A 56,230-nucleotide genomic window follows, 5' to 3' on the forward strand; every position below is an offset into this window, starting at 1 on the left:
AACAGGGCGATCTCCCGGGCGCCGGCGATCGGCTCCTTGTGGTCGACATGTTCCTGGTTGATGGCCGCGCGGATGACGTTTTCATGTTCGAGCGCCGCCTCGTATTCCTCGCCGAGCGTCTTCAGGTGCTGAAGCAGATCGGCAATGGTGATGACACCGGCGGGAAGGTCGAGGGTTTCCTCGCCCTTGCCGATACGCTCGCGCACCCATGAGAAATAGACCAGGTTGACGGTGCTCATTCGTTGACCACGTGCTTGAGGCCGGCGCGGAAGTAATCGTAGCCCGAATAGAGCGTGATCGCGGCGGCAATCCACAGGAGCACGATACCGGCTTCCGTCGTATAGGGCAAAATCTTGTCGCCGGCCGGGCCGGCAAGCAGGAAGGCGATGGCGACCATCTGGATCGTCGTCTTCCACTTGGCGATGCGGGTAACGGGAACGCTGACCTTCAGCGCCGCCAGATATTCGCGCAGGCCCGAGACCAGGATTTCACGGCACAGAATGATGATCGCAGCCCAGATCGACCAGCCGGCGATCGTGCCGTCGGCGGCGACCAGCAGCAGGATGGAGGCGACCAGCAGCTTGTCGGCGATCGGATCGAGCATCTTGCCGATGTTCGATGTCTGCTTCCAAATGCGTGCGAGATAGCCGTCGAAGAAATCAGTGATTGAGGCAACGGCAAAAAGCGCCACTGCCGTCCAGCGCGCGAAGTCCGAACTGTGCAGCCGTCCTTCGACGAAGAAGCAAAGGACGATCAGCGGCACGATCAGGATGCGGAAATAGGTGAGCAGGTTCGGGATGCTGTAGGCGACGGGCGTGGGCATGGATTCGTGTTCTCTGGTTCGTCAGGTACAGAAATGACTTTGCTGGCCGGAGGTCAACAGGTCATCGTCGTCAACTGTCATATTTGCCCTATCGCATGTGAACGCCGGGTGAATTGTGACATCAGGTTTTCATTTCCCGGCATCGTCGTGGAAATGTTCGTAGACCAGCCGCGCCACCGTTTCGGAAATCCCGGCGACGGCCATCAGGTCGTTGATGCCGGCGCGCGAGACGGCTTTGGCGGTGCCGAAATGCGTGAGCAGCGCGCGCTTGCGCGTCGGCCCGATGCCGGCGATCTCGTCGAGCGGGTTCTTGACCATCTCCTTTTTGCGGCGAGCCCGATGCGAGCCGATCGCGAAACGGTGCGCCTCGTCGCGCAGCCGCTGGATGAAATAGAGCACCGGATCGCGCGGCGGCAGCGTGAAGCTGTCGCGACCGAGCGCGAAGAAGCGTTCGCGGCCGGCGTCGCGATCGACGCCCTTGGCGACGCCGATCGCCGTCACGCAGTCCTCGACATCGAGCTCCTTGAGGATGGCGCGCACTGCGGTCATCTGTCCCTGGCCGCCGTCGATGAGAATGACGTCCGGCCAGGCGGGGAAAGCGGCATCGTCACCGACCTCCACGCTCCGGTCCGGTTTGCCCTCTTCCTTCAGCAGCCGCGAGAACCGCCGCGTCATCACTTCGCGCATCATACCGAAGTCGTCGCCCGGGGTGATGTCGGTCGATTTGATGTTGAACTTGCGGTACTGGCCTTTGACGAAGCCTTCTGGCCCCGCCACCACCATGCCGCCGACGGCATTGGTGCCCATGATGTGCGAGTTGTCGTAGATCTCGATGCGGCGCGGCGTGCGCTCCAGCTTGAAGGTTTCCGAGAAGCCTTCGAGCAGGCGTGACTGGGAGGCTGTTTCCGCCAGCTTGCGGCCGTGCGCCTCGCGCGCATTGGCGAGCGCGTGATCGACGAGATCCTTCTTTTCGCCGCGCTGCGGCACCTGGATCGCGACCTTGTATCCGGATTTTTCGCTGAGCGCCTGGCCGAGCAGTTCCTGCTCTTCCACCGCTTCGCAAAGCAGGATCTGCCGCGGACAGGGCTTGTCGTCGTAGAACTGTGCGAGGAATTGCGAGAGCACCTCGGCCGTCGGCAGCGACGGGTCGGCCTTCGGGAAATAGGCACGGTTGCCCCAGTTCTGCCCGGTGCGGAAGAAGAACACCTGGATGCAGGAAATGCCACCCTCGTGGTGGATCGCAAAGACGTCGGCTTCCTCGACGCCAGAGGGGTTGATGCCCTGGTGGCTCTGGACGTGGCTGAGTGCGGCGAGGCGGTCGCGGTAAAGCGCTGCCCTTTCGAAGTCGAGGTTCTCGGCTGCCTCGCCCATGGCGGCAGCGATCGTCGCCTTCACCGCTTGGCTCTTGCCCGAGAGGAAGTCCTTGGCCTCCTGAACGAGTTCCGCATAGCCCTGATCGCTGATTTCGCCGGTGCAGGGCGCCGAACAGCGCTTGATCTGGTAGAGCAGGCAGGGGCGCGTGCGCGTTTCGAAGACGCTGTCGGTGCAGGTCCGAAGCAAAAAGGCGCGCTGCAACGAATTGATCGTGCGGCCGACCGCGCCGGCGGACGCGAAGGGACCGAAGAAGTCGCCCTTGCGGCTGCGTGCGCCGCGATGCTTGTAGAGTGCCGGTGCACGGCTGTCGCCGGTCACCAGGATATAGGGAAACGACTTGTCGTCGCGCAAAAGCACGTTGAAGCGGGGCCTCAGGCGCTTGATCAGGTTCGCTTCGAGCAGCAGCGCCTCGATCTCGGTGCGCGTCGTCACGAACTCCATGTTCGCGGTCTCGCGCACCATGCGGGCGATGCGGTTGGAATGACCGCGCCCCTGGGCATAATTGCTGACGCGCTTCTTCAGGCTGCGCGCCTTGCCGACATAGAGAACGTCTCCGGCCTCGTTGAACATGCGATAGACGCCGGGGCCATTCGGCAGCAGCTTGACGAAGGCCTGGATCAGCTCCGCGCCCTTCAGTCCCTCGGTCTCCGAGTGATTCTCGTGCCACTCGACGACGGGCGCAAGGCCGCTCACGTCAGACACTTCGATCAGGTCGTCGTCGTCTTCCGCTTCGTTGCCGTCATAAAGGATGCCGCCGTCGGCCGGCACGCGTCCATTCATTCCACTATCTCCCTGATGTCGGGCGTTTCCCAGGCGAGGTGCTGGCCCCCATCCAGTGCGATCATCTGTCCGGTAATCGACGGCGTGTCGAACAGGAAGCGGATCGTCCGTCCGAATTCGTCGAGCGTCGGCCCGCGCTTCAAGATCAGCGCATCGACCTGCGCCTCAAAATCCTTCGGGTCCTGCCGTTCGTTCGGCAGCGTCGGCCCGGGGCCGATGCCGTTGACGCGGATGCGCGGGGCGAGTGCCTGCGCCATCGTCCGGGTGGCCGTCCAAAGCGCCGACTTGGACAACATATAGGAATAAAAGCGCGGATTGGGAGCCCAGACGCGCTGGTCGATGACATTGATGATGAGCCCGCTGGCGTTGGCCGGCAGTTGCGCGGCGAAATCGCGCGCCAACAGGGAAGGGGCTTTCACATGCAGCGCGAAATGCTGGTCCCAGACCCCTTCGTCGAAGGCATCGAGGCTATCCTTCTTGAACAGCGACGCATTGTTGACGAGCAGATCGATCGGCCCAAGTGCTGCTGTCGCGCGCTCGATCAGTGTCGATGTCGCGCCCGTATCCGTAAGGTCGGCTCGAATCGCGACGGCATTCGTTCCGGTCTTCTTCAGGGTTTCGGCCAGGGCCCGCGCTTCGTCAAACGAGGCATCGGCATGAATGGCGACCGCAAAGCCGTGGGCGGCCAGGTCCTCCACTATAGCTTTACCGATCCTCTTGGCGCCCCCGGTTACGAGAGCCGCCTTCAGTGCTTTCTTCAACGTTTCATCCCGCTTTTTCGAATCTTCGCGTCAGCGGACGAAGATATAGGGAAGAAACGCGGGGCTGAAACACTCCCTGACGATTCCTTGCCCAAAAATTAATGGAATTGGCGTAAATTGTATTATTTTGCGTACTTATAGTATAGCTTTCGTTAATCTTGATTTATGGTTAACAAATCTCCTGTGGCGCCAAAGCAACATCAAACTTCGGGCGCGTTTGTGCCACCAAAATTTCACATTTTGGCTCTTGTGAATCCGCATTTGCTGGCCAATTTCAGCTCAACCGGGCGGGTTAAATTAAGAGTTGCCTGATGTTTCACTGTGGGACCCCAAGCCCTCGGCGCATCGGGACGAAAAGGAGAATGTTTATGCGTACGCTCACCACCACCCTCATGGCTTCGGCTGTGTCCCTCATCGCCTTCCAGGCCGCCCAGGCTGCAGACGCGATCGACGAAGTTCCGGCAGCTCCGCAGGCCGAATACAGCGAGCCGGCAGTCAAGAACTGGTCGGGCGCCTATGTCGGCGGTACCGCCGATTGGAAGCATGGCCAGCACGATGCGACCGGCAGCAACACCGCAGCCGGCTTCGGCGGCGGCCTCTATGGTGGCTACAACGTTCAGGACGGCCAGATGGTATACGGCGGCGAAGCCGATATCGGTTACTCCGGCCAGGATTCGACCAAGGGCAACCTGCGCATGAAGCAGGGCGTCAACGGCTCGCTCCGCGGCCGCGTCGGTGTCGATCTGAACCCGGTCCTCGTCTACGGTACCGCAGGTCTTGCCGTCGGCCAGACCAAGGGCACCGTCGGCGGCGCTTCCGACAAGAACACCATGGTCGGCTGGACCGCAGGCGTCGGTGCTGAAACCTTCGTCACCGACAACATCACCGCACGCGTCGAATACCGTTACACGGACTACGGTTCGAAGGACTTCCGCATGGGCAGCACCAAGGTCTCGTCCGGCTACGACGAGCACGCTGTTAAAGTCGGTATGGGCGTGAAGTTCTGATCGGCTTCTGCCGGATCAAAGAAAAGGCCGGGGAGACCCGGCCTTTTTTGTGTCTGCACGTTAGGCCTTGAACTTGGGGTAATCCGGGAAGTGTTTTTCGAACTTCGCCGGCCAGTTCTTCAACTTGGCACGCCCCTTCTGCCATTCGCCGGCAAACCGCAGCTCGATGTAGCGCAGCATCGCCGCGAGTGCGAAATGGCCTGCATTGAGCTTGGCCCCGGTCTTCGGCAGGTTGGCATTCAGATGGTCGAGGCTGCGCTCGACCTTTTCCCATTGCCGGTCGATCCAGGGCTGGTGCACCTTTTCCGGCGGATGGGAGCGTTTCTCGTAGACGATCGACAGCAGGCTGTCACAGACCCCGTCGCATAGCGCTTCCAGCAACTCGACGTCGGTGCGCTTTTCGGCGTTCCTGGGGTAGAGCTTGCCCTTGGTCTCCCGGTCGATGAAATGCATGATCGTACGGCTGTCGTAGAGAGCCCGTCCGTCGTCGAGAATCAGCGTCGGGATCTTGCCGAGCGGATTGTTGTCGATCAGCTCCGGCGGGTTGGCATTGGTGTCGGTCAAGACACTTTCGGCCGCATAGCCCGCATAATGCGCCGCCATGCGCACCTTGTTCGAATAGGGCGAGGCGGGCGAGTACAAGATCTTCATCGGGCGTCTTTCCTTCCAGAGATTGCGAGATGGGTTTCTGACAGGCGCCTTCTGCGGCTGGTCAAAGCGCCGGGGGCAGCGACACGCTTTCCTTTCGGCAGGCCTGGCGATCGACCGCCGGACAGGCGCGGAAATTGAGCGACTTGTCGAAGCAGATCCGGATTTCCTCGAGCCGACTACCCTCGCAGGTCACGGCGACCGCGTCCTTCGTCATGCCGGGATTCTTGGCAACGAGTGCGTCTTCGATGGCGGCGACGCGCAGGCCCTTTTCTTGCGGGGGAGGTGCGAGCTCCGATGGCAGCGTCAGCCGGTCCCACGCCGCGCGCGTGACGGCGAAGTATTCCTCCTGACTGAGGCCGGAGCAGGTCCCGTGCTTGCGCCATTGGTGGCCGATCAGGCCCATCGATGGAATGAGGTCGAGATATTGCTTGCCGAGCGACGACGGCACGCGATCGGACTGGCGTGTCGGGCAGAAGTCCGGATAACCCCGTTCGTTCTGCGGCCACAGGCCATGCACGATCAGGCCGCGATTGCCGCCGACTTCGCACTGGCTGGATTTTCCCTTGGGGTCATTGTCGCCGCACCAGGTCGGCGACCAGGAAAGCGAGAGCACATAGAAATCGAAGCCGCTGCCGACCGGCACCGTAACGGCCGCCTTCGTGGCTTGCGTTCCCGTCGCCGTCGGCGCCTTTTCAGTGTTCTGATCGCTGCAGCCAATGAGGGCTGCTGCAACGAAAAGCGCCGGCAGAAGCCGGCGCGTTTTCCGGAATGATCTCATGATTAACGGAGCGAAGCGCAATAGGCGCCGTAGACATACCAGGGATCGAGGCCGCCGACGCAGAACTCGATGCTTCTGCCGACGCCGGCAAAGCCCCACGGGCGTTCGATGAGGTAATAGAGCGCACGCTGTTCGCCGTTGGTCATCACAGCGGTTCCGTAGCAATATTCACGCTCGACGAGATGCGTCTCGTCGCGGAACTCCTGCCGATTCTGCCCCATGTCGCGGATCTCGGCGATCGAGAGATTGGTGTGCAGGTAATTTGCATCCCGATACTCGAAACGGGATGTGATGAAGCCGAGAACCGAGGATTCACTGCAGACCCCGGCGTTGTAGGATTGCGCCTGGCTGCTGCCGATGTAGTCGGCGGCAATGGCGCCCGGCGCCGTAGCGCCGGCGAGGGAAAGCGAAATGAGAAGCGTGGCGGCGAGCGTGCGAGTCATGGGCGTCTCCCTATGTCGTCGCATGAGATTGCGGTGCGTCGCGCCCGTCCGTCAAGCCCCTCGGGTTGTCTGTTCTTCCCCGCGCAGCCAGAAGCAGCGACTGGACGCGAAACGATCCTGCCCCAACCGGGTTTTCAGGAACGGCAGCAGCAGGTCGAGCTCGCTCTTCAGCGTGAAGGGCGGGTTTACGATGATGAGGCCGGAACCGGAAAGCCCTGTGGTTTCCCGGTCGCTTCTGACGGACAGTTCGGCGCAGAGCATCTTCGGGATGTCCAGCGCCTTCAGCGCCTCATGAAACGCTTTGATCGGCGCCCCCTGCTTCAGGGGATACCACAGGCAATAGACGCCGCCGGTAAAGCGGCGGTAGCCGCGCGCAAGGCCATCCACCAGCCGTTCGTATTCGCCCTCCTTTTCGAAGGGTGGGTCGACGAGAATCAATCCGCGCTTTTCCTTCGGCGGCAGGTGCGCGCCCAGCGCCAGCCAGCCGTCGAGCTCGGTGACGCGGCTCTGGAAATCGGCGTCGAACAGCCGGTGCAGCGTTTCGTAGTCGTCCGGATGCAGCTCCATTGCTGAGAGCCGGTCCTGGGGACGGAAGAGCATGCGCGCGAGCTTCGGCGAGCCGGGGTAGAGCGTGAGCTCGGAGCCGGGGTTCAGCGCGCGGATGGAGGACAGGTAGGGGGCGAGGATCACCGCGATCTCCGGTGGCAGTTCGCCCTCGAGCAGCCGGCCGACGCCGTCGCGCCATTCGCCGGTCTTCTGCGCTTCCTCGCTGGAGAGGTCGTAGAGCCCGATGCCCGCATGGGTATCGAGAACGCGGAACGCTTTCTCCTTCTGCTGGAGATAGGTGACGAGCCGCGCCAGCACTGCGTGCTTCAGGACGTCGGCAAAATTGCCTGCGTGATAGATGTGCCGATAGTTCATGAGCGCCGCCGATGGCTGTGATCAATAGTTGCGATGGGTGGGCGATTGGCTCTTTGAGCCGAAATGCCGATGCCATATACAAAAGCCATGAACGTTGCGACCCCCATCAAAGCAGAAAAAACCATCGGCCACTCGGTCTGTCCGCACGACTGTCCCTCGGCCTGCGCCCTGGAAGTCGACCTGACCGCCGAAGGGCGGATCGGCCGTGTGCGCGGTGCAGCCGCCAATACCTACACCGCCGGCGTGATCTGCGCCAAGGTGGCGCGGTATTCCGAGCGTATCTATCATCCCGACCGTCTGATGGTGCCGAAGCGCCGCAAGGGCGCCAAGGGCGAGGGCGGCTGGCAGGAAGTGAGCTGGGAGGCCGCGCTCGACGAGATCGCCGATCAGTTCATTCGCGCCGAGCAGAAATATGGCGCCGAGACCGTGTGGCCATACTTCTACGCGGGCACCATGGGCCAGGTGCAGCGCGACTCGATCGACCGGCTGCGTCACGCCAAGCGCTATTCCGGCTTCTTCGGCTCGATCTGCACCAACATGGCCTGGACCGGCTTGAGCATGGCGACCGGCGCCTTGCGCGGCCCCGACCCGCGCGAAATGGCCAAGGCCGATTGCGTGGTGATCTGGGGCACGAATGCGGTTGCGACCCAGGTCAACGTGATGACCCATGCGGTGAAAGCCCGCAAGGATCGCGGCGCGAAGATCGTTGTCATCGACATCTACGACAATCCGACGGTCAAGCAAGCGGACATGGGCCTGGTGCTGAAGCCGGGCACCGACGCAGCACTTGCCTGCGCCGTGATGCACATCGCGTTTCGCGACGGCTACGCCGACCGGGCCTACTTGGCGAAATTCGCCGACGATCCGGCCGGCCTTGAAGCGCATCTAAAGTCGCGCGGGCCGGAGTGGGCGTCGGCGATCACCGGCCTTTCGGCCGAGGAAATCGAGGCCTTTGCAAAACTGGTCGGCACGACGCCGCGGACCTATTTCCGGCTCGGCTACGGTTTCACGCGCCAGCGTAACGGTGCCGTCGCCATACATGCGGCGGCATCCGTGGCGACCGTGCTCGGCTCCTGGAAACACGAAGGCGGCGGTGCCTTCCACTCCAACAACGATATCTTCAAGCTCGACAAGCGCGAGTTGATCGGCTCGGCCTTTCACGATCCGGATGTGCGCATGCTCGACCAGTCGCAGATCGGCCGGGTGCTGACCGGCGACGCCGAGGCGCTGCGCCACCGCGGGCCGGTGACGGCGATGCTGATCCAGAACACCAATCCCGTGAACGTCGCGCCGGAGCAGCGGCTGGTGAAGCGCGGCTTCCTGCGCGACGACCTCTTTGTTGCCGTGCACGAGCAGTTCATGACCGATACGGCTGCTGTTGCCGATATCGTGCTTCCGGCCACCATGTTCCTGGAGCATGACGATCTCTATCGCGGCGGCGGCCATCAGCACATCCTGATCGGTCCTAAGGTGGTAGAACCACCCTCGACCGTGCGCACCAATCTGTTCGTCATCGAGGAACTGGCCAAGCGCCTTGGCGTTGCCGATCATGCCGGCTTCGGCCTGACCGAGCGTGAGCACATTGATCGGCTGCTCGCCAACTACGGCATCGGCTACGAGGAGATGAAGGGCCAGAAGTGGCTCGACTGTCAGCCCGCCTTCGAGGAGGCGCACTATCTCAACGGCTTTGGCCACCCGGACGGCAAGTTCCGCTTCAAGGCGGATTGGACGGGGACGCCGGCGCCGAACCGGCCGCCGAAGTCGATGGGCATTCAGGGGCCGCACCAGGCGCTGCCGGAGTTTCCTGACCATGTCGACCTCATCGAGGTCGCCGACGCCGAGCACCCGTTCCGGCTGGCGACCTCTCCGGCTCGATCCTTCCTGAATTCGACCTTTGCCGAGACACCGTCCTCGATCCAGAAGGAAGTGCGCCCGGAAGTGATGGTTCATGCGGAAGATGCCGCAGAACTCGGCATTGCCGATGGCGATGTCGTCCAACTCGGCAACGTCCGCGGCGAGGTGCGTCTGCATGCGAAGATCGGTGGCGGCGCCCGTCGCGGCGTGGTCATCGCCGAGGGCCTGTGGCCGAATGGCGCGCATCTCGACGGGGAGGGCATCAACGTGCTCACCGGCGCCGATGCGGTGGCGCCCTATGGTGGTGCCGCCTTTCACGACAACAGGGTCTGGGTAAGGTTGGCGCGCTAAGTCAGGTTAGAACGGCAACGGAACCTCCCATGAGCGGCGACCACCACCATGCAGATGTCACGAGCACGCCGGTTTCGAGGCTCTGGGCCTCGCTTGGCCTGACCGGCGGCTTCATGCTGGCCGAAGTCGTCGGCGGCATCCTGACCGGCAGCCTGGCGCTGATATCCGACGCCATGCACATGCTGACCGACACGGCGGCCCTTGCGATCGCGCTCGTCGCGATCCATGTCGGCCGTCGCCCGTCAGACCTCTTGCGCACCTATGGCTACGCCCGCTTCGAGATCCTGGCTGCCGCCTTCAACGCGCTGCTCCTGCTCGGTGTTGCCTTCTACATCCTCTATGAGGCCTGGAAGCGGCTGTCCGAGCCGCAGGAGATCCAGTCCGGCGGCATGCTGGTGATTGCCGTCATCGGCCTTCTCGTCAATCTCGCCTCGATGCGGCTGCTCACCAGCCACAAGGACGAAAGCCTCAACGTCAAGGGCGCCTATCTCGAAGTCTGGTCGGACATGCTGGGCTCGCTCGCCGTCATCGTCGGCGCGGTGGTCATCTGGCTGACCAGCTGGCAGTGGGTGGATTCGCTGCTCGCTGTCGGCATCGGCTTCATGGTCTTTCCGCGCACCTGGGTGCTGCTGAAGGAGTGCGTCAACATCCTGCTCGAAGGCGTGCCGCCGGGCATGCGCCTCGCCGATGTCCACGCGACGATTGCCGCCGTTCCCGGTGTTGCCTCCGTGCATGACCTGCATCTCTGGGCAATCACCCAGAGCCAGCCGTCGCTGACCGCCCATGCCGTACTTGCCGACGGTGCCGATGCCGAGACCGTGCGCCGCGCAATCGAGGAGCAGTTGCGCGCGACGTTCGACCTGCACCACACGACGCTGCAGATGGAGCGGGAAGATCGCGCGGCAGCGGAACATATCCACTGATGGCTGAAAGGGCGGGATTGCACTCGCCGGAGAAGGAAGTTGCATGAGCACCCAGCATGACCCACGCGTCAGGATCGTCGGCCGCCGCACGCTGTGGAAGGGCTTTGCGCACCTGGAAGAGGTGACGTTCGAACAGCAGATGTCCGATGGCGCGACCGTGACGCTGAAGCGGGAGATCCACGACCATGGCAATGCGGCGACCATCCTGCTCGTCGATGCCAGGCGCCAGAGCGTCATCCTGGTGCGGCAGCTTCGCGTTCCCGTTCTGCTCCAGGGCGACCCGGCCTATCTGATCGAGGCGGCCGCCGGGCTCCTCGACGGCGACACTCCGGAAGAGGCGATCTGCCGCGAGGCGCTGGAGGAGACCGGCTACCACGTCCAGGACGTCATCCACCTCTTCGATGTCTATATGAGCCCGGGGGCGCTGACCGAGCGCACGAGCTTCTTTGCCGGCCACATCGATGCCACCGAGAAACGCGGCGACGGCGGCGGGCTTGCGCATGAGGGCGAGGACATAGAAGTGCTGGAAATCCCCTTCGACGAAGCCGTCGCAATGATCGCGACCGGAGAGATCTGCGATGCCAAGACGATCATGCTCCTGCAGTGGGCGCAGCTCAACCGACAGCAGCTGTTTGCCTAAGGGATTGTTTTATAAGGGTATAATTTATTACCGATATTTCACTTTTTGATCCGTATCGGGTAAGCTAAAGCGCTGATGTCCTCATTATCGACATGGGCGCTTCATGACATCCTCCCTACCGGAACGTGCAACCGACGACGAGCAGCAGGCGGAGGGAGGCTGGTTCTCCTTCCTGCGTCGCAATCGCCGTTATCTATCGGCTGCCGGTACGCTCTTCGTAATCGCACTTTTCGGCTTTGCGATCTTTCACCTGACGTCCGAAGTCCAGTACGACGAGGTCGTCCAGGCATTGGCGGATACCAGTTGGATCTCCGTCGCGGCGGCGGTGTTCTTCACCGCATTGAGTTTCCTCGCGCTCACCTTCTATGACGTCAGCGCGCTTGATTACGTCAAGCGAAAGCTGCCCTATGCCGACGTGGCGCTGACGGCGGCCTCGGCCTACGCGGTCGGCAATACTGCGGGGTTCGGGGCGCTCAGTGGCGGCGCCATCCGCTACCGCTCCTATTCGCGCCTCGGCATCGAGCCTGAGAACATCGCCCGCATCATCGCCTTCGTGACGCTCGCCTTCGGGCTCGGGCTGCTGGCGGTGACTTGCCTCAGCCTGCTTGCCGTCGGCGAGTATGTGGCGCCGATGACCGGGATGGATCCTCTGGTATTGCGCGTAATCGCGGCCGTGATCCTCGGCGGTCTGTTCACAGTGTTCTTTCTTGCCCGTGACGGGCGCGAGGTCAGCATCGGGCGTCTGACGCTTCGGCTCCCGGATTCGCGCACCGTTTCGCGCCAGTTCCTGGTGACGGCGCTCGATCTCGCCGCCTCGGCGACCGTTCTCTATGTTCTTCTACCCGCCGGCACGATCGGCTGGCCGGCCTTCCTTGCGGTCTATTCGCTGGCCGTCGGCGTCGGCGTCTTGAGCCATGTGCCGGCCGGTCTTGGCGTCTTCGAGACGATCATCATCGCGACGCTCGGCCACAATGCCGATGTCGACACCATTCTCGGCGCGCTGGTGCTCTACCGCGTGATCTATCACGTGCTGCCGCTGGTGATCGCGATCGCCGTCGTCATCGGCATCGAACTCCGCCAGCTGTCCGGTCATCCGGTTGCCTCCAGCGTGCGGCGCATCGGCGGCCGCATGACGCCGCTGCTTTTGGCAACGCTCGGCATCGTGCTGGCGATCATGCTGGTTCTTTCCAGCGTGACCCCGACGCCCGACGAGAACCTGGCATTCCTCGAAGCACTGCTGCCCTTGCCGATCGTCGAGGGAGCACACTTCCTCGCCAGCCTTCTCGGCCTTGCCCTCGTGGTCGTCTCGCGCGGACTGGCGCTGAGGCTTGACGGCGCCTGGTGGGCCTCGATCGTGATCGGGATCGCCGCGCTGCTGCTGTCGCTGATCAAGGCGATCGCCGTGGTGGAAGCGGGCATGCTGGCCTTCTTCCTGGTGGGGCTCATCGTCAGCCGCCGCCTGTTCGTGCGGCCGGCCTCGCTGTTCGGGCAGGCGCTGACGGTGCCGTGGCTGACGGCGCTCGGGGTCATCTGCCTGGGCGCGCTGGTCGTGCTGCTCTTCGTCTATCGCGATGTCGAATACAGCCATGAGCTCTGGTGGCAGTTCGAATTCTCCGCCGAAGCCCCCCGCGGCCTGCGCGCGCTTCTCGGCGTAACGATCGGCGCGAGCATGCTTGCGATCTGGAGCCTGATGCGCCCGGCAACCGGAGCCGCCGAGCCTGCCTCCGACGACGCGATGGAGCGGGCGCTCTCGATCGTCGAGGCGCAGGACATGTCCGATGCCAATCTGGTGCGCATGGGCGACAAGAGCCTGTTGTTTTCCGCCGACGGCCGAGCCTTCATCATGTATGGCCAGCGTGCTCGTTCCTGGATCGCGCTTTTCGATCCCGTCGGCCCGATCGATGCCTGGCCGGAGCTGATCTGGCACTTCATCGAAAAGGCGCGCGCGGCCGGCTGCCGGGCGGTTTTCTACCAGGTCTCGCCCCTGGGGCTTGCATACTATGCCGATGCCGGGCTGCGCGCCTTCCGGCTCGGCGAACTCGCGCGCGTCGACCTCGCCCGCTTCGAGCTGAAGGGGGGCAAATGGGCGAACCTGCGCCAGCAGGTGAGCCGCGCTCAGCGGGACGGGCTCGAGTTCCGTGTCGTAGCGCCCGAAAACGTTCCGGACGTCATGCCTGACCTGACCGCGGTCTCCGATGCCTGGCTCGCGCATCACAATGCCAAGGAGAAAGGCTTCTCGCTCGGTGCCTTCGATCCCGAGTATCTTCGCGAGCAGCCGGTGGCGATCCTCACCTGTGGTGGGCGTACGGTCGCATTTGCCAATATTCTGGTGACGGCGACCAAGGAGGAGGGGACCGTTGACCTCATGCGCTTTTCGCCGGATGCGCCGAAGGGCGCGATGGATTTTCTCTTCGCCCAGGTGATGGAGTATTTGAAGGCCGAGGGGTACCGTACCTTCAACCTTGGCATGGCGCCCCTGTCGGGCATGTCCACGCGCCAGATCGCCCCGGTCTGGGACCGGGCCGGGCGCACCTTCTTCGAACACGGCGAACGTTTCTACAACTTCAAGGGCCTGCGCGCCTTCAAGTCGAAGTTTCATCCGCAGTGGCAACCGCGCTATCTTGTCGCCAGTGGCGGCATCAATCCGATCCTCGCCCTGATGGATGCGACATTCCTGATCGGCGGCGGTCTCAAGGGAGTGGTGAAGAAATGATCCGTGTCGCGAACGCCTGGAAATGCCTGACTTCGGCAGCGCTACTGCTCTCCGCATCGATGTCCCCCGCTCTCGCAGAAGGCGCGCCGAAGAGCTACGATACCGGGATGATCCCGTCGCCGCGCATCATGCTGCCGAAGGAAAAGGCGGCCGCACTTGTTGTGCTGCTGTCGGACGCCGCCGGCTGGACGGACAAGGAACAGGCGATCGCCGACGCGCTCACCGATGACAAGACAGTCGTTGTCGGCATCGACCTCAAGGCCTATCTCGCTTCGCTCGCCAAGGATGATGGCGACTGCATCTACATGGTCTCCGACATCGAATCGCTGAGCCAGCAGGTGCAGCGTGCCGTCGGCACCGACGCTTACCAATTGCCCGTCGTCGCAGGCGTCGGTGCCGGTGGTGCGCTGGCACTCGCCATCGCTGCCCAGACACCGCCTGCCACCATCGGCCAAACACTTGCGATTGATCCGGAAGAGGGGATCGCGCTTGAAAAGCAACTCTGCACCCCGGCCGAAAAGGTGAAGAAGGGCGACCGCATGGTCTATGGCCTGACCGACGGCGCATTGCCGGATCCGGTTTCCGTCGTCTTTTCACCCGCGGCATCGGCCGACGGGCGCGCCCATGTGGCGGCATTGATCGCCAAGCATCCGGACGTCGAGCAGGAGGACAGCGACGACGACGCCTATACGACGCTGTCCGATCACCTCACCGATATCATCGACAGCGAGCGCGACGCCGGCAATCCGTTCGGTTTGCCCCTGACCATCCTTGACGCAAAGCCGACCCGTGACACGATGGCGGTGATCTATTCGGGCGACGGTGGCTGGCGCGATATCGACAAGGAAGTCGGCGACGTGCTGCAGCAGCAGGGCGTACCGGTCGTCGGCTTCGATTCCCTGCACTACTTCTGGTCCGAGCGCGATCCGCAGGTGACGGCGGACGACCTTGCCAAGGTGATGAGCTACTACCGCAAGCACTGGAACGTGCGAAATGTGCTCCTCATCGGCTATTCCTTCGGTGCAGACGTCCTGCCGCGAACCTTCAACCTGCTGCCGGCCGGCGAAAAGGCCCATGTTCGCCAGGTGACCTTGATGGCCCTCTCGCACATGGTCGATTACAAGGTCTCTGTGCTGGGTTGGCTAGGGGCTTCTGGCGACGGCAAGGGTGGTGATCCGCTCGACGATATCAAGCGCATCGACCCGGCGTTGGTGCAATGCATCTACGGCACCGACGAAGAGGATGATGCCTGCCCGCAACTGAAGGGCACCGGCGTCGACGTCATCGGCATCGACGGCGGCCACCACTTCGACGAGGATTATCCGGCGCTGACACGGCGCGTGCTCGACGCTCTCGATCGCCGGCTGGCTTCGGCGAAGTGAACGGTCGGTGTGTGGGGGCGTGGGGCTTACCCCTCCACCCTGCCGGGAATCTCCCCCCACAAAAGGGGGAGATCGGCTAGACGCGCCCACCCGCTACAACTGAACGAGATCGCCCGCCGGCTCGGTGTTGACGATGGGGGTATCCTTCTGCGCCAGATAGAGTTGCCACCGGCGAACGGGTAATGACCGCCGAGCGGTCGCCATCTGCTGATCTCCCCCCTTACGGAGGAGATGCCGGGCAGGGCAGAGGGGGTATTCTGGCGTTAACCGCGTGCGACGCGCCGTAGTCGGGACAAAGCAAACCGGCGTGATTACGCAGCCGGCGAAATCAGCGTGCCCGTCGCCTCGCCAAGGCTCTTGCTCACAGCGCGACCGCCTTCCATGCGTATCTTGCCCTCGGCCATCAGCCGAAGCGCCATCGGATAGGTGCGGTGCTCGACGGTCAGCACTCGGGCAGCAAGGCTGTCGGACGTGTCGCCGGGCACGACTGGAACCACCGCCTGCGCCAGGATCGGGCCTTCGTCCATGCCTTCGGTGACGAAGTGCACGGTGCAACCGGCGACCTTCATGCCGGCGTCGATAGCCCGCTGATGGGTGTGCAGGCCGGGGAAAAGCGGCAGCAAGGACGGATGGATGTTGAGGATGCGTCCCTCGTGGCGCTGGATGAACGTCGCCGACAGCAGACGCATATAGCCGGCGAGGCAGATGATGTCCGGCGACAGCCGGTCGAGCTCGGCAAGGATTGCCGCTTCGTGGGCGTCCTTGCTGTCGTAGTCCTTGCGCAGGAAAGCGCGCGTGGGGATGCCAAGCGCCTCGGCTTTGGCGAGGCCGCCGGCATCCGCCTTGTCGGCGATGACGGCGACGATCTCGGCCGGGAAATCCGGCTCGGCCGTTGCCTTTGCGAGCGCCAGCATGTTGGAGCCGCCACCAGAGATGAAGACGACGACCCGCTTCTTGCCCGTCGAGACTTCCGTCGTCATAGGGCCAGGTTGCCCTTGTAGATCGTGCCGGCTGCACCTTCGTCGCGGGCGACCATGCGGCCCAGCGTAAAGACGGTTTCGCCTTCGCCGGTCAGCACAGACGTGACCTCCGCAGCCTTGTCGGCCGGGACGACGGCGATCATGCCGACGCCGCAGTTGAAGGTGCGCAGCATTTCGTTGGCGGCAACGCCACCGGTCTGGGCGAGCCAGGAGAACACCTTCGGCGCCTTGATCGCGTCGAGGTCGATCTCGGCAGCGAGGTGCTTTGGCAGCACGCGCGGAATGTTCTCAGGGAAACCGCCGCCGGTGATGTGAGCGAGCGCCTTGATCGAACCGGTCTCGCGGATCGCCTTCAGGAGCGGCTTCACATAGATGCGCGTCGGCGTCATCAGGAGATCGGCAAGCGTACCTTCGCCGAACGGAGCAGGAGCATCCCAGGCAAGGCCCGAGAGCGTGACGATCTTGCGCACCAGCGAATAGCCGTTGGAATGCACGCCGGAAGAGGCGAGGCCGAGGATGACGTCGCCTTCGGAGATGTCACCGGCCGGCAGCAACTGACCGCGTTCGGCAGCGCCGACGGCAAAGCCCGCGAGATCGTAGTCGCCGCCCGAATACATGCCGGGCATTTCGGCGGTCTCGCCGCCGATCAGCGCGCAACCGGATTCGCGGCAGCCCGCAGCGATGCCGGCGACGATCGCGGCACCCTGGTCCGGGTCAAGCTTGCCGGTCGCGAAATAGTCGAGGAAGAAGAGCGGTTCGGCGCCCTGGACGACGAGGTCGTTGACGCACATGGCGACGAGGTCGATACCGACGGTGTCGTGCTTGTTGGCGTCGATGGCGATCTTCAGCTTGGTGCCGACGCCGTCATTGGCGGCCACCAGAACCGGGTCGGTGAAGCCCGCGGCCTTGAGATCGAAGAGACCGCCGAAGCCGCCGATTTCGCCGTCGGCGCCGGGCCGCCGGGTCGAGCGCACATGCGGCTTGATCTTCTCGACCATCAGGTTCCCGGCGTCGATATCAACGCCCGCGTCGCTATAGGTGAGACCGTTCTTTCCCGACTGGCTCATGCTCGTTCTCCAAGGCTCGTCGTGCGACAGGTATTTTGCGGATGCGATTGGCACGGCAGGCAAGGGAGTGCAAGCCGAGAGCAGGCCTTGGCGGCGTTTTTTCACCATTTTGCCCATATCCCACGGCGCAAGCCAGTCAGCTTGGCTATAAACTGGATGACTGCACCGGTCGGACTTGACCGTTACGCGCACCGCCCCCTATCTCCTTGACAGGGTTGTGATACGCAACAGTGGCGAGCGGCGCCTCACGAGGAGTGTCATGGATATCAAGGTCAGCGGTTCCGGATTGCAGCGCCAGGTCATTTTCTGGCTACTGGTGCTTGCCGCCTTCATTGCCTTCCTCATGGTTTTCAGCTCGATCCTGCTGCCGTTCCTGGCCGGCATGGCGCTTGCCTATTTCCTCGACCCGGTCGCCGACCGCCTGGAGCGGTTCGGCTTGAGCCGGTTGATGGCGACGGTCGTGATCCTGATCGGCTTCGTCGTCGTCTTCGTGCTGGCCCTCATGGTCATCATTCCTGTCGTCGTTAGCCAGGCGGCCGATTTCATTGCGAACATCCCCGGCTATGCCGCCAAGCTGCAGGTGCTCGTCAACGAGGCGCAGACGCGGCTGATTCCCGATTGGCTCGCGAGCCAGATGCCGTCGCTGAAGCAAAGCTCCGGCAAACTGCTCGAACAGGGTGCGGCCTTCGTCGGCACGCTCTTCCAGCAGATCTGGAACTCCGGCGTGGCGTTGCTCGACGTCATCTCGCTGCTGGTCGTCACCCCTGTCGTCGCCTTCTATATCCTGCTCGATTGGGACCGGATGGTCGAGAAGGTCGATAGCTGGGTTCCGCGCGACTACGTTTCGGATGTGCGCCAGATCGCCCGCGACATGAACGCGACGATCGCCGGATTTGTGCGCGGGCAGGGCTCGCTCTGCCTCATTCTTGGTCTTTATTACGGGATCGGCCTGTCGCTGGTCGGTCTCAATTTCGGTCTGCTGATCGGTCTCTTCGCCGGCATGATCAGTTTCATTCCCTATGTCGGATCCATGGTCGGCCTGGTGCTCGCCGTTGGCGTCGCACTGGTCCAGTTCTGGCCGGACTATCTGTGGATCGGCCTCGTGCTTGCCGTCTTTTTCAGCGGCCAGTTCATGGAGGGCAATATCCTCCAGCCGAAGCTGGTGGGCAAAAGCGTCGGCCTGCATCCGGTCTGGCTGATGTTTGCGCTGCTTGCCTTCGGTGCACTGTTCGGCTTCGTCGGTCTTCTGGTCGCGGTGCCCGCAGCAGCCGCCATCGGCGTGCTTGTCCGCTTCGGCATCCAGCGCTACCTTGATAGCGACCTCTATCACGGGCACGGCAAGGCCGTGGAAAAGAAGGCGAAGAGCGACAAGGCCGCCTGATTTCCGACGATTGTCCCGAGTACAGCATGACAAAACGCCCATTTGAACAAATCCCCCTGGCTTTCGGCCACGACCCGGCGACGGGTCGTGAGGACCTGCTCGTCTCCGACAGGCTGAGCGCGGCCATCGCCATCGTCGACCACTGGCCGGACTGGCCGGCGCCCGTGGTCATCATCGCCGGCCCGGTCGGCTCGGGAAAATCGCATCTCGCCAGCATCTGGAAGGAGCGGGCAGGAGCGGAAGTGATCCACCCGCTCGCCGGCTCCGATGCCGCGTTGATCGCGGCCGAAAGACCTGTTCTCTTCGAGGATGCCGACCGCAGCGGCTTCGACGACACGACGCTTTTCCACGTCATCAACAATGTGCGCCAGCACGGCACCAGCCTGCTGATGACGACGCGGCTCTGGCCGATGTCCTGGCCGGTGACGCTGCCGGATCTGCGCTCGCGCCTGAAGGCGGCGACCGTGGTCGAGATCGGTGAGCCGGACGACGAATTGCTGACGCAGGTGCTGATCAAGCTCTTTGCCGATCGCCAGCTCTTCGTCGACGAGCGGCTGGTGGGCTACATCGTCCAGCGCATGGAGCGCTCGCTGGAGGCAGCGCAGACGATCGTCGAGCGCATCGACCACTTGGCGCTGGCCCGCGGCACGAAGCTTTCGCGCGCACTCGCTTCCGAAGTTCTCGAAGAACTGGGAAATCAGCGTCGGTCCGATTGACTGTCACAGAACCGTCGTCAAACTGAGATAGCCGGTGCAGCCGGAGCAATGGGATCTGAAAAGCATGGATAACGCGCTATCTGCGGTGAACGAAAACCAGGCATCGGCGGAGGACGTCGACCTGCTGACGAGCCCGCAGCGCTTCATCAACCGCGAATTTTCCTGGCTGCAGTTCAATCGCCGCGTGCTCGAGGAAACGCTGAACACGGCGCATCCTCTGCTGGAGCGTGTTCGCTTTCTGTCGATCTCTGCCGCCAACCTCGACGAGTTCTTCATGGTGCGCGTCGCCGGCCTCGAAGGCCAGGTGCGCCAGGGCCTCTCGATGCGTTCGCCCGACGGCAAGACCCCGGTCGAGCAGCTCGAAGACATCCTGAAGGAAATCGACAATCTGCAGATGGAGCAGCAGGCCTCGCTCGCCGTGCTTCAGCAGTATCTCGCCAAGGAAGACATCCTGATCGTTCGCCCGGCCTCGCTTTCGGTGCAGGACAGGAGCTGGCTTGCCAACGAGTTCGATCAGTCGATCTTCCCAGTGCTGACACCGCTCTCCATCGACCCGGCGCATCCGTTCCCCTTCATTCCGAACCTCGGCTTTTCGATGGGCCTGCAGCTCGTCAGCAAGACCGGCCGCGAGCCAATGACGGCGCTCCTGCGTCTGCCGGTGGCACTCGACCGCTTCATCCGGCTGCCCGACGTCAAGAACGTCATCCGCTACATCACCCTCGAAGACATGGTCAGCCAGTTCATCGACCGGCTGTTTCCGGGCTATGAGGTCAAAGGCTCCGGTACCTTCCGCATCATTCGCGACAGCGATATCGAGGTGGAAGAAGAGGCGGAAGACCTCGTTCGCTTTTTCGAGACCGCGCTGAAGCGCCGTCGCCGCGGTTCGGTGATCCGCATCGAGACCGATTCGGAGATGCCGGCGTCGCTGCGCCAGTTCGTCGTGCAGGAACTGGGCGTCCCGGAAAACCGGATCGCCGTCCTGCCGGGACTGCTGGCACTCAACACTTTGTCCGAAATCACCAAGGCTCCACGCGATGATCTGCGCTTCGAGCCGTACAATCCGCGTTTCCCCGAGCGCGTGCGCGAGCATGCCGGCGACTGCCTGGCGGCGATCCGCGAGAAGGACATGGTGGTGCATCACCCCTACGAGTCCTTTGACGTGGTCGTGCAGTTCCTGTTGCAGGCAGCGCGCGATCCTGAAGTCGTCGCCATCAAGCAGACGCTTTACCGCACGTCGAACGACAGCCCGATCGTGCGCGCCCTGATCGACGCCGCCGAGGCCGGCAAGTCGGTGACGGCGCTGGTCGAGCTCAAGGCCCGCTTCGACGAGGAGGCCAATATCCGCTGGGCGCGCGACCTCGAACGCGCCGGCGTACAGGTCGTCTTCGGCTTCATCGAACTGAAGACCCACGCCAAAATGTCGATGGTGGTGCGGCGCGAAGAGGGCAAGCTTCGGACCTATTGCCATCTCGGCACCGGCAACTATCACCCGGTCACCGCGAAGATCTATACCGACCTGTCGTTCTTCACCTGCAACCCGGTCATCGCCCACGACATGGCGAACATCTTCAACTTCATCACCGGCTACGGCGAGCCGGAGGCGGGCATGAAGCTGGCCGTCTCGCCGCACACGCTGCGCCCGCGCATTCTCAGGCACGTCGACGAAGAAATCGAGCATGCCAAGGCCGGGCGCCCGGCGGCGATCTGGATGAAGATGAACTCGCTCGTCGATCCGGAGATCATCGACGCGCTCTATAAGGCGAGCCGTGCCGGCGTCGAAATCGACCTGGTGGTGCGCGGCATCTGCTGCCTGCGACCGCAGGTCCCGGGGCTATCGGACAATATCCGTGTCAAGTCCATCGTCGGTCGATTCCTCGAACATTCCCGCATATTCTGCTTCGGCAACGGTCACGGGCTTCCATCGGAGAATGCCCTTGTCTATATCGGCTCGGCGGATATGATGCCGCGCAATCTGGATCGGCGGGTCGAGACGCTCGTGCCTCTCATCAACCGGACTGTGCACGAACAGGTTCTGTCGCAGATCATGCTGGGTAATCTCATCGACAACCAGCAGAGCTACGAAATTCTTCCCGATGGCACCTCTCGCCGGATGGAAGTCGGCAAGGATGCCGAGCCTTTCAACGCACAGCACTATTTCATGACCAATCCCAGCCTCTCCGGCCGGGGCGAGGCCCTGAAGTCCAGCGCACCGAAGCTCATAGCCGGCTGGAAGAGCGGCTGGCACAAATAAACTGGAATTGCATGGTCGAATCTGAAGCGCAGGGGCGTCTGCCCGGCATCCGCCCGGTTTCCGTTATCGATATCGGTTCGAACTCCATCCGCCTTGTCGTCTATGAAGGCCTGAGCCGCTCGCCGGCCATGCTGTTCAACGAAAAGGTGATGTGCGGTCTCGGCAAGGGCATCGATGCGACCGGACGCATGGATGAAGACAGCGTCGAGCGCGCGCTGAAAGCGCTGCACCGCTTTCACGCGCTCTCCAAGCAGGCGCGTGCGACCTCGATGTATGTGCTGGCGACGGCCGCCGCACGCGAAGCGAGCAACGGCCCCGCCTTCATCGAGAAGGCGGAGGCGATCCTCGGTCACAAGGTCCGCATCCTTACCGGCGAGGAAGAGGCCTATTATTCCGCGATGGGCATCGTCAGCGGCTATCACGATCCCGACGGTGTCGTCGGCGACCTTGGCGGTGGCTCGCTGGAACTCGTCGAGGTCTCCGGCACGAAAATCGGCAAGGGCATCACCCTCCCGCTCGGCGGTATCCGTTTGTTCGAGCACAGCAACGGCTCACTCACCAAGGCGCGCACCTGGGTGCGCAAGTTCATGAAGAACTCGGCGGTGCTGAAGACCGGCACGGGACGGACGTTCTATGCGGTCGGCGGCACTTGGCGTTCGATCGCCAAGCTGCACATGGAGATCCGCGACTATCCGCTGCACATGATGCAGGGCTACGAGATTTCCTTTGACGAGGCGATGGCGCTTTTGCCGGAAGTGATCGAGCCGAAGAACATCAAGCCGTCCGCCTATTCGACGATCTCGAAGAGCCGCCGCAGCCTTCTGCCCTTCGGCGCGATCGCCATGCAGGAAGCGCTGGAGATCATGAAGCCGGAGCGGATTTCCTTCTCGGCGCTCGGCGTTCGCGAAGGTTATCTTTTCTCGCTCTTGAGGGACGAGGAACGTGCTCAGGATCCGCTGCTGACGGCGGCCAACGAGATCGCCATCCTGCGTGCCCGCTCGCCCGAGCACGCCCGCGAACTGGCTGACTGGACCGGTCGCATGGTGCCGTTCTTCGGGATCGAGGAGACGGAAGAGGAAGGCCGGTATCGCCAGGCGGCCTGCCTGCTCGCGGATATCAGCTGGCGGGCGCACCCCGACTATCGCGGTCTCCAGGCGCTAAACATCATCGCCCACTCGACCTTCTCCGGCATTACCCATGCCGGCCGCGCCTATATTGCGCTTTCCAATTATTACCGCTTCGAGGGGCTCAACGACGACGGCGCCACGAACGCACTTGCCGGCATCACCACGCCGCGCCTGCTGGAACTGGCAAAGCTGCTCGGCGGCCTCTTGCGTGTCGCCTATCTTTTCTCCGCATCGATGCCGGGGATTGCCCGGAACCTGACGTTCCGCAAGTCGTCTCTGCCGGACGTGGACCTCGAAATCGTCGTGCCTGCGGACTATTCGGAATTCCAGGGCGAGCGCCTGGATGGACGCCTGCAGCAGCTTGGAAAGCTCACTGGCAAGCGTCTCGCTTTCCACTTCGAAAGCTGACGCCGAAAAGTCACCGGTCAAACGGGAAGGGCGCGCGAACCGATGTTCGCGCGCCCTTTTGATTATTCGGCCTTGAGGAAGTCGCCGACTTCGAGCAGCACGAACTCGTTGTCGTCGGCCTTGTCGAGTGCGCGGCCGGCCGAGAACGGCAGGTTGTTGTCGTTGCCGACGATGATGTGGGTCTCATCGACGCGGTCGACGTTCTCGATGGTGACGAAGGGCATATCGTAGAAGCCTTCGCCGCCGCCCTGACGCTTCTTGTTGTCCGGATCGGCGATCTTCAAGAGGTCGATGTAGCCGATCTTGCGCACGGCCTTGCCGGCATTGCTGTCGTCAAAGGCGATCTTGTAGATGCGCTTGACCTTGGAGCCCGTTGCGAAGCAGTCCGGCTTCGGGTCCTTCGGATCGGCGCAGGCCTTGTCCACCGTGCCGGCGCCATTGTCGCGCTCGATCACCAGCGCGGTCTTGTCGTCGAGCATGTTGAAGTCGCCGATCGCCTCGCCGCCTTCAGCCAGCGGATAGAGCCAGCTGAGGCCGGTCCAGGCTTTGCTCGCAACATCGAGTTCGATGATGCGCAGCGCCGGGCGGCCATCGGCCTGCTCAACCGTTTCGCTGTCGGTCCAGAGCGGGCCTTCGAGCAGGCCGTAAAGCTTGCTGCCGTCCTTGGAAAGCGCCATGCCTTCATAGCCGCCGGAGCGCTTCAGGTTGAAGGCGGGCGTCTTCTTCGAGGGATCGCCCTGCAGCGTCAGCGTCGGATTGTCGGGCGAAAGCACCGGCTTGCCGTCGACCGTGGTCGCGATCACGTCGGTCAACTTGCCGTCGAGATCGAACTTGAGGATGTAGGGGCCGAACTCTTCACCGACCCAGAAGCCGTCCGCAACCGGCTGGATCGATTCGACGTCGAAGTCGGCGCCGGTGAGATAACGCTTGTCCGAGCCTTCCATGACGATCGGGAAGGGGGCCTTCTTGTCCGGGTCGGTCAGGAACAACGTCTTCAGTGCTTCGACCTTGCCGGCGTCCCAGTCCATCTTCACGTGGTGCAGCATCAGCATGGCGTCGCTGGAGTTCATCTTGCTGCCGAAACCGTTGTCGGAGAGGCTCCAGAAAGTGCCGTCTTCCATCGCCTTGATGCCGGAAAAGCCCTGCATCGGCTGGCCGTCGAAGGGCAGCGACAGGCCGGTCAGGCGAACGCCGTCCTTGCCCGGAACGGTGCCGAGCGCTTCGGCACGCTTGCGGTCCGCGGTGGTGAACTTGCCGGAGGTCTTGAGGTATTCCGGTGCGTCCGAGGGGGCGGCGATGATCGTGTTGGCCGGCAGGATCGCGTGGCCCTTCAGCGTCGCGGTAAAGGGTTTTTCCGCGGCCGAGGCGGCCATCGTCATCAAAAGAGAAAGAGCCGCGGTGGCGAGAAGCGTTTTCGTCATGAGGTTCACCTTGGGTTGGAGCCTTCTGCGTGTCTCCTTGGATCGCCCTAGATCCAAGGAGACAGAGGTGCAGCAAATTCGACGTTCTGCAGCGACCCTTGCGCGCCCTAGGACGCGCGGCGCTGCAGTCCGCAACCCGATAGGCGGCTATGATGACGGTTGGGTGATGCTTGCTTTACAACCCGATGAAGCTTTGGTGACAGGATTAGCCGGCGACGGCGAGGCTTGCCCAGCGGCCGGGCGTCAGGCCGTAGGCGCGCTTGAAATGACGGGTGAAATGCGCCTGGTCGGCAAAGCCGGTTTCGAGCGCAGCACCGGCAAGGCTTTCGCCCCGGGCGATCATCTGCCGTGCCCGCTCCAGCCGGCGCATCAGCAGGTAGCGATGGGGGCTGGTGCCGAGAACCCGGCGGAATTGCCGGGCGAGCGTGAAGCGATCGAGCCCACTCACCGCCTCAAGTTCCTGCGAGCCGACGGGCCGTTCGAGATTGGCGCGAAGGAATTCGCTCGCCTGTAGGACGGCACGCGTGTCGGCCTTTGCGGGCTTGGCGTCCTTGGTGCCGGCGTGACGGTAGAGCCCCTCGGCGATCCGCACGAGGATATCGTCGAGCGCCAGTTCGTCGATGCCATTGTCGAGATCCATGACGGCTTCGCCGACCGCCTGCCGCAGCGCCTCGTCGCCCACGACAGGGGCTGCGACGAAGGGCAGGGAGCGGTCGGTTTCATCAAGGGCTGCGAGTAGCCGTTCCGGCTGCAGATACATCATCCGGTAGCGCAGCCCGATCTCCGTTCCCGCGCCGCCATCATGGATCTCGTCCGGGTGGAGGATGATGATGCTTCCAGGATTGCTGAAGCGGCTTTCGCCGCGATACTGAAACGTCTGGACGCCGCCGAGCGTTACGCCGATGGCATAGGTGTCGTGGCGGTGCGGCTCGAAAAATTTTCCATGCAGGCGCGCCTCGATGCGCTCGATGCCATCGACCGCAGGCGCAACCCGAATGCCGTCGCCGGGCGCGCCGCACAATCGTTCAAGATCGATCGCAGCGCCGTCCGATATTGCGTCTTCCGGCACGCCCTGTCGGGCTGAAATGGAGATGGCCGTCATGTTCGATACCAAATTTGCAATCGTCTTGCGCGAGGACCTGGCAACCTGGCAGAAGCTCAACGTCACCGCCTTCCTCGCCACCGGGATCGCCGGACAGAAGCCCGGGATCATCGGCGAAGATTATCGCGATGGCGCCGGCAACGTCTACAACGCCTTGAGCATCCAGCCGATCATCGTCCTTGCCGCAGATGGGAAGACGCTCGGCAACATTCAACGGCGCGCGATCGAAAGAGAGGTCAAAGCTTCGATCTATGTCGACGGCATGTTTGCCACCGGTCACGACCACGCCAACCGTGCGGTTTTCGCCGAGACCAGGCCGGACGACGCGGCAGTCGCCGGCATTGCCATTCATGCGGACAAGAAGCTGGTCGACAAGATCACCAAGGGTGCCAAGCTGCACGGCTGACGGCGATCGCGATCCGGCCGATCGATGCCCTGCGCGCCGGCCGGGATCACTCGGCGGCGGTCGATGCCAGCTGAGGAGCCGCGCTGCCTGCGCGCAACGACAGAACGCCAAGCTTCTGCCCGCGTCCTCTGACGGCGTGCTCGCCGAGATCCTCGACCCGCACATAATGCGGCAGACGCATCTTGCGGGCGAGATCGGTGGAGATCAGTACCTGGTGGCCGAGCGTCTTGCAGAAACCTTCGAGCCGGGCGGTGGTGTTCACCGTATCGCCGAAATAGGTGATCTTGTGCCGGTCGAGCCCGATTTCCGCCGCGACGATGGTGCCGCCATGAAGCGCCGCGCGCAGCCGCGGAACCTCGCCGAACTCCTTTTGCCAACGGCGCGCATCCGCATCGATCATTTCCAGAATGTCGAAGACGCAATGAATGCAGGCCGCATTGTTGGTGGCGCGATCGAAAGGCCAGGTAATGACGGCGGCGTCACCGATATAGTCGTCGATCGAGCCGCGGTAGCGCATGACCGGGTCGGCGATCGTCGCAAACAGCCTGCCGAGATACTCCTGCATCCGCAGGTCGCCGTGTTTCTCGGCATAGGCGGTCGAGCCGGCCAGGTCGATGAAGAGGAAGACGCGTTCTTCCTCGACCGGTCTGCGATAGCGGCCGGTGAGCAAGCTCAAAAAGACGTCGCGCCCGAGGAGTTCGCGAACCCTGAGGATGAAGACTAGCGAACCTGATACGCCGAGCGCGAAGATTAGGACCGTCTTGGACGGCATCATCGCGTCCATCCAATGGTCCTCCATGACGCCGCCCGACTGCATGAGCAGGCCAGCGGCAGCATATCCGATGTCGAGAAGCACGAAGTAGATCACCAGCGACGCGACGAAAAAGACCGGCGTGGAAAAGGCGTGGATCCGTCGATGCAGGCGCCGGAAAATGATGCGTCGCTCGAAGGCGATGATCGGCAGGCACATGAAGAGCGCATAGGTCGCGCCGATCAGGGCGCCCTTTCCGTAGAAAACCCATGCGTAGACCGCGCCGGCGCCTGCAACGACCAGCAGCAAGAGAAGTCCTTCGAAAGTCGAAAAGCGCCAACGCATGCAGAAAGCTCCGGTACCGGAAGAGGCGGCATCCGTGTCGGTCGGCGTTGCCCAAGGCGCCGGCTCACGTCACATCGTTTGATACGATGGTGATTCTGTTCCGCCCGGCCCTTCGCTAGAGCTGGATTCAGGCGGAAACTTGTCTCCGCCCAATCCCTTTTTCAAGCTGACGCGGACGTGATCTCGGCGCTGATTTCCACTGCTTCGATCTTCTTGTCGACGAAGCGCAGGGCAACGTCGCCGTTGATCAGCTTCAGTGCCGTTTCGCCGAAGAGTTCGCGCCGCCAGCCCTTGAGCGCGGCGACATCCGCCTTCTCGCCCTCGGCAGCTATTTTGTCGAGATCTTCGCTGTTGGCGATGATCTTCGCGGCGACACCCTGCTTCTCGGCGATCAGCTTCAAAAGCACCTTCAGCATCTCGCCAGCGGCCGCAGCACCTTCCGGCGCATGGCTTTGGCGCGGAAGCTTCGGCAGATCGGTCTTCGGGATCGCCAGCGCCTCGTTGACGGCCTCGACGACCGCCGTTCCAGCGGTGGAGCGTTCCCAGCCCTTGGGGATGGTCCGGAGCCGTGCCAGTGCTTCCGCATCCTTCGGCTGCTGCTGGGCGATCTCGTAAATGGCGTCATCCTTGAGGATGCGGCCGCGCGGCACGTTGCGGGCGCGTGCCTCGCGCTCGCGCCAGGCGGCGACCGTCTTCAGCACGGCGAGCTCGATCGGCTTCTTTACCCGCATCTTCAGCCGCTGCCAGGCGTCGTCAGGGTGCAGGTCGTAGGTGTCGCGGGCTTCGAGAATGGCCATCTCTTCGGTCAGCCAGAGCGAACGGCCTTCGCGTTCGAGTTCTGCCGCCAGGTATTTGTAGATGTCGCGCAGATGCGTGACGTCGGCCAGCGCATAGTCGAGCTGCTTTTCGGTCAGCGGACGGCGGCTCCAGTCGGTAAAGCGCGAGGACTTGTCGATCTGCGTGCCGGTGACGCGGTTGACCAGCTGGTCATAGGAGACGCTGTCGCCAAAGCCACAAACCATCGCTGCGACCTGCGTATCGAAGATCGGATGCGGAATAAGGTTTCCGAGATGGAAGATGATCTCGATGTCCTGACGCGCGGCATGGAACACCTTGATGACCTCAGGGTTTGCCATCAGCGCGAAGAAGGGCGCAAGATCGATGCCCTTCGCCATCGGGTCGACGATGACGGCAAGGTCCGGGCTCGCCATCTGGATCAGGCAAAGCTCCGGCCAGAAAGTCGTCTCGCGAAGAAATTCGGTATCGATCGTAATATAATTTGATAGGGCCAGCTGCTGGCAGGCGGCCTCAAGGTCTGCTGTTGTTTCAATCATCAGATTTAAATCACTGTGGCGAAAATGCGGCTTGGAATTTCGTGTAACTCTTCGCGGCATCTGTCACAATCGAAATCTCAGACGACTTTGAAATAACCCGTCATGCCGGTCTTCTGGTGCTCGATGATATGGCAATGCACGACCCAATCGCCCGGATTGTCCGCCACAAGCGCCACTTCCGCCTGTTCATCGGGCAAAAGCAGGATCGTATCGGTCGGCGGCGGCAGGAAAGTCCGCTTGTTGGAATTGAGAATGCGGAAGCTCAGGCCGTGCAGATGGATCGGGTGCGCATGCGGCGTCCGGTTGGCGACCTCCAGCACATAGCTCTTGCCGAGCTTCATCTCCTCGATCGGCGCGATCGGATCGGGCGTGTCGCCCGGCCACGGAACCTTGTTGATCGCCCAGAAGGTGTAGCCAAGCGAACCGCAGATCGAAGGCGTCGCCTTGTGCTCCGCCGTCGCCGTCAGTTCGAGCGGCACGCGGGTGGCGGTGGAGAGGTCGGCTTCCGCGATCGGGTTGGCGGGCAGGGGGCTGACATCCCGAAGATCGCGCTTGAGCGACGCTCCGGCTGACCGGAAGCGCGCGATCGTCCAGGGATGCGATCCACGCAGGTTGCCTAGCGCAACCGTCTGACCCTCGCTGTCGGGCATGCGCACGACAAGATCGACGCGCTGGCCGGGCCCAAAATCGTTGCGATCAAGTGCAAAGGGCTTGTCGACCGGATTGCCGTCGAGCGCGATGACCATCGCCTCAGCGCCCTCAAGGCCGATCGTATAGATGCGGGTGACGTCGGTTGCGGCGATGCGCACGCGCACCAGGCCGCCGGCCGGTGCGTCGTAAGTTGGCTCCTGCTGCCAGTTGGCGGTGCGCACCGTGCCGTAAGTGCCGCCGCGGGCCGCATCCCGCGGCTTGAATGCGTCGATGAACGCGCCGCCGGTGCCGAGCCGCCAATCGCGCAGGTTGAGCACGATCTCGGCATCGAACGTCGGATCGTCCGGGTTTTCGACGACGATCATGCCGGTCAGGCCGGCGCCCATCTGGGTCAGCGTGTTGCAATGTGGATGATACCAGAAGGTGCCGGCATCCGGCGGGGTGAACACATAGTCGAAACGGTCGCCCGGATAGACATAGGGCTGCGTCAGTTCCGGCACGCCATCCATGGCGTTGGCAATGCGCAGTCCGTGCCAATGTACCGTCGTCGGCTCGTCCAGCCGGTTGAAGAGGCGGGCCGCATAGGGCTCGCCCTTGCGCATGCGCAGGACGGGCGGCATGCCGGTACTTGGAGCCTCACCCAAGCCGTAGGTCATGACCTTGGGCGTAAGCCCATCCTTGGCGATCTGGGCTTCGGCAAGCTGTGCCATCAGGATCTGCGGATCGGGTGCGGTGCCGGCGCGCGCCGCCATGCCGGCGCCGAGCGCGAAGGCGCCTCCGAGAGCAGCGGAGCCTTGGAGGAAGGTGCGACGGCTGATGACGGGCATTTCGGCAATCTCGGCTGCTGTTTGAGGTGCCCCGGTTCTAAACCTGATTATTGCGTTCAGCAATTATCCGGATCGCGCGCATCTTGCCGCAGGTCAGCGATCCTTGCGCTTGTGGTTGTTGCCGGCGGCGAGCTTGTTGAAAAAGGACGAGGTGCGCAGGAGATTGCGGAACGGCAAGGCGCGCTCCCCGGCGGGCACCGGCCCGCGCGCCGTCATGCGCTGCAGGGTGTAGAGCATGAACAGGAAGAGGATCGCTGCCGTGTAGATGAACAGCGCCTGCGGCCCGAAGATCTCGAGCAGGAAGGAGGCAAACAGCGGCCCGATGATCGCGCCCAGCGACCAGAAGAACAGCATGCCGGCGGAGACGAGCGCATGCTGCCCCTCGGCCGCGTGGTCGTTCGCATGGGCCGAACAGAGCGAATAGAGCGGCATGGCAAAGGCGCCGAACAGGAAGATACCGGCAAAGTTCAGCCATTCGTCGTTGCCGGCGCCGAAGGCGAGAAACAAGCCTGCGAGCAGCGAGCCGAAGGTGGCGATCAGGATGATCAGGCGGCGGTCGAACCGATCGGAATAGTGGCCGAGCGGATACTGCAGCACGACGCCGCCGATGATGCCGGCGCTCATGAAGGTGGCGATCGCCGTCACCGACAGGCCGATGCCCTGCGCATAGATTGGCCCGAGCGAGCGGAAGGCGGCGTTGGTCAGACCGACGACGATGCAGCCGACGGTCGCAAGCGGCGAGATGTTCCACAGTGCTTTGACGTCGAAGCGGATCGCCTCCGGGGCCACAGGGCTCGAGCGGTCGGCAAAGGAGATCGGCACCAGCGACAGCGTCAGCGCCATGGAGATGATGGCAAAAAGCTCGAAGCCGCCAAGCCCGATGCCAGGAATGACATATTGTGCGGCCGTGACCGAGCCGAGGTCGACGAGACGATAGACCGAAAGCGTGCGGGCCCGGTTTTTATTGGTGACGCTGGCATTGAGCCAGCTCTCGACTGTCGCAAACAGGCCGGCGAAACAGATGCCGGCAAGAAGCCGCATCAGGAACCACATCAGCGGATTGATGACGAGCACCATCGAGATGGCTGCGGCCGAAGCGATCGCCGCCATCGCCGAGAAGGTGCGGATGTGACCGATCGAGCGCAGGATGCGGGTGACGTAGACGCAGCCAAGCGCGAAGCCGATATTGTAGCCGGCGCCGATAACGCCGATCAGCGATGTCGAGAAACCTTCTTCGAGTGCACGCAGCGAGATGAAAGTGCCCTGCAGGCCGTTGCCGCCGATGAGGATGCCTGCGGTGACGAGGAGGGGGATAAGCGGGCGAATCTGGGACATGGGGCAGGCGACATCCGGGCAGGCGGCCACGACTCGGGTGGGATCACTATCGGGCCTTGCTCATGTGTAGCCCCGCATTCTGCCGCCGGACAGTCCCGAATTGTGACGATTGCCGTTCTTTTCGCGGCATTTCGGCCGCCTTCTGTCACAAGCGGTCTTGGACTGGCTCTTGCCTTCGTTTACAACGCACCTCCATCGGGGGCGGCAGCGGGCGCTGCAGCTTGACAAAGGCTGCGCATCATGCGCTTTTCCGCCCGATTTTGACCATGTTGCCGCGCGCTGTGTCCCACGAGCTTGCGCGGCTCTTTGCAATTCCGGGATAAGACGATGCACCGTTACCGCAGCCACACCTGTGCCGCCCTCCGCAAGTCGGACGTCGGTTCCACCGTTCGCCTTTCGGGCTGGGTCCACCGCGTCCGCGACCATGGCGGCCTGCTCTTCATCGACCTGCGCGACCACTACGGCATCACCCAGGTCGTTGCCGATCCCGACAGCCCCGCCTTCAAGGCGGCCGAGACCGTTCGCGGCGAATGGGTCGTGCGCATTGACGGCCTCGTCAAGGCGCGCATGGACGACACCGTCAACAAGGGCATGCCAACCGGCGAAATCGAACTCTATGCGCAGGAGATCGAGGTTCTCTCGGCCGCCAAGGAACTGCCGTTGCCGGTCTTTGGCGAGCCGGACTATCCGGAAGACGTGCGCCTCAAGTACCGCTTCCTCGACCTGCGTCGCGACACGCTGCACAAGAACATCGTCAAGCGCACCCAGATCATCTCGTCGATGCGCCGCCACATGGGCGACGTCGGTTTCACCGAATACACGACCCCGATCCTGACGGCCTCGTCGCCGGAAGGCGCGCGCGACTTCCTCGTGCCTTCGCGCATTCATCCCGGCAGCTTCTATGCCCTGCCGCAGGCGCCGCAGCAGTACAAGCAGTTGCTGATGGTCGCCGGCTTCGACCGCTACTTCCAGATCGCCCCGTGCTTCCGCGACGAAGACCCGCGCGCCGACCGCCTGCCGGGCGAGTTCTACCAGCTCGACCTGGAAATGAGCTTCGTCGAGCAGGAAGACGTCTGGTCGACGATGGAACCGGTGATCCGCGACATCTTCGTGGAGTTTGCCGACGGCAAGCCGGTGACGGAAAAGTTCCCGCGCATTCCTTACGACACGGCGATCCGCAAATACGGCTCCGACAAGCCGGACCTGCGCAACCCGATCGAGATGCAGGCGGTTACCGAACACTTCGCCGGTTCCGGCTTCAAGGTCTTCGCGAACATGATCGCGTCTAACCCGAAGGTCGAAGTCTGGGCGATCCCGGCCAAGACCGGTGGCTCGCGCGCCTTCTGCGACCGCATGAACGCCTGGGCGCAGAGCCAGGGTCAGCCCGGCCTCGGCTACATCTTCTGGCGCAAGGAGGGCGAAAAGCTCGAAGGCGCCGGCCCGCTCGCCAAGAACATCGGCGAAGAGCGCACGGATGCGATCCGCACCCAGCTCGGCCTCGACGACGGCGACGCCTGCTTCTTCGTCGCCGGTGACCCCGCCAAGTTCTACAAGTTTGCTGGCGAAGCCCGCACCCGCGCCGGCGAGGAACTGAACCTCGTCGACCGCGACCGCTACGAATTCTGCTGGATCGTCGACTTCCCGTTCTACGAATGGCTGGAAGACGAAAAGAAGATCGACTTCGCCCACAACCCCTTCTCGATGCCGCAGGGTGGTCTGGAAGCGCTGAACGGCGAAGATCCGCTGTCGATCAAGGCCTACCAGTACGACATGGTCTGCAACGGCTTCGAAATCGCCTCCGGCTCGATCCGTAACCAGCTTCCGGAAGTCATGGTCAAGGCGTTCGAGCTGACCGGCAAGTCGCAGCAGGAGGTCGAAGATCAGTTCGGCGGCCTCTACCGCGCCTTCCAGTACGGTGCACCGCCGCATGGCGGCATGGCATTCGGCATCGACCGTATCGTCATGCTGCTCGTCGGCGCCAAGAACCTGCGCGAGATTTCGATCTTCCCGATGAACCAGCAGGCCGTCGACCTCCTGATGGGCGCACCGTCCGAAGCGACGCCGGCCCAGTTGCGCGAACTGGCGATCCGCGCGATTCCGCAGAAGAAGGACTGAGGTCGAACGGACCTGACCCCAAAAGGAAAGCCCGGCGATCGTCTCGCCGGGCTTTTTCTTTTTCTGCGCCAGATGTCTGTTCAGTGCCTGCCGTAGACGGCGTCGCGAACCTCGCGGGTGAACGGACCCCACATGCCCTCGAAGGTCGTGTCCGTCATGGCGACGATGGTGATCTTCTGCCCCGCGCAGTGAGACGCTGGCCTTGCTGGAGGCGCGCTTCCGGCAGGGCATAGCGGACGGAGAGCTACGTGCGGATACCGATGCCGGCGGCCTCGCGCGCTTCGTCGGCGCTATTCTCCAGGGCATGACCGTGCAGGCGCAGGACGGTGCCGGCGAAGCGGACCTTTTGCCGATCGCTGAACTTGCGATCGACGAGGTCGGGCGCCACCGGCAGCCGTCCGGTTAGGCGACCGACCGCCTGGCGCGGGTCAGAAATCCATGCCCGGGCCGGGCGGTGGCGTGGGTAGGTTCTTCTTCGGTTTTTCGGCGACCATCGCTTCGGTGGTTACAAGCAGGCCGGCGACCGACGCCGCATCCTGCAGCGCCGCCCGCACGACTTTCGCCGGATCGATGACGCCCATGCGGTAGAGATCGCCATATTCACCGGTCTGCGCGTTCCAACCCTGGGCGAAGTCGCTCATCTCCCGAAGTTTGCCGACGATGACCGAGCCTTCGGCGCCGGCGTTTTCGGCGATCTGGCGCACCGGCGCCTCCAGCGCCCGCCGGACGATCTCGACGCCGACGCGTTGGTCGTCATTTTCGGGCTTGAGCCCATCGAGCGCGTGGACGACGCGGAGCAGCGCGACGCCGCCGCCAGGTAGAATGCCTTCCTCCACCGCGGCCCGCGTCGCATGCAGCGCATCGTCGACCCGGTCCTTCTTTTCCTTCACTTCCACTTCCGTCGAGCCGCCCACCCGGATCACCGCGACGCCGCCGGCAAGCTTGGCCAGCCGTTCCTGCAGCTTCTCGCGATCGTAGTCGGAGGTCGTTTCCTCGATCTGCGCCTTGATCTGGCCGACTCGCCCGTCGATGTCCGCCTTGGTGCCGGCGCCATCGACGATGGTGGTGTCCTCCTTCTCGACCATCACCCGCTTGGCCCGCCCGAGATTGGCGAGCGTCACGGTTTCAAGCTTGATGCCGAGATCTTCGGAGATGACGGTCCCGCCCGTCAGGATGGCGATGTCCTCGAGCATCGCCTTGCGCCGGTCGCCGAAGCCCGGCGCCTTGACGGCGGCGATCTTCAGCCCGCCGCGCAGCTTGTTGACGACTAGCGTCGCCAGCGCTTCGCCTTCCACATCCTCGGCGATGATCAACAGCGGCCGGCTTGCCTGGATCACTGCTTCGAGAATCGGGATCATCGCCTGCAGGTTGGAAAGCTTCTTTTCGTGAATGAGGATGTAGGGGTCTTCGAATTCAACCCGCATCTTCTCCTGGTCGGTGACGAAATAGGGGGAGAGATAGCCGCGGTCGAATTGCATGCCTTCGACGATCTCCAGCTCTATTTCGGCCGTCTTCGCCTCCTCGACCGTAATCACGCCTTCGTTGCCGACACGCTCCATGGCCTTTGCCAGATAGCTTCCGATTTCGGCGTCGCCGTTGGCCGAGATCGTGCCCACCTGCGCGATCTCCTCATTGTTTGAAATCTTGCGCGCATGGGTCTTCAGTTTCGCGACGATCGCGTCGACGGCGAGATCGATGCCGCGTTTCAGATCCATCGGGTTCATGCCGGACGCGATCGCCTTGACGCCCTCCTTGACGATGGCCTGTGCGAGCACGGTGGCCGTCGTTGTGCCGTCGCCGGCCACGTCGCTGGTGCGCGACGCGACCTCCCGCAGCATCTGCGCGCCCATGTTCTCGAACTTGTCGTCGAGCTCGATTTCCTTGGCGACCGACACGCCGTCCTTGGTGATGCGCGGCGCGCCGAAGGCGCGTTCGATGACGACGTTGCGTCCCTTCGGGCCGAGCGTGACCTTGACCGCATCGGCGAGAATGTCGACGCCGCGCAACATCCGATCGCGGGCATCGCTACTGAACCTGACTTCCTTGGCAGCCATTGTGGACCTCCCTCAACACGAACATATGGCCTCACGCACTCAGCCGCCCGGAAGGCGGCTTGCAATCGGACGTACCCGGCAACCGGCTTTCGCGACTACAGTCTCAAATTCCGCTCTTCTTCGTTGTCCGGCGTCAAGATATCGATCAGCGCCGCAACGCGGCCGGCCGGCAGGTGGCGGCCTTCCCCGATCAGCGCTTCATCGTTGTTGACCCAGGCGATCGCCTCCGCAAGCTCGCCGGCCGTCGCGCCGGTCGCAAGCAGTTCGGCCATCAGCGTCTCGTCAACCGGGCCAAGGATGGCTGTAATGTCCGCCTGCTTCAGTCCCATGGGTTTCTCCTTCCGTTTTATCGGTCAGGAACAGGGATTTCGGTCCTTGGCGGAATAAATAGGCCAGACCCGGCCGGCATCAAGCGCCGATCGCAAAGCCGCGACGTGCAGGCGTTAAAAAAGGCGCGAGTAAGCTCACTGCGGCCGTAGCGCGTTATCGAGGAAATACCATTGGTCGAGATGGGCGCGGACGACCGGCTCGATCGTGTCGTTCAGCAACTGCATGTCATCCAGCAGCCGGGCATTGGGGCGCTCTTCCGCCGGCAAACGTATCGGCGGCAAGGCCGTGCATTCGAAGCGGAAGTCGTCGGTGCGAAGGCCGTACCAGGGGCAGATCGTAGCGCCCGTCATGCGCGCCAGCCGTATGGCGATGGCGATGTTGCCTTCCTGATGCGGCCGGCGGCCGAAGAACGGCCCGCGGATCATGCCGCCGAACCCCTCGTCGCAGAAGATGCTGACAACGCCGCCGCCTTTCAGAACCTTCAGTGCCGGCCGGATCCCGTCCATTCCCGGAGGCAGAAACTGCAAGCCAGCCTTGCTGCGCACCCGACCGGCGATCCACGCCTTGGCCCGGCCCTTGGGCGGCACGTAGAAGGCATGCGGCTGGAGGCCGAGCTTGCGGAATGCGATCGTGCCCACTTCCCAGTTGCCGAGATGCAGGCCGACGAGAATGACTGGGCCACGGTTTGCCGCCTCACGGATGGGTGCAAGGCCCTCGGTCTTCAGCCGCTCCGGCCGCTGCTGCAATCGGTTGACGACGGAGAACTCCGTCATCAACCGTCCCTGAGCGCGACAGTTTTCGAGAAACAGTGCCTCGCGTTGCGGGGCGTCAAGGTCCGGCCGCAACTGTTCGATGGTTTCACGGGCGCGGCGGGTTGCCACCTTGTGGAAGCGCGGAACCATGAAGAGACCGAGCGCCGCCCCGAGCCTGGAGCAGGCGTCCATCGGCAGCAGCTTCATGCCGAAATGGGCGGCGATGTTGGCGACGTTCCAAATGTTGTCGGTGATCCAATAGCGCCGGAAGGCCCGCGCCCTGTCGCCACCCGCCAGTGCATCGGCGAGCCGCGGGGCGCTTTCCTCGGCGAAGATCCAGGCCCTGCGCTTGCCGATCGGCTGCGCCGCGTGCGGATCATCCGGCGCCATGCGACGGGGCCTCTCGCTTGTGCAAGGTGACCGGCAGGCCATTCTTCGGCCTGAGGGTCAGGCGGCAGATCGGTTCGACCGCGTGGCGCTGGCTCACACGAACCCGGTAGCGCTGCGCGATGATCGCCAGGCACAGGATCGCTTCGGTCAGTCCGAAATGCAGGCCGGGGCAGACGCGCGGTCCGCTGGCAAAGGGGATGAAGCTGTAGGGCGTCGGGCGCCGGCCTTCGGTAAACCGTTCCGGATGGAAGTGGTGTGGATCCTGGAAGAGGCTTTCAGTCCGGTGAAGGAGCCACGGCACGATCAGCACGAGCGAGCCCGGCTCTGCGGCAACGTCGCCGATCATATCCGCCTCGCGGGTCTGCCGCGCCAGGATCGGAACCGGTGGATAGAGGCGAAGCGTCTCCTCGATAACTGCCCGGCACCATTCGAGCTGAGGCACGTCGTCGATCGTCGGTGTCCGGTCGCCGCAGACCCTGGCGATTTCGTCGTGAACGGCCTTCTCGACCCAGCCTGCCTTCGAAAGCAGATACCAGGTCCAGGTCAGCGTCGCCGCCGTCGTCTCGTGCCCGGCCATGAAGATGGTCGCGGCCTCGTTGCGCAAGGCGACGAGGTCGAGTTTCAGTTCCGGGTTTCGTTGCTGGCGGCGGATCAGCAGCTCGACCATCGAATTGTGGTCGCCGCGTCCGGCAAGGTGATCCTCAACCACCTTGTCGATAGTTGCGTGGATGCGCTTGACCGAACGACGCAGGCTCGGCGTGCGCAGCACCGGCAGGCCGTCGTCAAAGCCGAGGAAGTAACCGATGTTGATGGAATCGACCAGCGACTGGTAGCTGGTGAAGCCCTCGGTCACCGCCGCCGCGCTACCGTCGCCGAGCTGGTTGCCGAAGACGCTGCGCGCGATGATTTCGGCGGTCAGCCCCGCCATTTCGTGCAACGCGTTGACCTCGGCGCCATCGGGCATGCGGTTCCAGCGCTCGACCAGTTCGCTGGTCGTATTTTCCATGACGGGCCCGAAAGAGGGGACCCGCTTGGCGTGGACGATGTCCGCCACCAGCGGCCGGCGTTGCTTCCAGGTGTCCCCGTCCGAAATAAACAGCCCGTCGCCCAGCAGGAATTCGAGTGCCCGGCGCATCTGCGGGCTCTTGCGCTCGAAGTTTTCGTGACGCTTGACGACGACCTGCCGGATCAGGTCGGGCGAGTTGACGACGATGATCTGCCGCCCAAGGATCCGGGTCTGCGAGATCGTTTCGGTATAGTCGCTCGCCCGCCAGATCGACAGGAAATCCGTTCGCGCCTGGAGCAGCAGCCGCAACGGCTTACCGGGCGGGCCCGTATAGTAGTCAGCTCGGACGGGGGCGAATTTCCCCTCCAACAATTCTTCAGTGAAATTTACAGACTGCTGGAGCCAGGCGAGCATTTACGTCCGATCTGCCGTAACGTGGAGACGATATTCGGGCATGTATTTGTATATTTGCACAAAGTCCGAGACGTCCCCTTCGAGGCCTAGATGCTCTCAAGTTCGTTGGAAGTCGGATTCTGAATTGCCTGAGGGTGGCATGCACGATTTCGATGAAAAACGCTATCGCCTTACGGTGAAATTTTCTTGGTGCAAGCAATAGCTCACCGGGAAGAAAAGAGCCCCGCAGCCGATGCGTGCTCCACAAGGGCTTGCAACGTGATCCGACTATGCGGTTCGCAAGTAAGGGCGATGCTTGTTCTTTCACGGGAGGGCGGCGGCGCAGTTTTCGGCCGGCGAAGTCCGTCGAGTGAACGCCGTGGGCCACATGGGAGGCCGGTGCGGCGCCATCAAGCCTTGCGTGCCTGTCTCGGCGCGCAAGGCTGGTCGTCATGTCGGTTTCTCCCGGGCTCGGCTGAGGCCGGGAGAGACCTGAACGATTAGTCGTTCGCCGTTACCTTGACGCCGAGCACCGACGGGATGGTGTTCGGCGCGCCCATGGCGGCACCCATGATCATCGGGAACGGAACCGGCTTTTCCGGTGCCGCGCTGATCGTCAGGCTCTTCGGGCCATCGAGATAGGCGTTGACGGCAGCCGACACCTGGTTCTGCAGTTCCGGCACGTTGAGCTGCGCCATCATGATCGGCACCAGGCCCTTCAGCGACTGTGCCATCTGCTCACCGGTCACGCCCTGCTGCGAGCCGGCATAGTCGAGCGCCTTCTTGGTGATCGAGGCGTCGTCGAAGTGGATTTCGGCGCTGTTGAAGGTCAGCTGCTGCATGAGGCCCATCATGGCGAGACCCATGGCCTGGTTGGCCTCTTCCTTGTTCGGATTGGCTTCGGCAGCCTTCATCGCTTCCTGCATCGATTTGACGAAGGCAAGCGTGTAGCCGGAGATATCGAGAGCGAAGTTCAGCCGGCCGACATTCTTGAAGTCGAGCGCATATTCTTCGAGCGCGACATTGCCGCTTTCGACTTCCCAGCTGCCCTTCATGGTCAGGGCGCCGTCGATGGTGGTGAGGCCGAGCTTTTCGATCGCCTCCTTGGTCTTGGCGTCCTCGACCGACGACAGGTCGGCCTTGATGCCGGAAGCGGTCGCGTCGAAGTCGAAGCCGGCGTCATTTTCCTGGCGCGCGAGGTTGGCTTCGGTGCTTTCGAGCGAGAAGACTTCCTTGCCCTTGGAGCTGACGGCGATCGGGCCGGTGCTGGCGCTTTCATAGAGAATGATGTCGTTGATCGTTCCGCCGGTCGCATTGGCCGGGATCGTCAGGCCGGAGAGCAGGATGTCCTTGACGGAAATGGCGCCTTCGTCCTGGCTGACATTGACGTCGGGGAACGAAACGGTTTCGGCGTAATAGCCGCCGCCTTCGGTCTCCTCGACGCCCTCAAAGGTCAGGTCCCCGATATTCAGGTCTACAGCGTCGCCCGGCTGGCTCGCGACCTTCAGCTTCACGCCGGTCACCGTCACCTTGTCGCCGTCGACTTCGGCCTTGTCATAGGTGATCGAGGTGCCGTTCGCGTTCGTCGCTGCGTCGAGCTTCTTCATCAAATCGGCGCCATCGAGCGCGAAGGCCGGGCCGGTCAGCGTGAGAAGCGCGGCGCTCGCCATCATCAGGCGGATCTTGCGCGTGTGCATCATTTCGAGTTCCTTCGTGAAAATCTTTGATTGTGTAGCTGTTTAAGAAGATAAGGCGTCGCTGATCTGGTTCCCTTGGCGAGGCGTCAACTGTAGGCGCATGGCAGCATTCGTCTTTGTCGGCGGCGCGCTGCCGCCAGTTCCGTCTGCAAATGCGCGTCCTGCGATCCCCCTTGCAAATCGTCCAAATCAACTCCAGCCGAAGCTATTACGAAACAGGGCGAAATTATATTCGCTTGGGCGAACCGCACATGTTCCTGCTCGGGCATGCTTTCCGGGACGTTACCTGTCGGCAGCCTCCGACGCATAGCGGCGCGACCGTTGCACGAACATTGCGCCGGGGCAAGCGGATCGGTGCGAGAGCCGGTTATTTGGGGCGAGGGGGTTCTCCACAAGCGCAAGCCCTGAAAACCTTGCCGTTCCGGGTTTGTTGCGCTAGCAAGAACCTATGGGACAAAGCCTCAATCCCCCGTCAGGCGGGGACGATCACATTCAGCCGGTTGACCTCAAGGCGGCGCTGGAAGAGCGTTACCTCGCCTATGCCTTGTCGACCATCATGCACCGCGCACTTCCGGACGTCCGAGACGGGCTGAAGCCCGTGCATCGTCGTATCGTGCATGCGATGAGCGAGATGGGGCTGCGCCCCAACTCCTCGTTCAAGAAATGCGCGCGTATCGTCGGCGACGTGATGGGTAAGTTCCACCCGCACGGCGACGCGTCGATCTATGACGCGCTGGTGCGCCTGTCGCAGGAATTCGCGATCCGCTATCCGCTGGTCGACGGCCAGGGCAACTTCGGCAACATCGACGGCGATAACGCCGCGGCGATGCGTTACACCGAAGCGAAGATGACGGACGTCTGCTCGCTGCTCCTGGAAGGCATCGACCAGGACGCGGTGGATTTCCGCCCGACCTACAACGAGGAAGACCAGGAGCCGACCGTGCTCCCCGGCGCTTTCCCGAACCTGCTCGCAAACGGCGCGACCGGCATCGCCGTCGGCATGGCCACCTCGATCCCGCCGCACAACGCGCATGAACTTTGCGACGCGGCGCTGCATCTCATCCGCCATCCCGACGCGACCGTCGAGGATCTGCTTTACGATCCGGCCAACCCGCAAAAGGGCGGCATCGAAGGGCCCGACTTCCCGACCGGCGGCGTGATCGTCGAAGGCCGGGAAAGCATGGCCGAATCCTACCGCACCGGCCGCGGCGGTTTCCGTGTTCGTGCCCGCTGGGCGCAGGAAGAACTTGGGCGCGGCGGCTACCAGATCGTCGTCACCGAAATCCCCTATCAGGTGCAGAAGTCCCGACTGATCGAAAAGATTGCCGAGCTCCTGGTCGCCCGCAAGCTGCCGCTGCTCGAAGACATCCGCGACGAATCGGCCGAAGACATCCGCATCGTCCTCGTGCCGAAGACCCGTTCGGTCGATGCCGGAATCTTGATGGAATCGCTGTTCAAGCTGACCGAGCTCGAAAGCCGCATCCCACTCAACATGAACGTGCTGTCGCTCGGACGCGTGCCGCGCGTCATGGCGCTGAACGAAGTGCTGTCGGAATGGCTGGCGCATCGCCGCGAAGTGCTGCAGCGCCGATCGCGCCACCGGCTGGCCGCGATCGACCGCCGGCTCGAAATCCTCGGCGGCTACCTCGTCGCCTATCTGAACATCGACGAAGTCATTCGCATCATCCGCGAAGAGGATGAGCCGAAGACAGTGATGATGGAGCGATTCTCGCTCACCGATCTCCAGGCCGAGTCGATCCTTAACATGCGCCTGCGCTCCTTGCGCAAGCTCGAGGAATTCGAGATCCGCACCGAGTTCGATGCGCTCTCGAAGGAGAAGGCCGAGATCGAGGCGTTGCTCGCCTCCGACGAAAAGCAATGGCAGACCGTCGCCTGGGAAATCGGCGAAGTCAAAAAGAAGTTTGCCAAGGCGACCGAGATCGGCAAGCGCCGCAGCACCTTTGCCGATGCGCCGGAAGCCGACGTAGAGGCGATCCAGCAGGCGATGATCGAGAAGGAACCGATCACCGTCGTCATCTCTGAGAAGGGCTGGATCCGCGCGCTGAAGGGCCACATCTCCGACACGTCTTCGCTCCAGTTCAAGGAGGGTGACGCGCTGAAGGTGGCGTTCCCGGCGCAGACGACCGACAAGATTCTCGTCTTCACGACAGGCGGCAAGGTCTATACGCTCGGCGGCGACAAGCTGCCCGGCGGTCGCGGCCATGGCGAGCCGCTGCGCATCATCGTCGACATGGAGACCGATCAGGACGTCCTGACGGCCTTCGTTCACGACCCGGCGCGCAAGCTCATCGTCGCCTCGGTTGCCGGCAACGGCTTCGTCGTCACCGAAAGCGATATCGTCGCCAATACCCGCAAGGGCAAGCAGGTGATGAACGTCTCGGCCAGCGACGAAGCGAAGCTGGTCGTTCCGGTCAAGGGCGATCACGTGGCCGTCGTCGGCGAAAACCGCAAGCTGGTCGTCTTCCCGCTCGTCCAGATCCCCGAGATGGCGCGCGGCAAGGGCGTGCGGCTGCAGCGTTACAAGGATGGCGGCATCTCCGACATTCGCTGCTTCACGATCGCCGACGGTCTCGTCTGGGAAGACAGCGCCGGCCGGGTCTTTACCAAGACCAAGGACGAACTGATCGAATGGCAGGGCGACCGTGCTTCTGCCGGCCGCGTCGTTCCGAAGGGCTTCCCGCGCAGCGGCAAGTTCAGCGGCTGACCGGGATAAGGAGAGCCATGCGGTCGAGAGGCCGCGTGGCTCCTGTTTCGTTTTGGCGCAGTTTGGCGCAATCTCTTAAATCATTGGAAATCCAAATGAAACGCAGGCGCAACTGGCGCTTGTAAGCCGGAAGGCTATAATGGATCACTGCGCGTCCAACAGGGATGACAGCGATGCCGAATGCCACAGCCCTTGATGACGTCCTGCTGGCCCTTGCCCACCCGGTCCGCCGCCGGATGTTCGAGATCCTTTTTGCCGGTGAGGCGCGCGTCGCCGATATTGCCGTAGCCGTCGCGGTAACCCGCGAAGAGCTGGAGACGCACATCGCGCTCCTGGAGGCTGCAGGCCTCGTCACCCGCCTCAAACGGCGCGACGGCGACGCCTTGATCGGCAATCCGGCGCCGTTGAGCGTCGCGGCCACCTGGATCAACACCAACCGCGAACTGTGGGTCATGCGCGTAGAGATGCCCGGCGTCCGCCCGGCTTCGCTGGGACAGCCGCAGGAGCCGCTGCCGGTGCGCGATCGGGGCGTCGACCACAAGCAGCGTCGTCCGCGGCCCAGCGGTCAGCGCGACGACAAGTCTTGAACAGCGTTACTCGGCGCAGGCAACGGCCGCTCTCAGCGAGCGGCTGCGCAACTGCCAAAGCGAATGGCCGATCAGCGCGAAGACGAGAATCGAGCCGCCGATCAGCGTCTGCGTTGTCGGCGTTTCAGCGAAGACCATCCAGACCCAGATCGGCGCGAGAATAGTCTCTAGCAGATAGAACATGCCCACTTCCGGGGCTGAGAGATAACGCGGCCCGGTCGCAAGGCAGAAGAAGGCGAGCGGGATCATAACCAGGCCGTTGAAGAGGATGTAGCCGGGGGCGGCGATCGTGAAGCCGCCGGCCGGCAGCATCAGGAGAGCGACGGCCGCCGGGAAGATCGCCGTCACCAGCGGCACCAGCGCCATGTCGCGCTTGCTCGCACGGCTGATCGTAATCGCGCTTGCCAGCAGAAAGGCGGAGGATGCCGCCATGGCGTCGCCGAAGAGGTGACCGCTTTCCAGTCCGTCCTGGACGATCAGCCCGACGCCGAGCACCATGACCAGCATGGTCACGAGCGTCGCGTTCGATGGCCTTTCCTTCAGAAAGATCCAGGAGAGGATGGCGGCAAACATCGAGGTGAAGGCGAGGATGAAGACCACATTCGCCGTCGAGGTGTTGAAGACGGCGAGCAGGAACGTGCAGGAATTGATTCCGTAGAAGACGCCGACCAAAAGGCCGGTCTTGCCCGGCAGCAGCGAAATCTTCCGGCCGAGCACCCGGTTGAGTACGAACCAGGCGCCGAGCGCGATCACGAAAGTCGACAGGCTGCGCACGGCGAGCAGCGACCAGACGTCGCCGCCGGCGGATCGGATGAGCGGAATGTCGAAGGAGAGGGCAAGGCCGCCGAGGCCGGTGATGGCAAGGCCGCGCCGGTGCATCGCGGCATCGGAAGATGAACTCAATTTCTAACCCGTTTTCGTAGGAGCGGCTTCCAGGGTGGTGTCTCCGCCTTCATAGCGCTCCCAGCCACGGGCCATGAGGTGCTCTTGCGGCAAAAACTTTGTTTTATATCCCATCTTGCGCGAGCCTTTCACCCAGTAGCCGAGATAGACGTGGGGAAGGCCGCGCTCCCGGGCGCGGCGAATGTGATCGAGAATCATGAAGGTGCCGAGCGACCGCTCTTCCTGCGTCGGGTCGAAGAAGGAGTAGACCATCGACAGTCCGTCGCCCATGCGGTCGGTGAGCGCCGCAGCGATCAGCGGCCCGCGTGCCTTCTCGCTGACGCCGTCACCTTCGACCCTCAGGCGATACTCGATGATCTTGGTGTGGACATGGGTGTCCTCGACCATCATCGCATAGTCGAGCACCGACATGTCCGACATGCCGCCCTTCTGGTGGCGTCGGTCGAGGTATCGGCGGAAGAGGTTGTACTGTTCGCTCGACGGCTCGGCCGGATATTCCGCCGAGATCACGTCGTGATTGGCGGCAAGCACCCGGCGCATGGAACGGGTGGGCTTGAACTCGTTGGCGAGGATGCGCACCGAAATACAGGCGCGGCAGGTCTCGCAAGCCGGGCGATAGGCGATGTTCTGCGAGCGTCGGAAGCCGCCTTGCGTCAGGAGATCATTGAGCTCGGGCGCGCGCTCGCCCACCATGTGGGTGAAAACCTTCCGCTCCATCTCGTTCGGCAGATAAGGGCAGGCTGCCGGCGCAGTCAGATAAAATTGCGGAGACGGTGCGGTCTGTGTGTTCATCGAGTGCGGAGGTCACTCTTCGCGCTGTGGTTCATGACAGTAGCATGGCGCAAGAATGGAAAACGTCAACTCACTCGTTTGCCGCTTCCGCCTGCGCCGGCCGATATTTTAGTGGTGACCACAATAGGTGGCGGCGGTGAGGCGGAAAACACCGCCTTACGCTTTCAGCTCTATGCCTGCGCCGGTTTCAATACATGTCGCGGCGCACCGTGACGGTACCGATCAGCAGGTCGTGCAGCAGGCGGCTGCGGTCGGTGAAAAGGCCGATCAGCAGGATCAGCGGCGTCAGCAGCGCGTTGGCGATCCAGAAGATGACGAGGTGGACGATCGCCGTCAGGAAGTCCATCGGGCGTCCATCAGTTCGAGCAATCGCCAGGCCCATCAAGCGCATACCGGGAGAGGCCTGTTCGCGGCCACCGACCGTCAGGCCGAAATAGAGCATGGCGACGATCGCAAAGAGCGCCGGATAAAGCATGAAGCCGAGGCCGAGCGTCAAGATGCCGAGGAAGAAGACGACGACCGCCGCGGGGATCCAGAGGAGCGCGATGATCGCGTAATCGAGCAGAAAGGCAAAGACGCGTCGCGACAGCACGCCCTGATAGGCGCGCCAGTCATTGCTCGGCAGCCTCAGTTCTTCGTTGTGCATGGTCATCGGTCAAAAGCCTCGTTTGGTTGCAGCAAGGATATGGGATGGCATTCCCTGCAAAACAAGGATCGGAGCCGGGATCAAGCGGTGCGTTTCAGCGGCCTTTGGCGAGAATGCGGGCCACTTCGACCGCGAAGTAGCTGAGGATGCCGTCGCAGCCGGCGCGCTTGAAGGCGAGCAGCGTTTCGAGCATCACCTTCTCGCCATCGATCCAGCCGTTGGCAGCCGCCGCCTTCACCTGCGAATACTCGCCGGACACCTGATAGGCAAAGACCGGCAGGCCGAAGGCTTCCTTCATCCGCCAGCAGATATCGAGATAGGGCAGACCTGGCTTCACCATCAGCATGTCGGCGCCTTCCTCGACGTCGAGGGCTGCGTCGCGGATCGCTTCGGTGCCGTTGGCCGGGTCGATGTAATAGGTCTTCTTGTCGCCCTTCAAAAGGCCGCCGGTGCCGATCGCCTCGCGATAGGGACCGTAGAAGCCGGAGGCGAACTTCGTCGCATAGGACATGATGCCGACATTCTGGTGGCCGTGAGCGTCGAGCGCCTGGCGGATGGCGCCGATGCGTCCGTCCATCATGTCGGAGGGGGCGATGATATCGGAGCCGGCGTCCGCCTGGGCGATGGCCGCCCTTGCGATCGTCTCGACCGTCTCGTCGTTGACGATCTCGCCATTGCGCAGGATGCCGTCATGGCCGTGGCTGGTGAAGGGGTCGAGCGCGACGTCGGTGATGATGCCGATCTCAGGCACGGCTTTCTTGAAGGCGCGGGTCGCCTGGTTGATCAGGTTGTCGGTGGCAAGACTGTTGGAGCCGGTATCGTCGCGCAGAGACAGGTCGATGTTGGGGAAGGTGGCGATCGCCGGGATGCCGAGACCGGCCGCTTCCTTCACCGCTTCGACCGCCTTGTCGATGCTCATGCGGTTGACGCCCGGCATCGCGTCGATCGGCTGGATGATGTTCTCGCCCGGCACGATGAAGATCGGCCAGATCAGGTCGTCGACGGTCAGGCGGTTTTCCTGCACCAGCCGGCGCGTCCAGTCGGCCTTGCGGTTGCGGCGCATGCGGCGATGGCCGGTGACCCTGTCCACAAGATTTGTCCTGTCGTTCATCGCGCCGCGCCTTTCCCGTGAAAATCGTCGATAGCCAAGCGCTTTATCATGGGCTGGCCGCCATTGGGAACCGCGCGGCCGGCGAACGGGCTGCGGCATTTCTTCTCTTTAAGAGGAGCCATGGGGGAGGGGACGGCGCGATGCCGCTGGCGGATGGCAAAGACCCGCCCTATCTTGCCGGCCATGCTTCATGATTCTGCCCATGTGCCGAAACCGTCGCTGACCGAGATGCTCTTCGGTCTCTTTCTGCGTCTGGTCTCCGCCTCATGCATCTGGTTCGCGCTGAACTACTGGGCCATGCTGATCGGGTTTTCCCATGGCGGCGCCGGACGCTTCGATCTCCTGACGCCGGAGTGGCGGGCGGCCGCAACCGCACTTGCCGTCATCTATCCGGTCGCCGCCCTCGGCCTGTGGCTGCTCGTCTCCTGGGGGCCGGTCGTCTGGGTGGTTGCGGCAGCCATCGAGATCGTGATGTACGAGTTCTATCCGGCTAGTTTCGGCGGCCGTCCGCTGCTGGTCGTGCTGCATGCGGCGGTTGCCGTTACCTTCGTTCTTTTCCGCGCGGCGATCTTTTACCAGCGCTGGCGGCTCGCCAGGCAGGTAAGAGTTGATTCACCCTGAGACAGGGTCGCCAAATGGCAAGCTCTTGTTAAGGCTGCGGTTTAAGTAGAATTTTAGACGTATTCGATAGGGTCTCACTCAAGGCGGGAAGACAAACAGACACCGCCAAACAAAACAGTGAGGCAGTCAAATGAACACCAAGATGAAGCCGCAGGCAGTTCAGCCCCGAGACCCCCAGGAAGAAACCATCCGCGGTCTCTATATGGAATCCCTTCACCTCGTCGAGCGTCTGCACCGCCGCCTGCTCGACGTCATCAAGGACGAGTTCGACCGCGAAGGTCGCAGCGACGTCAACGCCGTTCAGGCCCTGTTGCTCTTCAACATCGGCAACTCGGAACTGACCGCCGGCGAACTTCGCTCCCGCGGCTACTACCTCGGCTCGAACGTCTCCTACAACGTCAAGAAGCTCGTCGATCTCGGCCTGATCAACCACCAGCGCTCCCGCGTCGACCGCCGCTCGGTCCGCATCAGCCTGACGGAAGACGGCCAGGAAATCGCCGAAACCGTTGCCAAACTCTACGAGCGCCACGTCGGCTCGATCCAGAAGGTCGGCGGCATCGGCTCGGACGAGTTCACCCAGATGAACAAGCTCTTGCAGCGCCTCGATCGCTTCTGGAACGACTCGATCATGTATCGCCTGTAATCAGGCCAAAACCTCCAGTTCAAGGGTCGGGCGCAATCCCTGCGTGTCCGACCTTTGCCATTTGCGGCACCCCGTTCTGTTGCCGAAAAGCTGCACCGCTGCGGCACGCTTTCCTCGCGTTCGCGTGATTTTTCAAACCAAAAACATTAGTAAATCAGAATGTTGCCGTTTCCGGTTCGGCTGCAACCCAGTCGCGTCCAGCGAAAAGCAAAAGGCATGCCATGTCGCCGTTCGCTCGCGCCCAGACACGAATTGGCCATATTGCTATGACAGCGACGACGGCATGCGGTAGGTGCGCCCACGTGTTTTCTTGCGTGTGGATTCGTTTCGCGTTTCGCCTGCCGGATGAGGGTCCTCACTCGCGGCATCGTGAAGACATGTGAGGGCAGGGTGGCTCGTTGGTTGACCTTTGTTAACCACGATCGTGTTAGGGCTCCGGCAACGTGCGTGTCAGCGCATAGGGCGCGTGCCGACGCATTGGGATGGTAGGATTATGTCGAAAAAGAATGGAATTGATGCATTCTCGCGCCGCGCCTTCTTGCGCTCGGCAGCGACCTTCGGCGCCGTGGCAGTCGCCGGCGCGGCAAGCGCACAGGACGCCCTGAACGAGATCATCAATTCGCCTCGCCGTGGCTCCTGGGACGACCAGTTTGACGCGAAAGGGGCATCGCGCACCGCGACGACGGTCGTTTCGAACACGCCGGTTTTCGGCCCGGAAACGATCGCCCATGTGCAGCAGGCGATCTTCGACTATCAGAACATCGTGTCCCAGGGCGGCTGGCCGTCGGTCCAGACCAGCGTCAAGCTTGAACTCGGCGTCACCGATCCGTCCGTGCAGCAGCTCCGCCAGCGCCTGATGGTTTCCGGCGACCTGCCGCGTTCGGCCGGCATCTCCTCGTCCTTCGACAGCTACGTCGAAGGCGCGGTCAAGCGCTTCCAGGCCCGCCACGGCCTGCCGGCGGACGGCGTCATCGGCGAATACACGCTGAAGGCGATCAACGTCGACGCCAACACCCGCCTCGGCCAGCTCCAGACCAACCTCGTGCGCCTGCAGTCGATGTCCGGCGACCTCGGCCGCCGCTACGTGATGGTCAACATCCCTGCGGCCTACATCGAAGCGGTCGAGAACGGCCGCGTGGCGCTGCGCCACACGGCGATCGTCGGCAAGATCGACCGCCAGTCGCCGATCCTCAACTCGAAGATTTACGAGGTCATCCTCAACCCCTACTGGACCGCGCCGCGCTCGATCATCCAGAAGGATATCATGCCGCTGATGCGTAAGGATCCGACCTATCTGGCGCGCAACTCGATCCGCCTGTTTGATGGCAGCGGCGGCGAAGTGTCGCCGGAAACCGTCGACTGGAACGCCGAGAAGGCACCGAACCTGATGTTCCGCCAGGACCCGGGCAAGATCAACGCGATGTCGTCGACGAAGATCAACTTCCACAACGAGCATCAGGTCTACATGCACGACACGCCGCAGCAGGGCCTGTTCAACAAGCTGATGCGCTTCGAATCGTCGGGCTGCGTGCGCGTACAGAACGTGCGCGACCTTTCGACCTGGCTTCTGAAGGAAACGCCCGGCTGGTCGCGCCAGCAGATCGAGGCGACAATCAAGACCGGCGTCAACACGCCGATCACGCTCGCCGAGGAAGTCCCTGTTTTCTTCACCTACATCACCGCCTGGTCTGCCAAGGACGGCGTCGTGCAGTTCCGCGACGATATCTATCAGCGCGACGGTGCCACCGAACTGGCGCTGCAGACCCCCTATGGCGTCGAGCAGTCGCCCGGCTCGGTCGACCAGGACGCCTTGCCGCAATAAGCGAATTTGCGACACGGAATTCTTCGAGCCGCGCTTCCCTTGGGAGCGCGGCTTTTTCATGGGTTGAGCGCCGCGATATTTCGGCGCGGCAGATGGGGGAAATGACGCAAACCGCACAGCGGATATTGCTCTCGCCGTGCGAGGAAGCTAAAGAACTGCCACCCTTGAGAGGAGCCTCGCGCCGATGACTGCACAGACGAATGACGCCTTCTTCACCCGCTCTCTGGCCGACAGCGATCCGGACATCTTCGGTGCGATCGAAAAGGAGCTGGGTCGCCAGCGCCACGAGATCGAGCTGATCGCCTCCGAGAACATCGTTTCCCGCGCCGTGCTCGAAGCCCAGGGCTCGATCATGACCAACAAATATGCCGAGGGCTACCCGGGCAAGCGCTACTACGGCGGCTGCCAGTTCGTCGACATCGCCGAGGAGTTGGCGATCGAGCGCGCCAAGAAGCTCTTCGGCGTCAACTTCGCCAACGTTCAGCCGAACTCCGGTTCGCAGATGAACCAGGCCGTGTTCCTGGCGCTCCTGCAGCCGGGTGACACCTTCATGGGCCTCGACCTCAACTCGGGCGGCCACCTGACGCACGGTTCGCCGGTCAACATGTCCGGCAAGTGGTTCAACGTCGTATCCTACGGCGTGCGTGAAGACGATCACCTGCTCGACATGGACAACGTCGCCGAGCAGGCGCGCAAGCACAAGCCGAAGCTGATCATCGCCGGCGGCACCGCTTACTCGCGCATCTGGGACTGGAAGCGCTTCCGCGAGATCGCAGACGAAGTCGGCGCCTGGCTGATGGTCGACATGGCGCACATCGCCGGTCTCGTTGCCGGTGGCCAGCATCCGTCGCCGTTCCCGCATTGCCACGTTGCAACGACGACGACGCACAAGTCGCTCCGCGGCCCGCGCGGCGGCATGATTCTGACCAACGACGAAGATATCGCCAAGAAGATCAACTCGGCCGTCTTCCCGGGTCTCCAGGGCGGTCCGCTGATGCACGTCATCGCCGCCAAGGCCGTGGCACTCGGCGAAGCGCTGCAGCCGTCGTTCAAGGACTATGCGGCTCAGGTCGTCAAGAACGCCCGCACGCTCGCCGAAACGCTAAAGGCCAACGGCCTCGACATCGTATCGGGCGGCACGGACAACCACCTGATGCTCGTCGACCTGCGCAAGAAGAACGCAACCGGCAAGCGCGCGGAAGCCGCCCTTGGCCGTGCCTTCATCACCTGCAACAAGAACGGCATTCCTTTCGATCCTGAAAAGCCCTTCGTCACCTCGGGTGTCCGTCTCGGCACGCCGGCCGGCACGACCCGTGGCTTCAAGGAAGCCGAGTTCAAGGAAATCGGCGAGCGGATCGTCGAGGTTCTTGACGGCCTGAAGGTCGCCAACTCCGACGAGGGCAATGCCGCCGTCGAAGCCGGCGTTCGCGACAAGGTCATCAAGCTGACCGATCGCTTCCCGATGTACGGCTACATGTGATCGGTCGCCCATGCGCTGCCCCTATTGCGGTTCTGAAGACAGTCAGGTGAAGGATTCCCGTCCGGCAGAGGACGGGAATGCCATTCGCCGCCGCCGGATTTGTCCGGATTGCGGAGGTCGTTTCACGACCTTCGAACGGGTGCAGTTGCGTGAACTGATGATCATCAAGAAAACCGGTCGGAAGGTTCCTTTCGACCGGGACAAGCTTCTGCGGTCCTTCGAGATTGCGCTGCGCAAGCGTCCGGTCGATCGCGACCGCATCGAGCGGGCGGTTTCCGGTATCGTCCGTCGCCTTGAAAGCTCCGGCGAGACCGAGATCCCTTCGGAAGAAATCGGCCTGCAGGTGCTCGAAGCGCTGAAGAGCCTCGATGACGTGGCCTTCGTGCGCTACGCTTCGGTCTATCGCGATTTCTCCCATGCGGAGGATTTTGAGAAGGTCATCACCGAGATCAGCGCCAAGATCGCGCGCGATCCCGGCGAGTAGATTACGCTGGATAGAGCCATGACAGCGCCCAACCGTGAAGACGAGAGGTTCATGGCCGCAGCGCTGAGGCTGGCTCGCCACCATCTCGGACAGACATCCACCAATCCCTCCGTCGCCTGCCTGATCGTCAAGGACGGCGTTATCGTCGGCCGGGCCGTAACCGCGCGGAGCGGCCGCCCGCATGCCGAAACCCAGGCACTGACGGAGGCCGGTGCGAAGGCAAGGGGTGCTACGGCCTATGTGACGCTGGAGCCTTGCTCCCATCACGGCAAGACGCCGCCTTGCGCCGATGCGCTTGTCGCCTCCGGCATATCCCGCGTGGTGATTTCGATCCTCGATCCGGACGTGCGGGTTGCCGGGCGTGGCGTCGTGCGCCTGCGCGATGCTGGCATCACCGTCGATATCGGTGTTCTCCCCGAGGAAGGGCATCACGCGCTTGAAGCCTACCTCATGCGCCAGGTCAGCAAGAGACCCTATGTGATTCTCAAGCTTGCGGTTTCGGCCGATGGCATGATCGGCCGCAAGGGTGAGGGGCAAGTGCGCATCACCGGTCCGATTTCGCGCGGGCAGGTACAGATGCTGCGCGCGGAGACCGACGCGATTCTGGTCGGGATCGGCACGGCTGCGGCTGACGATCCGGAACTGACCGTGCGCTTGCCGGGGCTCGAACATTGTTCGCCGTTGCGCATCGTTCTCGACCGCCGGCTCGACCTGCCGCTTTCCTCCAAACTGGTGTTAACGGCGCGGGAGGTCCCCGTCATCGTGGTCTCCAGCGACGGATCCGGCGATGCGGATGCGGACGTTGATGGCGGCCGAGCAGCACGCAAGGCGGCCCTGGAGGCCGCCGGTGTCGAGGTGCTCGAAGCCGGCTCGATCGCCGACCTTCTTGCGGCACTCGCTTCCCGCGGTATCTCCTCGCTGATGGTCGAAGGCGGTGCTGTGGCTGCACGCGCCTTTCTCGATGCTGATCTGGTCGACCGTATCCAGCTCTACACCGGACCGGGGACCATTGGCGAAAACGGCATTGCATCCCCATTTGACCGTAAGTCCGTGCCGGCAGGCTTCCGGCGCGTCGCCGAGGCACGGTATGGCGGCGATCTGTTCGAGGAATACGAAAGAGAAAACTGATGTTCACAGGCATTGTTACCGATATCGGCACAGTCGACGCCGTCACCCCGCTGAAAGAAGGCATCAAGCTGCGTGTCGCCACGAGCTACGACCCGAAGACCATCGACATGGGCGCCTCGATCGCCCATTCCGGCGTGTGCTTGACGGTGACGGCTTTGCCTGAAGCCGGCAGCAACGAGCGCTGGTTCGAGGTCGAGGCCTGGGAAGAGGCGCTCCGCCTGACGACGATCGCCGGCTGGACGAAGGGAACGCGCATCAATCTCGAGCGCTCGCTGAAGATCGGCGACGAGCTCGGCGGGCACCTGGTTTCCGGCCATGTCGACGACAAGGCGGAAATTCTGTCGGTGGAAGCGGAAGGCGACGCTGTGCGCTTTCGTCTGCGGGCGCCTGAGCATCTGGCGAAATTCGTCGCGCCGAAGGGATCGGTCGCGCTCGACGGCACGTCGCTGACGGTCAACAAGGTCGCCGGCGCCGAGTTCGACGTGCTCCTGATCCGCCATTCGCTGGAGGTCACGACCTGGGGTGAGCGCAAGGCCGGCGATTTCGTGAACTTCGAGGTGGACACCATGGCGCGTTATGCGGCGCGCCTCGCCGAATTCCCGGCACCAAAGCCGGAGTAAGCCGACTTCCTCTTTTGCCGAATGCAAACCGCCCCCAATTGGGGGGCGGTTCTGGTTTCGGGAGGTGTTGACACTCAACGCACGTAGAGGGTCAGGCTGCCATCGGCTGCCTGTTCGGCGCCGGCAATGTTGTTCATCTCGACATTCTGCGCCTTGAGCTTGGCTGCAAGCGGCTTGTTGCCTTCGACGGCCGCGTGCAGGGACGAAATCTGTTGCGGCGTCGCTTCGTTGATCCACATGCGCGTCTGGCTCGATTCCTTCAGCGTATCCACGTCGACGACGTTGAAATGATCGCCCTTGAAATCGCGAACGGTGTGGTCGATTTCGGCCGGCCAGTTCATGGCTGCGCTCGCAGCATAGGAGACGCCGCCGAAGGAAAAGGCGGAGAGAGCAGCGATGACGGAAAGCTTGGCTATGCGGTTCATGGTCATGCTCCTTTGTTTGCCGGCAACAAGGCGCAAACCGACCCGTTAAGGGAACGCGGAACCTTGCGGGTTTCCGGGCCGGTGAGGACCGCCCTTTGCGGCGGCCAGCAGGGTTCGTTTGCGGGCGTTGTCACCCGCAAGCAAAGGCGCTGGACTGTTTCGACTGATTGGTCGGCGTTTGCTCCCTTCTTGGGGAGGGCGCGTCGTGCCAACGACTAGGAAACTGGGCCGGAATGTGGCCCTTTCCATGGCGCTTGCGTCGGGAAAACAATTAAAAATTGTTCATGTTTCGGCGTGCGCGCGAGCCCTTCGGTCGCCTGTCGCAGCTGCTGCCTTCTGGTGGCGCTCGAACATGATCACGTGGTTGCCGTGATAGGTCGTTCGCCAGAATTCCTTGAAGCCGTGCTTCTCCGCGACCCGGATCGAAGCGCGGTTTCCGACGTCGATGATGCAGGTCTTGCGCAGCTTCGGAAACTGGTGGTCGGCCCACTTGAGCGCCGCACTGACGGCTTCCGTCGCCAGCCCCTTGCCGTGCGCTTTCGGTGACAATGCCCATCCGGTTTCCATCGTGCCTTCGAGCGAAGGCGTGATGGCGCGGTGCACGTCGTGGAAGCCGGCCTCGCCGAGAAAACCCCCGGTCTCCCGGTCCTGGATGGCAAAGAAGCCGAAGCCGAAATAGTGCCACATGCCGACCTGGCGCAGGAACCGCGTCCAGGACTGTTCGCGCGTAAACGGCACCCCGCCGACATAGCGGATCACCTCGGCATCGCCGAACAGCGCGGAATAGGCGGGGAAATCGTCACGGCGGTAGGGGCGCAGGATGAGGCGGTCGGTCTCGATAATGGGAACGCTATGCATATTCGATCCTAAGCTGTGATGAAATCAGGCGCCGGGCTCGCCGTCCCAGTAGTCGACATCGCTTTCCGGACGGCCGGTGAAAAGGAAGCGTCTTTGGCCATCGGAACCACGCGTCCTGGCAAGGAATTTGCCGGAGTCCGGATACTCGCAGATTTCCGTGGCCGCCTTGGTCGAGATGGAAAGGTACTTGAGCGGCACCGAGCCGGTGTTGATCAGGTGGTGGGCCGTTTCCGGTCCACCCGCAGGGGCGCCCAGAATGTCGCCGGGGCCGACCGGATATCGCTCGCTGCCGAAGCGATACGTGCCTTCGCCTTCGATGATGATGAAAAGTTCTTCTTCGACGTGATGATTGTGGAACGGGCAGCCGGACTTGCCCGGCGGTACTTCACCGTAGCCGATGCCCAGATCCTTGAGGCCGAGTAGCGCGCCGAAGGCGGCGTCGCGGGATTCGAAAAAGGTGCCTTGCGTCCAGTGGTCGAGTTCTAGGTATTTGGGAGTAACGATCGGCTTTTTCGTATCGGTCACATGTTCCTCCCTCGCGTACCGTTGTCGCGGCAACGCTAATACGTTCTATCCGTGTCGCGCGTTCGTCCCGTCGTCAACCTGCGATCGCTAAAATTAGCGACGATGGTTACAGGAATACATCCTAGTGTTGCAATCCATTGGCGAAAGCATATGGGCGCTATCGCGCGTTGGTTTAACGCCGAGCTGCGCGGTCACGTTCGTCTGCCGATCAGCGCCGTGGCGACCTCGTGAAGACACCTGGCGATCCCAACGCAAAGGGTTTTCATTTCTTCGGTCGGTGGCAGGAGATCGGGCACCATGACCGTCATCATGCCGGCAGACGAAGCCGAACGCACGCCGTTGTGGCTGTCTTCGAGAGCGAGGCAATACTGCGGCGCGATACCGAGCCGACTTGCAGCCGTCAGGAAGGGGGCCGGGTGCGGCTTGCCATGATCGTAGTCGCCATAGGCAACGACCGTCGGGAAGCGGTCGCGCAATCCGTGCCGGTCGAGATTGCGCTGGACGTCGTGATGTTGTGACGAGGTGGCAATCGCAAACGGCAGGCCCATGCCGTCAAGCAGGTCGAGGAGATCGACGACGCCAGGCTTCAGCCGCAGCTCGGTCGTCGCCATTGTCGCAAA

The 56,230-nt window shown here is 62.8% G+C and carries 51 protein-coding genes and 1 pseudogene (2 of these 52 running past the window's edge); 22 read left to right on the forward strand and 30 right to left on the reverse strand.

The window, feature by feature from the left end; genetic code table 11:
- The 4 genes from moaD to ASE71_RS16975 form a co-directional block, all read right to left on the reverse strand.
- Positions 1–239, reverse strand: the 5' portion of a protein-coding gene (gene moaD, locus ASE71_RS16960) for a molybdopterin converting factor subunit 1 (protein WP_060522137.1). It extends 22 nt beyond the left edge of the window; the window shows 239 of its 261 coding nt (coding positions 1–239); the start codon lies at positions 237–239; the stop codon falls past the left edge of the window.
- Positions 236–823 carry a CDP-diacylglycerol--glycerol-3-phosphate 3-phosphatidyltransferase gene (pgsA, locus tag ASE71_RS16965; protein WP_034803862.1) on the reverse strand — a complete coding sequence of 196 codons (588 nt, stop codon included), beginning with the start codon at positions 821–823 and terminating at the stop codon, positions 236–238. Before pgsA ends, moaD begins: the two co-directional genes overlap by 4 nt.
- A 129-nt stretch (positions 824–952) precedes the next feature.
- The gene (gene uvrC / locus ASE71_RS16970) at positions 953–2,977 is read right to left on the reverse strand and encodes an excinuclease ABC subunit UvrC (RefSeq protein WP_060522138.1); all 2,025 of its coding nucleotides are present in this window, start codon (positions 2,975–2,977) and stop codon (positions 953–955) included.
- The gene (locus ASE71_RS16975; RefSeq protein ID WP_060522139.1) at positions 2,974–3,738 is read right to left on the reverse strand and encodes an SDR family oxidoreductase; all 765 of its coding nucleotides are present in this window, start codon (positions 3,736–3,738) and stop codon (positions 2,974–2,976) included. The genes uvrC and ASE71_RS16975 overlap by 4 nt, the downstream gene beginning before the upstream one ends.
- 368 nt (positions 3,739–4,106) lie before the next feature.
- Between ASE71_RS16975 and ASE71_RS16980 the strand changes: the two genes are divergently transcribed.
- Entirely contained in the window at positions 4,107–4,745 is a 639-nt protein-coding gene (locus ASE71_RS16980) for an outer membrane protein (protein WP_060522140.1), read from the forward strand.
- A gap of 60 nt (positions 4,746–4,805) precedes the next feature.
- Here ASE71_RS16980 and ASE71_RS16985 read toward each other — a convergent pair whose 3' ends face one another.
- The 4 genes from ASE71_RS16985 to ASE71_RS17000 form a co-directional block, all read right to left on the reverse strand.
- Positions 4,806–5,396 (reverse strand): glutathione S-transferase, encoded by a 591-nt coding sequence (locus ASE71_RS16985; RefSeq protein ID WP_034803852.1) that lies wholly within the window; start codon positions 5,394–5,396, stop codon positions 4,806–4,808.
- Positions 5,397–5,457: 61 nt separating this feature from the next.
- Positions 5,458–6,174 (reverse strand): ribonuclease T2 family protein, encoded by a 717-nt coding sequence (locus tag ASE71_RS16990; RefSeq protein WP_060522141.1) that lies wholly within the window; start codon positions 6,172–6,174, stop codon positions 5,458–5,460.
- A gap of 2 nt (positions 6,175–6,176) precedes the next feature.
- A complete protein-coding gene (locus tag ASE71_RS16995) occupies positions 6,177–6,617 on the reverse strand; it encodes a hypothetical protein (protein WP_060522142.1) in 441 nt (146 codons plus the stop codon).
- A 51-nt stretch (positions 6,618–6,668) separates the two neighbouring features.
- Positions 6,669–7,538 (reverse strand): 23S rRNA (adenine(2030)-N(6))-methyltransferase RlmJ, encoded by an 870-nt coding sequence (locus ASE71_RS17000; RefSeq protein WP_060522143.1) that lies wholly within the window; start codon positions 7,536–7,538, stop codon positions 6,669–6,671.
- Positions 7,539–7,607: 69 nt separating this feature from the next.
- Between ASE71_RS17000 and ASE71_RS17005 the strand changes: the two genes are divergently transcribed.
- The 5 genes from ASE71_RS17005 (at position 7,608) to ASE71_RS17025 (ending at position 15,401) form a co-directional block, all read left to right on the forward strand.
- Positions 7,608–9,743 (forward strand): molybdopterin-dependent oxidoreductase, encoded by a 2,136-nt coding sequence (locus tag ASE71_RS17005; protein ID WP_060522235.1) that lies wholly within the window; start codon positions 7,608–7,610, stop codon positions 9,741–9,743.
- A 29-nt stretch (positions 9,744–9,772) separates the two neighbouring features.
- Positions 9,773–10,666: a cation diffusion facilitator family transporter gene (locus tag ASE71_RS17010; protein WP_060522144.1), complete on the forward strand. Its 894-nt coding sequence runs from the start codon at positions 9,773–9,775 to the stop codon at positions 10,664–10,666.
- 43 nt (positions 10,667–10,709) lie between these two features.
- Entirely contained in the window at positions 10,710–11,306 is a 597-nt protein-coding gene (locus tag ASE71_RS17015) for an NUDIX domain-containing protein (protein ID WP_060522145.1), read from the forward strand.
- 103 nt (positions 11,307–11,409) lie between these two features.
- Positions 11,410–14,019: a bifunctional lysylphosphatidylglycerol flippase/synthetase MprF gene (gene mprF, locus ASE71_RS17020; protein ID WP_060522146.1), complete on the forward strand. Its 2,610-nt coding sequence runs from the start codon at positions 11,410–11,412 to the stop codon at positions 14,017–14,019.
- 59 nt (positions 14,020–14,078) lie between these two features.
- Entirely contained in the window at positions 14,079–15,401 is a 1,323-nt protein-coding gene (locus tag ASE71_RS17025; RefSeq protein ID WP_244496977.1) for a virulence factor family protein, read from the forward strand.
- 311 nt (positions 15,402–15,712) lie between these two features.
- Here the strand turns inward: ASE71_RS17025 and purN are convergent, their stop codons facing one another.
- Positions 15,713–16,381 carry a phosphoribosylglycinamide formyltransferase gene (purN, locus tag ASE71_RS17030; protein ID WP_034803831.1) on the reverse strand — a complete coding sequence of 223 codons (669 nt, stop codon included), beginning with the start codon at positions 16,379–16,381 and terminating at the stop codon, positions 15,713–15,715.
- Positions 16,378–17,448 carry a phosphoribosylformylglycinamidine cyclo-ligase gene (purM, locus tag ASE71_RS17035; protein ID WP_060522148.1) on the reverse strand — a complete coding sequence of 357 codons (1,071 nt, stop codon included), beginning with the start codon at positions 17,446–17,448 and terminating at the stop codon, positions 16,378–16,380. Before purM ends, purN begins: the two co-directional genes overlap by 4 nt.
- A 259-nt stretch (positions 17,449–17,707) precedes the next feature.
- Here purM and ASE71_RS17040 point away from each other — a divergent pair, with 259 nt between their 5' ends.
- From ASE71_RS17040 to ppx, 4 genes are all read left to right on the forward strand, one after another.
- Complete coding sequence (locus ASE71_RS17040; RefSeq protein ID WP_060522149.1) at positions 17,708–18,829, forward strand: AI-2E family transporter; 1,122 nt, start codon at positions 17,708–17,710, stop codon at positions 18,827–18,829.
- Between the two features lie 26 nt (positions 18,830–18,855).
- On the forward strand, positions 18,856–19,545 hold the full coding sequence (gene hdaA / locus ASE71_RS17045; protein WP_034803824.1) for a DnaA regulatory inactivator HdaA: 690 nt from the start codon (positions 18,856–18,858) through the stop codon (positions 19,543–19,545).
- 64 nt (positions 19,546–19,609) lie between these two features.
- A complete protein-coding gene (locus ASE71_RS17050) occupies positions 19,610–21,796 on the forward strand; it encodes an RNA degradosome polyphosphate kinase (protein ID WP_034803821.1) in 2,187 nt (728 codons plus the stop codon).
- A gap of 11 nt (positions 21,797–21,807) precedes the next feature.
- Entirely contained in the window at positions 21,808–23,331 is a 1,524-nt protein-coding gene (gene ppx, locus ASE71_RS17055) for an exopolyphosphatase (protein ID WP_034803818.1), read from the forward strand.
- A 62-nt stretch (positions 23,332–23,393) separates the two neighbouring features.
- On the opposite strand, the gene ASE71_RS17060 is transcribed toward ppx, so the two are convergent.
- Both ASE71_RS17060 and ASE71_RS17065 read right to left on the reverse strand, forming a co-directional pair.
- Complete coding sequence (locus tag ASE71_RS17060) at positions 23,394–24,752, reverse strand: esterase-like activity of phytase family protein (protein ID WP_060522150.1); 1,359 nt, start codon at positions 24,750–24,752, stop codon at positions 23,394–23,396.
- Between the two features lie 205 nt (positions 24,753–24,957).
- The gene (locus tag ASE71_RS17065; protein WP_082566595.1) at positions 24,958–25,854 is read right to left on the reverse strand and encodes an AraC family transcriptional regulator; all 897 of its coding nucleotides are present in this window, start codon (positions 25,852–25,854) and stop codon (positions 24,958–24,960) included.
- Here ASE71_RS17065 and ASE71_RS17070 point away from each other — a divergent pair.
- The gene (locus tag ASE71_RS17070; RefSeq protein WP_060522237.1) at positions 25,853–26,260 is read left to right on the forward strand and encodes a DUF2000 family protein; all 408 of its coding nucleotides are present in this window, start codon (positions 25,853–25,855) and stop codon (positions 26,258–26,260) included. The genes ASE71_RS17065 and ASE71_RS17070 overlap by 2 nt on opposite strands.
- A 46-nt stretch (positions 26,261–26,306) precedes the next feature.
- On the opposite strand, the gene ASE71_RS17075 is transcribed toward ASE71_RS17070, so the two are convergent.
- The 4 genes from ASE71_RS17075 to ASE71_RS17090 form a co-directional block, all read right to left on the reverse strand.
- The gene (locus ASE71_RS17075) at positions 26,307–27,356 is read right to left on the reverse strand and encodes an adenylate/guanylate cyclase domain-containing protein (RefSeq protein ID WP_034803810.1); all 1,050 of its coding nucleotides are present in this window, start codon (positions 27,354–27,356) and stop codon (positions 26,307–26,309) included.
- Between the two features lie 161 nt (positions 27,357–27,517).
- The gene (rnd, locus tag ASE71_RS17080) at positions 27,518–28,690 is read right to left on the reverse strand and encodes a ribonuclease D (RefSeq protein WP_060522151.1); all 1,173 of its coding nucleotides are present in this window, start codon (positions 28,688–28,690) and stop codon (positions 27,518–27,520) included.
- Positions 28,691–28,767: 77 nt separating this feature from the next.
- Entirely contained in the window at positions 28,768–30,168 is a 1,401-nt protein-coding gene (locus tag ASE71_RS17085; RefSeq protein WP_060522152.1) for a multicopper oxidase family protein, read from the reverse strand.
- Between the two features lie 93 nt (positions 30,169–30,261).
- Positions 30,262–31,503, reverse strand: coding sequence for an MFS transporter (locus tag ASE71_RS17090; protein WP_060522153.1), 1,242 nt, complete (start codon positions 31,501–31,503; stop codon positions 30,262–30,264).
- 327 nt (positions 31,504–31,830) lie between these two features.
- On the opposite strand from ASE71_RS17090, the gene aspS reads away from it, so the two are divergent.
- Both aspS and ASE71_RS17100 read left to right on the forward strand, forming a co-directional pair.
- Complete coding sequence (gene aspS / locus ASE71_RS17095) at positions 31,831–33,618, forward strand: aspartate--tRNA ligase (protein ID WP_060522154.1); 1,788 nt, start codon at positions 31,831–31,833, stop codon at positions 33,616–33,618.
- 202 nt (positions 33,619–33,820) lie between these two features.
- Positions 33,821–34,024: a hypothetical protein gene (locus ASE71_RS17100; protein WP_060522155.1), complete on the forward strand. Its 204-nt coding sequence runs from the start codon at positions 33,821–33,823 to the stop codon at positions 34,022–34,024.
- Between the two features lie 22 nt (positions 34,025–34,046).
- Here ASE71_RS17100 and groL read toward each other — a convergent pair whose 3' ends face one another.
- From groL to ASE71_RS17125, 5 genes are all read right to left on the reverse strand, one after another.
- A complete protein-coding gene (groL, locus tag ASE71_RS17105) occupies positions 34,047–35,672 on the reverse strand; it encodes a chaperonin GroEL (RefSeq protein WP_060522156.1) in 1,626 nt (541 codons plus the stop codon).
- Positions 35,673–35,767: 95 nt separating this feature from the next.
- Positions 35,768–36,001 carry a hypothetical protein gene (locus tag ASE71_RS17110; protein WP_060522157.1) on the reverse strand — a complete coding sequence of 78 codons (234 nt, stop codon included), beginning with the start codon at positions 35,999–36,001 and terminating at the stop codon, positions 35,768–35,770.
- A gap of 135 nt (positions 36,002–36,136) precedes the next feature.
- The gene (locus ASE71_RS17115; RefSeq protein WP_051659661.1) at positions 36,137–37,144 is read right to left on the reverse strand and encodes a lysophospholipid acyltransferase family protein; all 1,008 of its coding nucleotides are present in this window, start codon (positions 37,142–37,144) and stop codon (positions 36,137–36,139) included.
- Positions 37,131–38,459: a cytochrome P450 gene (locus tag ASE71_RS17120; protein ID WP_226020675.1), complete on the reverse strand. Its 1,329-nt coding sequence runs from the start codon at positions 38,457–38,459 to the stop codon at positions 37,131–37,133. Before ASE71_RS17120 ends, ASE71_RS17115 begins: the two co-directional genes overlap by 14 nt.
- A gap of 584 nt (positions 38,460–39,043) precedes the next feature.
- On the reverse strand, positions 39,044–40,243 hold the full coding sequence (locus ASE71_RS17125) for a hypothetical protein (RefSeq protein ID WP_060522158.1): 1,200 nt from the start codon (positions 40,241–40,243) through the stop codon (positions 39,044–39,046).
- 445 nt (positions 40,244–40,688) lie between these two features.
- Here ASE71_RS17125 and parC point away from each other — a divergent pair, with 445 nt between their 5' ends.
- Both parC and ASE71_RS17135 read left to right on the forward strand, forming a co-directional pair.
- A complete protein-coding gene (gene parC / locus ASE71_RS17130) occupies positions 40,689–42,965 on the forward strand; it encodes a DNA topoisomerase IV subunit A (protein ID WP_060522159.1) in 2,277 nt (758 codons plus the stop codon).
- A 173-nt stretch (positions 42,966–43,138) separates the two neighbouring features.
- Positions 43,139–43,432: pseudogene (locus tag ASE71_RS17135) on the forward strand (transcriptional regulator); the annotation flags it as partial.
- A 126-nt stretch (positions 43,433–43,558) separates the two neighbouring features.
- Here the strand turns inward: ASE71_RS17135 and ASE71_RS17140 are convergent.
- From ASE71_RS17140 to ASE71_RS17160, 5 genes are all read right to left on the reverse strand, one after another.
- Positions 43,559–44,455 (reverse strand): DMT family transporter, encoded by an 897-nt coding sequence (locus ASE71_RS17140; protein ID WP_060522160.1) that lies wholly within the window; start codon positions 44,453–44,455, stop codon positions 43,559–43,561.
- A gap of 3 nt (positions 44,456–44,458) precedes the next feature.
- A complete protein-coding gene (locus ASE71_RS17145; protein WP_034803779.1) occupies positions 44,459–45,247 on the reverse strand; it encodes an arginyltransferase in 789 nt (262 codons plus the stop codon).
- A 187-nt stretch (positions 45,248–45,434) separates the two neighbouring features.
- Positions 45,435–45,899 (reverse strand): RDD family protein, encoded by a 465-nt coding sequence (locus ASE71_RS17150; protein ID WP_034803777.1) that lies wholly within the window; start codon positions 45,897–45,899, stop codon positions 45,435–45,437.
- An 88-nt stretch (positions 45,900–45,987) separates the two neighbouring features.
- Positions 45,988–47,004 (reverse strand): porphobilinogen synthase, encoded by a 1,017-nt coding sequence (gene hemB / locus ASE71_RS17155; RefSeq protein WP_060522161.1) that lies wholly within the window; start codon positions 47,002–47,004, stop codon positions 45,988–45,990.
- Positions 47,001–47,189 (reverse strand): hypothetical protein, encoded by a 189-nt coding sequence (locus tag ASE71_RS17160; RefSeq protein WP_060522162.1) that lies wholly within the window; start codon positions 47,187–47,189, stop codon positions 47,001–47,003. Before ASE71_RS17160 ends, hemB begins: the two co-directional genes overlap by 4 nt.
- Between ASE71_RS17160 and ASE71_RS17165 the strand changes: the two genes are divergently transcribed.
- The 7 genes from ASE71_RS17165 to ASE71_RS17195 all read left to right on the forward strand — a co-directional run bounded on the left by ASE71_RS17165 (position 47,188) and on the right by ASE71_RS17195 (position 53,802).
- Positions 47,188–47,625, forward strand: a complete 438-nt coding sequence (locus tag ASE71_RS17165) for a DUF6163 family protein (RefSeq protein ID WP_060522163.1) — start codon at positions 47,188–47,190, stop codon at positions 47,623–47,625. The two genes, ASE71_RS17160 and ASE71_RS17165, sit on opposite strands and share 2 nt — an antisense overlap.
- 130 nt (positions 47,626–47,755) lie before the next feature.
- Complete coding sequence (gene ldtR / locus ASE71_RS17170; RefSeq protein ID WP_034803764.1) at positions 47,756–48,268, forward strand: transcriptional regulator LdtR; 513 nt, start codon at positions 47,756–47,758, stop codon at positions 48,266–48,268.
- 493 nt (positions 48,269–48,761) lie between these two features.
- A complete protein-coding gene (locus ASE71_RS17175) occupies positions 48,762–50,090 on the forward strand; it encodes a L,D-transpeptidase family protein (RefSeq protein ID WP_034803761.1) in 1,329 nt (442 codons plus the stop codon).
- A 184-nt stretch (positions 50,091–50,274) separates the two neighbouring features.
- Complete coding sequence (gene glyA / locus ASE71_RS17180) at positions 50,275–51,570, forward strand: serine hydroxymethyltransferase (RefSeq protein WP_034803759.1); 1,296 nt, start codon at positions 50,275–50,277, stop codon at positions 51,568–51,570.
- Positions 51,571–51,580: 10 nt separating this feature from the next.
- Positions 51,581–52,054, forward strand: coding sequence for a transcriptional regulator NrdR (nrdR, locus tag ASE71_RS17185; RefSeq protein ID WP_034803756.1), 474 nt, complete (start codon positions 51,581–51,583; stop codon positions 52,052–52,054).
- 18 nt (positions 52,055–52,072) lie between these two features.
- A complete protein-coding gene (gene ribD, locus ASE71_RS17190) occupies positions 52,073–53,182 on the forward strand; it encodes a bifunctional diaminohydroxyphosphoribosylaminopyrimidine deaminase/5-amino-6-(5-phosphoribosylamino)uracil reductase RibD (protein ID WP_034803754.1) in 1,110 nt (369 codons plus the stop codon).
- The gene (locus tag ASE71_RS17195) at positions 53,182–53,802 is read left to right on the forward strand and encodes a riboflavin synthase (protein WP_060522164.1); all 621 of its coding nucleotides are present in this window, start codon (positions 53,182–53,184) and stop codon (positions 53,800–53,802) included. The genes ribD and ASE71_RS17195 overlap by 1 nt, the downstream gene beginning before the upstream one ends.
- Positions 53,803–53,876: 74 nt before the next feature.
- On the opposite strand, the gene ASE71_RS17200 is transcribed toward ASE71_RS17195, so the two are convergent.
- The 4 genes from ASE71_RS17200 to ASE71_RS17215 form a co-directional block, all read right to left on the reverse strand.
- The gene (locus tag ASE71_RS17200) at positions 53,877–54,227 is read right to left on the reverse strand and encodes a hypothetical protein (protein ID WP_060522165.1); all 351 of its coding nucleotides are present in this window, start codon (positions 54,225–54,227) and stop codon (positions 53,877–53,879) included.
- Positions 54,228–54,509: 282 nt separating this feature from the next.
- On the reverse strand, positions 54,510–55,085 hold the full coding sequence (locus ASE71_RS17205) for a GNAT family N-acetyltransferase (RefSeq protein ID WP_051659660.1): 576 nt from the start codon (positions 55,083–55,085) through the stop codon (positions 54,510–54,512).
- 24 nt (positions 55,086–55,109) lie between these two features.
- Complete coding sequence (locus ASE71_RS17210) at positions 55,110–55,610, reverse strand: cupin domain-containing protein (RefSeq protein ID WP_060522166.1); 501 nt, start codon at positions 55,608–55,610, stop codon at positions 55,110–55,112.
- Positions 55,611–55,801: 191 nt separating this feature from the next.
- Positions 55,802–56,230, reverse strand: partial view of an HAD family hydrolase gene (locus ASE71_RS17215; RefSeq protein ID WP_060522167.1) — the 3' portion only. Its footprint extends 264 nt past the window's final position; 429 of the gene's 693 nt are visible here — the last part of the coding sequence; the start codon falls outside the window, past its right edge; the stop codon is at positions 55,802–55,804.

The organism is Ensifer sp. Root954 (assembly GCF_001429005.1).
In the GTDB taxonomy this organism is placed as follows: domain Bacteria; phylum Pseudomonadota; class Alphaproteobacteria; order Rhizobiales; family Rhizobiaceae; genus Ensifer; species Ensifer adhaerens.

Excerpts from the sequence above, each read along its gene's own strand:
- pgsA (WP_034803862.1), bottom strand. The coding sequence starts at position 823 with ATGCCCACGCCCGTCGCCTACAGCATCCCGAACCTGCTCACCTATTTC.
- uvrC (WP_060522138.1), bottom strand. The coding sequence starts at position 2,977 with ATGAATGGACGCGTGCCGGCCGACGGCGGCATCCTTTATGACGGCAAC.
- ASE71_RS16980 (WP_060522140.1), top strand. The coding sequence starts at position 4,107 with ATGCGTACGCTCACCACCACCCTCATGGCTTCGGCTGTGTCCCTCATC.
- ASE71_RS16985 (WP_034803852.1), bottom strand. The coding sequence starts at position 5,396 with ATGAAGATCTTGTACTCGCCCGCCTCGCCCTATTCGAACAAGGTGCGC.
- ASE71_RS16990 (WP_060522141.1), bottom strand. The coding sequence starts at position 6,174 with ATGAGATCATTCCGGAAAACGCGCCGGCTTCTGCCGGCGCTTTTCGTT.
- ASE71_RS16995 (WP_060522142.1), bottom strand. The coding sequence starts at position 6,617 with ATGACTCGCACGCTCGCCGCCACGCTTCTCATTTCGCTTTCCCTCGCC.
- ASE71_RS17000 (WP_060522143.1), bottom strand. The coding sequence starts at position 7,538 with ATGAACTATCGGCACATCTATCACGCAGGCAATTTTGCCGACGTCCTG.
- ASE71_RS17005 (WP_060522235.1), top strand. The coding sequence starts at position 7,608 with ATGCCATATACAAAAGCCATGAACGTTGCGACCCCCATCAAAGCAGAA.
- ASE71_RS17010 (WP_060522144.1), top strand. The coding sequence starts at position 9,773 with ATGAGCGGCGACCACCACCATGCAGATGTCACGAGCACGCCGGTTTCG.
- ASE71_RS17015 (WP_060522145.1), top strand. The coding sequence starts at position 10,710 with ATGAGCACCCAGCATGACCCACGCGTCAGGATCGTCGGCCGCCGCACG.
- mprF (WP_060522146.1), top strand. The coding sequence starts at position 11,410 with ATGACATCCTCCCTACCGGAACGTGCAACCGACGACGAGCAGCAGGCG.
- ASE71_RS17025 (WP_244496977.1), top strand. The coding sequence starts at position 14,079 with ATGTCCCCCGCTCTCGCAGAAGGCGCGCCGAAGAGCTACGATACCGGG.
- purN (WP_034803831.1), bottom strand. The coding sequence starts at position 16,381 with ATGACGACGGAAGTCTCGACGGGCAAGAAGCGGGTCGTCGTCTTCATC.
- purM (WP_060522148.1), bottom strand. The coding sequence starts at position 17,448 with ATGAGCCAGTCGGGAAAGAACGGTCTCACCTATAGCGACGCGGGCGTT.
- ASE71_RS17040 (WP_060522149.1), top strand. The coding sequence starts at position 17,708 with ATGGATATCAAGGTCAGCGGTTCCGGATTGCAGCGCCAGGTCATTTTC.
- hdaA (WP_034803824.1), top strand. The coding sequence starts at position 18,856 with ATGACAAAACGCCCATTTGAACAAATCCCCCTGGCTTTCGGCCACGAC.
- ASE71_RS17050 (WP_034803821.1), top strand. The coding sequence starts at position 19,610 with ATGGATAACGCGCTATCTGCGGTGAACGAAAACCAGGCATCGGCGGAG.
- ppx (WP_034803818.1), top strand. The coding sequence starts at position 21,808 with ATGGTCGAATCTGAAGCGCAGGGGCGTCTGCCCGGCATCCGCCCGGTT.
- ASE71_RS17060 (WP_060522150.1), bottom strand. The coding sequence starts at position 24,752 with ATGACGAAAACGCTTCTCGCCACCGCGGCTCTTTCTCTTTTGATGACG.
- ASE71_RS17070 (WP_060522237.1), top strand. The coding sequence starts at position 25,853 with ATGTTCGATACCAAATTTGCAATCGTCTTGCGCGAGGACCTGGCAACC.
- ASE71_RS17065 (WP_082566595.1), bottom strand. The coding sequence starts at position 25,854 with ATGACGGCCATCTCCATTTCAGCCCGACAGGGCGTGCCGGAAGACGCA.
- ASE71_RS17075 (WP_034803810.1), bottom strand. The coding sequence starts at position 27,356 with ATGCGTTGGCGCTTTTCGACTTTCGAAGGACTTCTCTTGCTGCTGGTC.
- rnd (WP_060522151.1), bottom strand. The coding sequence starts at position 28,690 with ATGATTGAAACAACAGCAGACCTTGAGGCCGCCTGCCAGCAGCTGGCC.
- ASE71_RS17085 (WP_060522152.1), bottom strand. The coding sequence starts at position 30,168 with ATGCCCGTCATCAGCCGTCGCACCTTCCTCCAAGGCTCCGCTGCTCTC.
- ASE71_RS17090 (WP_060522153.1), bottom strand. The coding sequence starts at position 31,503 with ATGTCCCAGATTCGCCCGCTTATCCCCCTCCTCGTCACCGCAGGCATC.
- aspS (WP_060522154.1), top strand. The coding sequence starts at position 31,831 with ATGCACCGTTACCGCAGCCACACCTGTGCCGCCCTCCGCAAGTCGGAC.
- groL (WP_060522156.1), bottom strand. The coding sequence starts at position 35,672 with ATGGCTGCCAAGGAAGTCAGGTTCAGTAGCGATGCCCGCGATCGGATG.
- ASE71_RS17110 (WP_060522157.1), bottom strand. The coding sequence starts at position 36,001 with ATGGGACTGAAGCAGGCGGACATTACAGCCATCCTTGGCCCGGTTGAC.
- ASE71_RS17115 (WP_051659661.1), bottom strand. The coding sequence starts at position 37,144 with ATGGCGCCGGATGATCCGCACGCGGCGCAGCCGATCGGCAAGCGCAGG.
- ASE71_RS17125 (WP_060522158.1), bottom strand. The coding sequence starts at position 40,243 with ATGATGCACACGCGCAAGATCCGCCTGATGATGGCGAGCGCCGCGCTT.
- parC (WP_060522159.1), top strand. The coding sequence starts at position 40,689 with ATGGGACAAAGCCTCAATCCCCCGTCAGGCGGGGACGATCACATTCAG.
- ASE71_RS17145 (WP_034803779.1), bottom strand. The coding sequence starts at position 45,247 with ATGAACACACAGACCGCACCGTCTCCGCAATTTTATCTGACTGCGCCG.
- ASE71_RS17150 (WP_034803777.1), bottom strand. The coding sequence starts at position 45,899 with ATGACCATGCACAACGAAGAACTGAGGCTGCCGAGCAATGACTGGCGC.
- hemB (WP_060522161.1), bottom strand. The coding sequence starts at position 47,004 with ATGAACGACAGGACAAATCTTGTGGACAGGGTCACCGGCCATCGCCGC.
- ASE71_RS17165 (WP_060522163.1), top strand. The coding sequence starts at position 47,188 with ATGCTTCATGATTCTGCCCATGTGCCGAAACCGTCGCTGACCGAGATG.
- ASE71_RS17160 (WP_060522162.1), bottom strand. The coding sequence starts at position 47,189 with ATGGCCGGCAAGATAGGGCGGGTCTTTGCCATCCGCCAGCGGCATCGC.
- ldtR (WP_034803764.1), top strand. The coding sequence starts at position 47,756 with ATGAACACCAAGATGAAGCCGCAGGCAGTTCAGCCCCGAGACCCCCAG.
- ASE71_RS17175 (WP_034803761.1), top strand. The coding sequence starts at position 48,762 with ATGTCGAAAAAGAATGGAATTGATGCATTCTCGCGCCGCGCCTTCTTG.
- glyA (WP_034803759.1), top strand. The coding sequence starts at position 50,275 with ATGACTGCACAGACGAATGACGCCTTCTTCACCCGCTCTCTGGCCGAC.
- nrdR (WP_034803756.1), top strand. The coding sequence starts at position 51,581 with ATGCGCTGCCCCTATTGCGGTTCTGAAGACAGTCAGGTGAAGGATTCC.
- ribD (WP_034803754.1), top strand. The coding sequence starts at position 52,073 with ATGACAGCGCCCAACCGTGAAGACGAGAGGTTCATGGCCGCAGCGCTG.
- ASE71_RS17195 (WP_060522164.1), top strand. The coding sequence starts at position 53,182 with ATGTTCACAGGCATTGTTACCGATATCGGCACAGTCGACGCCGTCACC.
- ASE71_RS17200 (WP_060522165.1), bottom strand. The coding sequence starts at position 54,227 with ATGAACCGCATAGCCAAGCTTTCCGTCATCGCTGCTCTCTCCGCCTTT.
- ASE71_RS17205 (WP_051659660.1), bottom strand. The coding sequence starts at position 55,085 with ATGCATAGCGTTCCCATTATCGAGACCGACCGCCTCATCCTGCGCCCC.